Below are 41,808 nucleotides of genomic sequence, written 5' to 3'. Positions count from 1 at the left end.
GCGCTCTCCGCGTCCGGTTCGCCGTCGTAGCGCGCTGGGCGGTACTTCATCTGGAAGGCGATCAGCACGTTGCGGGTGGCCTGGTCGAGGATGCCGGTGCGCGGCACCGCGTAGCCCAGCTTGTGCAACTGCTCCTGGAACCAGATCACCTCCGGCAGCGCGGCGGCGAAGCGGGCCTGCTCGCGGGCCACGGCGGCGGGCTCCGGCCAGCGGATCAGGCCGGCGTCCGCCAGGCGCTTCCAGGGGAACAGCGGGCCTGGGTCGACCTTGCGCTGGGGGGCGATGTCGCTGTGCCCGATGATGCTGTCGACCGGCAGGTCGTGGCGCTTCACCAGGTCCTTGAGCAGGGCGATCAGCGCCTCGATCTGCGCCTCACCATAGGGTTGCCAGTAGCGCCCGGCCGGGCCTTCGTAATAGCCCTGGTTGACCAGCTCGATACCGATGGTGCTCGCGTTGAGCCAGGTGCGGCCCTGCCATTCGCTGTCGCCGGCGTGCCAGGCGCGGCGGTCCTCGTCGACCAGGCGGTAGATCCTCGCCGAGCCGTCGTCGATTAGGTAGTGCGCGCTGACCTCGCCCCGGGTCAGCAGCGCGAGGGAGCGCAGCAGGTCGGTGGAGGTGTAGTGCAGCACGATGTACTGCACCCGGCTGCTCTGGCCCTGGGCGCGTAGGCTGTCGTCGATGCGCAGGCCGCTGGCGCAGCCGGCGAGGAGCAGGGCGGAGAGGACGAGGGCGACGGCTTTCATCGGCAACGGGTCATCTGTTCGGTATCAGGGGGCGATGTGCAGGATGCTCTGCAGGTTGTCCAGCAGCATGTCGACGCTGAGCATGATCAGCAACATGCCGGTCAGCCGCTCCACGGCGGTGAGGCCGCGCGGGCCGAGAAACTTCTGCAGCCAGGAGGCCTGCAGCAGGATGCTGGCGGTAGCCAGCCAGGCCAGGCCAACCGCCAGGTACAGCTCCCACATCGGACCTTCGTAGGTGCTGCGCAGGGTCATCAGGATCGCCAGCGCCGAGGGGCCGGCCACGGCCGGCGTGGCCAGCGGCACCAGCAGCGGCTCGCCGTCCGGCAGGTCGCCCAGAACGCCCTCCGGGCGGGGGAAGATCAGGCGCATGGCAATGACGAACAGGATGATCCCGCCGGCGATGGCAGTGGCCTCGCGCGACAGACCCAGGCCGCTGAGCAGTTTCTCGCCGAAGGTGAGGAAGATCATCAGCAGCACCAGCGCCAGCAGCAGCTCGCGCAGCGCCACGCGCACACGCCGCTCCGGAGCGACGTTCTTCAGGGCGGCCAGGAAGATGGCGATGTTGCCGAACGGGTCGGTGACCAGAAACACCAGTACGGCGATGCCGAATAGATCCATGGGTGACTCTCGGATGATGGACGGAGGCCGGCGAGGTGGAGAGGATGGCCGGCAGTGAACAGGATGCAGTTTACCGGCTGGGGCGCGTCTGGGGGCCGACTTTCGTTCCCTCACAGACCGCCCGGCTTAAGCGCTACCCCGGCTCGGCAAGTTATGGGCAGGTGCCATGATATGAAGAGAATGCCTCCTGTTCGATATCGGAGTAGGAGGCCTGGGACGGATCATGTTATCCCGATCTCATCCCCGCCGACTCCCTGCCCATCGCGCGCGGTCCGCAGCATCATGCGGCTTGAGCCATTCTCGGGGTGTGCCGAATTCGGCATGCCGGGTGTGCAAAGCGATCAAGCCTCGGCGGCGTCGAGAGGCCACTGTAACGGGCAGACTGCCAGGAGCCCGTTATGACCCGATTGACCCTGACCGAGGCCCATGAGCTGGCCGCCGACATCCTGCGCCACGCCGGTTTCAGCGAGGCCTTCGTGCAGGCCATCGCCGCCACCGTGACCGCCGGCGAGCGCGATGGCTGCACGTCCCATGGCCTCTGGCGCCTGCTGGGCATCGTGCGCACGCTCAAGTCCGGCAAGGCGGTGGCCGACGCCGAGCCCGAGGTGATCGACCAGGCGCCGTCGCTGGTGCGGGTCGATGCCCATGGCGGCTTCTCCCAGCTGGCGTTTGCCGCCGGCCTGCCGCTGCTGGCGGAGAAGGCCCGGCGCAACGGCATCGCCGCCATGGCGATAAACCGCTGCGTGCACTTCTCGGCGCTGTGGGTGGAGATGGAGGCGCTGACCGAGCTGGGCCTGGTGGCGCTGGCCTGCAACCCGACCCAGGCCTATGTAGCGCCCGCCGGGGGCAGCCGTCCGCTGTTCGGCACCAATCCCATCGCCTTCGGCTGGCCGCGCGCCGGCAGCCATCCCTTCGTCTTCGATTTCGCCACCGCCGCCATCGCCCGTGGCGAGATCGAGCTGCACCGTCGCTCCGGCGAGCCGCTGCCGGCCGGCTGGGGCGTGGATCGCGACGGCCAGCCGTGCCACGACGCCGCCGAGGTGCTCGACCACGGCGCCATGCTGACCTTCGGCGGGCACAAGGGCTCGGCCCTGTCGGCGATGATCGAGCTGATCGCCGGCCCACTGATCGGCGACCTGACCAGCCCCGAGTCCGGCGCCTTCGACGAGGGCCACAACGCCCTGCCGTACCACGGCGAGCTGATCATCGCCCTCGACCCGCAGCGCTTCCTCGGCGAACAGGCCGACCAGCACCTGGCCCGCGCCGAAGCCATGTTCGAGGCGATCCAGGGCCAGGGCGCGCGGCTGCCGTCCCAGCGCCGCTACGAGGCGCGGGCCAGGAGTCTGGTGGACGGGGTGGAGATCGACGACGGTCTGTACCGCGATCTGCAGGCGCTACTGGCCTAGAGCGTCGTTTGACCTAGCGCGTAGTCCGGATGAAATCCGGGAGGCAGACGACTCCGATCCCGGATGCATCCGGGCTACAGGGCTGCTGGTGTAGGGCGGGTGAAACCCGCGTAAGACCGCTCGCGGGTTTCACCCGCCCTACCCGTGATGCAAAAAAGCCCCGGCGAACCGGGGCTGAGGGAGGGAATCGCCGGTTGCTGAGCCGACACACTTTTCAGGCCAGCGCTTCCCGCGTGGTAATGCCGTCGACCAGTCGGGCCAGGCCCAGCGGGTTGGCGTTCTTCAGGGCGTCCGGCAGCAGCGCGTCCGGGCAGTTCTGGTAGCACACCGGGCGCAGGAAGCGGTCGATCGCCAGGCTGCCGACCGAGGTGCCGCGGGCGTCCGAGGTGGCCGGGTAGGGACCGCCATGGACCATCGCATCGCACACTTCCACGCCGGTCGGGTAGCCGTTGAACAGCACCCGGCCGACCTTCTGCTCCAGCAGCGGCAACAGGTCGCCGTGGGCCTCCAGGTCGGCCGGCTCGGCGGTCAGGGTGGCGGTCAGTTGGCCGCGCAGGCCGTGCAGCGCGCGGATCAGTTCGGCCTTGTCGGCCACTTCCACCACCACGGTCACCGGACCGAACACCTCCTCCTGCAACAGCTCGTCGCCGTTCAGCAGCAGCGCGACATCGGCCTGGAACAGTTGCGGGCGGGCCTGGTGGCCTTCCTGCGGCTGGCCGGCCAGGTGCTTCACACCCGGGTGGGCGTGCAGCGCGGCCAGGCCGTGCTGGTAGCTGGCCAGGGTGCCGGCGTTGAGCATGGTCTGCGCCGGACGCTGGCCGATCTCGGCGATCAGGCTGGCGGTGAACACGCTGAAGGCCGGCGAGGCGATGCCGATGACCAGGCCCGGATTGGTGCAGAACTGGCCGCAGCCGAGGACCACCGAGTCGGCCAGTTCGCGGGCGATCTTCTCGCCACGGGCTTCGAGGGCGGCGGGTAGCACCAGCACCGGGTTGATCGAACTCATCTCGGCGAATACCGGGATCGGCTGCGGTCGCGCGGCGGCCATGTCGCACAGGGCACGGCCGCCCTTCAGCGAGCCGGTGAAGCCGACCGCCTGGATCGCCGGGTGCTTGACCAGCCACTCGCCGACCCCGCCGCCGTAGACCATGTTGAACACGCCGGCCGGCATGCCGGTCTTTTCCGCCGCGCGGACGATCGCCTGGGCCACCAGCTCGGCGGTGGCCATGTGGCCGCTGTGGGCCTTGAACACCACCGGGCAGCCGGCGGCCAGCGCGGCGGCGGTGTCGCCGCCGGCGGTGGAGAAGGCCAGCGGGAAGTTGCTGGCGCCGAACACCGCCACCGGGCCGACGCCGGTGCGGTACTGGCGCAGGTCCGGGCGCGGCAGTGGCTGGCGCTCGGGTAGGGCGCGGTCGATGCGCGCGCCGAGGAAGTCGCCACGGCGCAGCACCTTGGCGAACAGGCGCATCTGCCCGCTGGTACGGCCGCGCTCGCCCTGGATGCGCGCGGCCGGCAGGGCGGTTTCGCGGCATACCAGTTGGACGAAGTCGTCGCCGAGGGCGTCGATCTCGTCGGCGATGGCGTCGAGGAACTGGGCGCGGCGCTCCGGGCTCAGCTGGCGATAGGCTGGGTAGGCGGCCTCGGCGGCGCGGGCGGCGGCATCCACCTCGGCCTCGGTGGCCTGGTGGAAGCTATAGGGCAGCGCCTCGCCGGTGCTGGCGTCGAGGCTCTGCAGGATGACCTCACCGGCGGCACTGCGGCCGCCGGCGATGAAGTTGTGGCCGATGGTGGCGGGCATTGTTAGCTCCTGTCGCGGGCCTATGAAATCAGCGTTGCCATTGCGGATCGACCGGATGCGCTGGAGGCACCCGGCCGAAGCACGGCGATCAGGCGGCCGACCAGTTGGCGTACCACTGGCGGAACAGCGTGTACTGGGTCTCGGCGTAGTTGCGCTGGGCGTCGCTGAGCGCATCGGTTTCGTTGAAGTGCAGGGTGTATTCCTGGTCGCCGTTGAGCACCATCAGGTACTTGTAGTAGAGGACCAGGTCGCAGCCTTCGTCGAAGGACGACAGCACGTTCAGCGCCTCGGACAGCTCCAGGGCGCGGCGGCGGGCGACGGCGTCGCCCTTGGCGGCCTGCTTGCTCAGTTCGACCAACTGCAGCACTTCGCGCGGCAGGGCATTGCCGATACCGGTGATGGCGCCGGTCGCGCCGCAATTGACGAAGCCATGCACCACCTGGGTATCGACCCCGGCCATGAGAATCACATCGTCATCCTGCGAGGTGATGTGCTCGGCGGCGTAGCGCATGTCGGCGGCGCCGCCGAATTCCTTGAAGCCGATCAGGTTGGGGTACTTGCGACGCAGCTTGAAGAACAGCTCGGCGCGGGTGGCGAAGCCGTAGTAAGGGCTGTTGTAGATCACCGCCGGCAGCTTCGGCGCCGCTTCGAGGATGGCAGAGAAGTGCGCCTCCTGGGCGGCCGGCGAAGCGCCACGGGACAGCACGCGCGGGATGACCATCAGGCCATGGGCGCCGACCTTGGCCGCGTGGGCGGCGTGGGACACCGCTTCGCGGCTGTTCACCGCGCCCGTGCCGACGATGGTCGGGATGCCGGCGGCGACCAGGCGCGCCACCCCTTCCTGGCGTTCGGCCTCGGTGAGCAACGGCCAGTCGCCCATGGAGCCGCAGTAGACCACGGCGCTCATGCCGGCCTGGATCAGCTCGTGGCCCTTGCGCACCAGGGCGTCGAAGTCCGGCTTGCGCTCGGCGGTGCAAGGGGTCATCAGGGCGGGGATGGTGCCGGTGAAGATGTTGCTGCTCATGGTGTTGCCTCCTGGGCAGGGTCAAAGTATTTCGTATACGAAAACAAGAGAGCGTTATAGACCCTTGTTTCCATGGGTTGGGCCTGAGCCCGGTTCATAGCGCCGGCGAGGCGGCGGTTTTCAAGTTTTTCCGAGCACCTGCGGGGATGCTTGCGCCTGAAAGATCGCGGACAAGTCCGCTCCCACGATGATTGGCTCAGTTTTCCTGTCGCATTCCTACAGCTTCAACTCCACCGGCCAGGTATCCGAGAGGCGGTAGCCGGTCGGCCACGGGTCGCTCGGGTCGAGCAGGTGCTGGTGGGTGCCGGTGATCCAGGCCCGGCCGGACAGGCAGGGGTAGATGGCCGGGCGCCCGGCGACTTCGGTCAGCGAGTCGATGCGGCAATGGAACTCCGAGCCGATGATCGAGCGGCCGATGAAGCGCTCGCCCACCGCCAGCTGGCCCTTGGCGTGCAGTACCGCCATGCGCGCCGAACAGCCGGTGCCGCAGGGCGAACGGTCGATCTTGCCGGGGCGGATCACCACCGCGTTGGCGGCGGTCAGCACGCCGTCGATGCGCTCCACCGGCGCGGCGATCTGGCAGAACGAGATGTGCGCCCAGTCCTTGTTCAGCGGATGCACGAAGCCGAGCTGCTCGTTGGCCGCATGGGTGATCTTCAGGCCGGTGGCGACCAGGTCGGCGGCCTCGTCGGCGGTCAGGGCGAAGCCCAGGGTGCGCGCGTCGGCGATGACGAAGCTGTCGCCGCCGTAGGCGGTGTCGACCTTGAGGCTGCCGAGGCCCTCGACCTCGATCATGGCGTCCAGCCTGTCGGCGAAGGACGGCACGTTCTTCACCTCCACCCGCTGCACCTTGCCGTCGCGGCACTGGGCCACGGCCTCGATCAGGCCGCCCGGCGCCTCCAGCACCAGACGGGTCTCCGGCTCGGTCATCGGCAGGATGCCGCTGTCGAGCAGCACGGTGGACACGCACAGCGAGTTGGAGCCGGACATGGGCGGCGTGTCGGCCGGCTCCATGATGATCCAGGCCATCTGCGCACGCGGGTCCTTGGCCGGCACCAGCAGGTTGACGTGGCGGAACACACCGCCGCGCGGTTCGTTCAGCACGAAGTTGCGCAGCTCCTCGTCGCGGGCGATCCAGCGCGACTGTTCCCAGACGGTGTCGCCCGGCGGCGGGGCGACGCCGCCGACGATGACGTCGCCGACCTCGCCCTCGGCGTGGCAGCTGACCACGTGGATGATCTTGCTCGAACGCATGTGTTTCTCCTGTATCGCGAGGGCCTGTAACACCCTCACCCCATCCCTCTCCCAAGGGGAGAGGGGGCTTAAAGCACCGACTTCAGGAAGTCCGCGGTCTCCGGCTTCTGCGGATTGCCGATGACCTGGTCGGGCGAGCCGATCTCATGCACCAGACCGTTGCGGAAGAACGCCACGCGGTCGGACACGTCGCGGGCGAAGCGGATTTCGTGGGTCACCAGGATCATGGTCATGCCCTCCTCGGCGAGCAGGCGCATGGTGTCCAGCACCTCGCCCACCAGTTGCGGGTCGAGGGCGCTGGTGGCCTCGTCGAACAGCATGTAGTCCGGGCTCATGGCCAGTGCGCGGGCGATCGCCATGCGCTGCTGCTGGCCGCCGGAGAGCTTGCCGGGGAAGACCTTGAGCTTCTCCGCCAGGCCCACGTGGGTGAGCTGCTTGACGGCCATCGCCTCGGCCTCCTCCTTGCTCAGGCCGAGCACCTTGCGCGGCGCCAGCATCACGTTCTCCAGCACGGTCAGGTGGGGGAAGGCGTTCCACTGCTGGAACACGATGCCGATCTTCTGCCGCAGCTTGTTCAGGTCGGTGCCCGGGGCGTGCACCTCGGTGCCGTCGACGCGGATGCTGCCCTTCTGGATCGGCTCCAGGCCGTTGATGCACATCAGCAGGGTGCTCTTGCCGGAGCCGGAGCCGCCGATGATCGACACCACTTCGCCTTTTTCCACCGTCAGGCTGACGCCCTTGATGACTTCGAGGTCGCCGAAGGATTTATGGACGTTGTCGATCTCAATCATTTTCCTGCCACCTTTTCTCCAGCCGGGCGCCCAGCTGGGCCACCACCAGGCTCATGACGTAGTAGATGAGGCCGGCGATGCACAGCACCAGCAGCGGCTCCTGAATACGGGTAACGATGGTCTGCGAGGCGCGCAGCAGCTCGACGATGCCGATCCACATGACCAGCGCGGTGTCCTTCATCACGCTGAGCGCCAGGTTGAGCCAGCCGGGGAAGGCCACACGGGTGGCGATCGGCAGCACGATGTAGCGCAGGTCCTGGAAGTAGCTCAGGCCCAGCGAGCGTGAGGCGCGGCGCAGGTTCGGCGGCACCGCCAGCACGCCGCTGCGGACCACCTCGGTGCAGAAGGCCGCGGCGTACACGCCGAGCACGACACAGCCGACGGTGAAGGCGCTGATGTTCAGCCCGGCGATGCTCTTGAGGGCGTTGAACAGGACGAACTGGATCAGCAGCGGCACGCTGCGGAACACGTCGAGCACCCAGGCCAGCGGCAGAGTGAGACGCGGCAGGGTGGCGCGCAGCAGGCCGAAGAGGACGCCGGCGACGGTGCCGATCAGCATCGCGCCGACGGTCAGCTTGAGGGTGATCCAGGCGCCCTGCAGCATGAACAGCAGGTCGTTGGAGGTGAGGCTGGTTTCGAACATGCCCGGCCCTCCCTCAGTAGCGGAACAGACGCCAGGCCATCAGGCGCGCGACGAGCACGATGGTCTTGGCGATCAGGTAATAGAGCACCGCCGCCATGGCGAAGTACTCGAAGGTGCGGAAGGTCTTCACGTTGTAGTCCTGGGTGACGCCGGTGAGATCGTTGTTGAGGCCGACGATCACGCCCAGCGAGGTCATCAGCACGGCCCACACCATCTGGTTGGAAAGCGGGTGGAAGACGATGCGCAGCAGCTGCGGGACGATGATCATCCGGTAGGCCTGGAAGGCGCTCATGCCCAGCGAGCGGGCCGCCTTCATCTGCGTCTCCGGCACCGCCTTGAGGCCGCCGCGGAAGTTCTCCGCCAGGTAGCCAGCATTGTTGAAGGTGATGCCGGCGAGCAGGGCGACCCAGGAGCTGACGTGCAGGCCGAAGCTGCCGAGGCCGAAGTAGAGGATGTAGATCTGGAACAGCGAGGGCGTGTTGCGGGCGATGGAGACCCAGGTGTTGGCGAAGTGCCGGGGCACCGGGTTCTTCATCTGCCGCATCACCGTCAGCAGCAGGGCGATCAGGGTGCCGAGGAGCATCGACAGGGCTGCCGTCTCCAGGGTGACCCAGGCGCCCGCCAGCATGTCGGGCAGTGCCTTGAACGCCGAGCGCCAGTGGAAGGTGTAATCGAACATCGATCAGCGATTCCCTTGGGGTTGATGTTGACCCAGCCAGGCCGGGAGTTGTCCCTGGTTGCGCCCGGTGCAGGCGGCCTCGACGCAGGCGGCGAGGCTGCCGAAGTGCACGCGCCGGCCAACCAGGCCGGGGGCGTAGTGGGCGTACTTGCCCGAGTTGGTCATCAGGGTGGTGCTGCCCGGCGGCACCACCGGCTCGCCGAGCATGCACCAGCAGGTGTCGGTCACCAGGCGCGCGCCGAATGCTTCCAGCGTAGCCACATGGCCGGCCGCCGTTGCGCGCTCGTGCACGGTGCGCCCGCAGGTGATCACCAGGCGGGTGTCCGGGTGCCGGTGGCGGCCTTCGCAGAGCTGGGCCAGCACGGCCAGCTCCGAGGCGGAACAGTGCGGGTTGCCCAGGGCTACCAGCTGCACGCCGGGCGACTCGGCGCTGTTCAGTTCCCACCAGCTGTCGAGCAGGTCGGCGATGGTCACCCGCAGGTGCTTGGCCGGTGCCTTGCCGCCGAGGGCGCTGGCCACGTCCGGCGCCTCCGGGGTGATCCCGGCGATATGGAACATGGGCGCCGCCGAGGTGGTGGCGAAGGCGGCGCCGAAGGCCTTGAGCGCGTCGGAATCGGCGGCGCTCAGCTCCAGCCCGCAGAGCAGCGGGATATCGCTGCCGGCGAGCAGGCCGACGTGGTAGCCGAGCAGCGGCCAGAAGCTGTCGTCCACCTGCCGGGGCGCCTCGACCTCGATCAGCAGGCTGGCGTGGCGGCCCTCGTCCAGGTGGCTGCCGCTGCGCGGCGCGCGGCCGGTGAGGGCGATGCAGATGTCCAGGTAGTCCGGGTACTTGAGGGTGCGGGCGCCGAGCACGCTGTTGGCGTAGACCACGGCGTTGGATTCGGCCCAGACGATCTGCTCGCCCAGCGCCGGTGCGCTGTCCAGCAGGTAGGGCGCGCAGGTGTAGCTGAGCGCCGCGCCCATGGCCATGTACACGTCGCCGAGGGCGCTGGCCGGCTCGCCGAACGTCGGGTCGATGCCGAGGGCGCGCCACTGGCGCTGGTCCACCGAGATCGAGTTGAGCGTGGTCGGCACGCAGACCCTGGCGCCCCAGTCCAGCAACTGCTGGGCGAAGCGCAGGCAGGCCGGGCCGGTGTAGATGCAGCCGTCGATGTGCGCCTGGGTCACGTCGATCAGCTCGCGGGCGCCCTGCAGCTCGGCCATGCGCAGCACCAGTTGCATCGCCACCTGGGCGGCCCTGCCATGCTCGCCGGCGAGGATGGCACGGTCGCACTCGCTCAGGGCAATGCTGCTCGGCTGGGTGTGGTCATGGGCGATCGGCTCGGCGCGCCAGCCGTCGTCCGGCGCGGCGTCGCCCGGGAAGAGTCGCAGGTGCTCGCCGTCGATCCGGGCGGTGGCGCCGGCGTGGCGCTCCAGCTGGGCGAAGGCCGCGTGGCCGATGCACAGCACCGGCAGCTGGACGTCGAACACATGCTCGGCGACCAGGGCGCCGAGGGTGAGGATCTCGTCGGGTTCGGCCAGCACCAGCGCCGCCGGTGCCGGGCCGTTGAGGATCAGTTCCAGCAGGACGCTGCTGCCGGTGCAGGAGCCGCGTCCGCTGGGAATGGCCAGGACGCGCCCGGCCAGGGATTGCCCGCTCAGCGGGTGGTGACGGTCGATCACCTCGCCGCTGAACGGATCGACGCCGCCCCAGAAGCTGAGGCCCAGGTCGGCGTACAGCAGGGGCCCCTGGCCCCTGCCCGCCACCAGGCTGCGGCCGTCGATCCGGACTGCGGTCATCGTCATCGGCCTGTCAGTAGTACACGCCGGGGACGGTCAGGTTGGCCGGCTTGATCTCGTCGCCGACCCACTTCTTCCACAGCTCGTCGTAGCGGCCGTTGCGCACCTGCTGGTTGACGAACAGGTTGAGGTAGTTGATCAGGCCGTACTCGTTGCGCTTGGCGGCCAGGGACACGTAGTCGACCACGTAGGGCGCGTCGCCGGCGACCTTCAGGCCCTTGTACTTGCCGGACTTGAGGGTGGCGGCGGCCACGGTGTTGGTCACCACGGTGGCGTCGATGTGGCCCTGGGCCACGGCGAGGATGGTGTCGTTCTGCGACTGGTAGGCGCGGAAGCTGCCCTCGCCCCAGGCCTTCTGGTCCTTCTCCAGGGCGATGGCCTCGTAGGTGCCGCTGGTGTTGCCCAGCTTCTTGCCCTTGAGGTCGGCGTAGCTGTTCACGCCGGCGTCCTCGCGGGTCAGCACGACCATCTGGAAGGCGAAGTAGGGCACGGTCATGCCCACGGTCTTGGCGCGCTCCAGGGTGTCGGAGGTGGAGGCGACGATCACGTCGGCGCGGCCGGAGACCAGCGCGGGGATGCGGTCCGGGAACGGTGTCTCGACCACTTCGGCATCGACGCCGAGGACCTTGGCCAGGTCGTTGCAGTAGTCCACATCGAAGCCGGCCGGCTTGTTGCTCTCGTCGCGGAAGCCCATGGGCGGGAAGTCGAGGGTCACGGCGCAGCGCAGCTTGCCGGATTCGATGATGTCGTCGAGCTTGTCGGCCTGGGCGGTGGCGGCGAGAGATGCGCTGAGGGCAGCGCCCAGGGCGATGGCGAGGGTCTTTCTATTCATGTGCAGCCTCATGGTGTGATGGTTGGCAGATGAAACAGAGGTATCTTGAATTTCGTATACGATATTTACTTTGCAAGCCCTATGCCGGATCGCTCGCCGCAGACGCGCGAATGCTCCAGCCCCCGCCGCGCCGGGCCGGGGCATCCTGCGAAGGGGTGAGAATCAGACTAGTCGGGCGCTTTCGTGACCGCTCGGTGTTACATAACGAAGCATGGGCGCACCTGCGTGCCCCCAAACGGAACACGCAGGCTCAGCGGGTGCGGTGGGAGTCGCGGTACTGGCTGGGAGAGAGGCCGGTGAGGGCCTTGAACTGGCGGCTGAAGGCGCTGTGGTCGGTATAGCCGCAGCGCAGGGCGATCTCGGTGATCGGCAGCTCACCCAGCAGCAGCTGCGAGGCGGCGCCGAGGCGCGCCTTGTGGATCATCTGCCGCGGGGTTAGCTGGAAGATGCGTTTGCAGTGGCGCTCCAGCTGCGCCACCGAGAGCCCGGCGATGGCGGTCAGCTCGGCCAGGCTGATGGGCTGTGCGTAGTTGCGGCGGATGTGCTCGTCCACCGCCGCCAGCTTCTGGTAGGCCGGGTGCGCCGCCTGGGCGGCTTGCAGATCGCAGGAGATGCCGGCCATGCCGATGATGTTGCCGTCGGCATCGCGCAGGGCCAGCTTGTGGGTCAGGCACCAGCCGGGCTGGCGGCCGGGATAGAGGTGCAGCTCCAGCTGGTCCTCGAGGCCGCCGCCCTCGCCCAGCACCTGCAGGTCCTGGGCGGTGTAGAGCGGGCCGAAGCGCGAGGGGAAGACGTCCTCGGCGGTGTGCCCGAGCAGCTCGTGCTTGTCCTTGAAGCCGCAGCGGGTAGCCAGGGTCTGGTTGACCAGCACGTAGCGCGCCTGCGGGTCCTTGACGAAGAACACCACGCCGGGCATGGCATCGAGCAGCGGGGCGATGGCGCCGAGGCTGGCGAGCAGGCTGGACAGGTCGGCGGGAGCGGATGGCGGCAGCAGGTCGAGCATGAGGTGGTCGCGTGCGGGCCCGGGGCGCCCATTGTGCGCAGCGCGGTGGACGGCGGACAAGCGCCCCGCCCGCCGCCTCATTCCCCGCCGAGCCGCAGCAGGGTCTCGATGCGCGTCGGGCTGAACGGTGGGCGCGGCGCCGGCGGCTGCCAGCCGAACAGGGCCTGGGCGGCGGCGCCGCAGACGCGGCCCTGGCAGGCGCCCATGCCGCAGCGACTGGCCATCTTCGCCTGGCTCCAGCCGCCGTGATCGGCGAGGGCGGCCAGCGGCACGTCCTCGCAGCGGCAGATCAGGGTGTCCGGCCGGGCCAGTCGCTTCACCTCGTCGCGCAGGGCAAAGGCGGTGATCAGCGTTTTCGCGAAGCCGTGCCAGCGCCTGCGCTGGGGCCACAGGCGCTGCGCTGCCTCGCGCTCGCCGACCGCCGCGTGGCCGGCGATGGAGCCTTCCATCAGGGCCTTCTCGCTGCCGCCGAAACCGGTGCTCTCGCCGGCGGCGTAGACCCCATCCAGGTCGGTGGCCTGCCAGGGGTCGACGGCGATGGCGCCGTTGGCGATGCGGCAACCCAGGGCCTGGCCGAGCTGCAGGTTGGGGACCAGGCCGAAGCCGCAGGCCAGGCGCTCGCAGGCGATCTCCTTGGTGCGCCCGCCGATGTTCAGGCGCACCGCTTCCAGGCGGCCGTCGCCCAGCGCTTCGACAACATGGCTGCCGGCCCGGTAGCCGGGATGGAACAGGCCGAACGACTGCAGCAGCTTGTGCGGCCAGCGTGGCAGTTGCGCGGCGAAGCCGGCCACGGCCGCCCAGCTCGCCTGTTCGGCGATGTGCAGCACCCGCGCGCCGTTGTCCTTCGCCGTGGCGGCGCTGGCCAGCAGCAGCGGGCCGCTGCCGGCGATGACGATGCGCTCGCCCGCCACCGGCATGCCACCCTTGATCAGTGCCTGCAGGCCGCCGGCGCCGGTGACGCCGGGCAGGGTCCAGCCGGGAAAGGGCAGCAGCAGCTCGCGGGCGCCGGTGCAGAGGATCAGTGTGTCGTAGCGGATGACGCGGCCCTGCTCGGGGTCTTCCACCAGCAGCGCTTTTGGCCCGGCCAGGGCGACCACGCGGGTGGCCGGCAGCAGCTCGATATTGGCCTGCGCCTCCAGGCGCCGGCGATGCTCGCGGGCCAGCGGCGGCAGGTGCGCCTGCGGGCCGTCGCGCCAGATCTGCCCGCCGGCGGCGGGGTTGTCGTCGAGCACGGCGATGCGCGCGCCGCTCGGCGCGGCGGCCAGCGCCGCGGCCATGCCGGCGGGGCCGGCGCCGACGATCAGGATGTCCACCTTCATGGCCGGCTCTCCACGCGCATGCCGTCGCGGCACAGGGTCTGGCAGGCCAGGCGGCGCTGGCCGTCGATGGTCACCCGGCACTCCTGGCAGACGCCCATGCCACACACCGGCGCGCGGCGCTGGCCGCTCACCGAGGTGCGGCTGGTGCCGTCGCCGCCGAGCATCAGCGCGGCGGCCACCGTCGTGCCCTCGGCCACCCGCAGCGGGCGGCCGTCGAGAATCAGTTCAGGCATGCGCGCGCACTCCCGGGAAGCGTTGGGGCAGGTAAGGCTCCGGCGCCAGCGGCGCAGCTTCGCCGAACAGCTGGGCGACCAGCAGGTCGGCGCTGCCCGGCGCGGTGGTGACGCCCAGGCCCTCGTGGCCGACCGCCAACCACAGGCCTGGCCGCTGGGGGTGCTCGCCGAGCAGCGGCAGGCCGTCCGGGCTGGCGGCGCGGAAGCCGGTCCAGGCGCGGATGCCGTTGAGCCTGGCCAGCCCCGGCATGTAGTCGACGGCGCGCTGCAGCAGCTTCGCCAGCATCCACGGCTCGACCTCGGGGTCGCTGGTGCCGAACTGGCGCGAGGCGCCGATGAACAGCTGGCCCGTCGGCCTGGGCTGGATATTGGCGGCGGTCGAGGGGCCGCTGGCGTTATGCGCGCTGGTCACGTAGCCCAGCTCGACCAGGGTGTGGTCGATGCGCCCGGGGTAGCGGTCGGTGATCAGCAGGTGGCCCTTCTTCGGTTCGATGGGCAGTTCGGGGCACAGCTCGTTGGCGTGGATGCCGCCGGCCAGGATCACCGCCTGGGCGCTCAGCCAGGTGCCGTCTTGCAGATGCACGCGGCCACCTTCGACCTCGGTCACGCGGCCCTGGCGGACTTCGATCAGCGGATGGTCGAGCAGCCAGCGCGCGGCGTTGGGTGCATAGAGGATGCCGTCGCCGATCACCCGCAGGCCGCCGTGCAGGCCGTCGCGCAGCTCCGGCTCGGCGCTGCGCAGGGCTTCGGCGCCGAGCAGTTCGCAGTCCAGGCCGTGCTCGCGTAGCACCTGGTACTTGGCCTCGGCCACCGCCATCTCCTCGGCGCTGGCAGCCAGCCACAGGGTGCCGTTCTGCCGGTAGGCGCAGTCCTCCGGCATGTCGCGGGCCCAGTCGCGCCAGCGTTGCACCGAATACTGGCTGAGGGCGAGCTCGGCCGGGTTGTCGTCGAGCACGATCAGGTGGCCCATGCCGGCGGCGGTGGCGGCGCGCAGGCCGGCGTCCAGCACCAGCACGCGCTGGCCGCGCAGGACCAGCTCGTGGGCGCAGGCGGCGCCGACGATGCCGGCACCGATGACGATGACGTCGGCGCCGTCGCTCACAGGCGGATGCCCCAGGCGAAGGGGTCGTCTTCCTCGATCAGCAGGGTGGCCTCGGCGCTGATGTGCGCGCGGCCGCGGATGGTGGGGATGATGCGGCCGCCTTCGGCGTGCTCGTAGCTGCCCTCGAACTGGCTGCCGATCACGCTGGCCTGGCGCCACAGCTGGCCCGGCTGCAGCTTGCCGTCGGCCGCCAGGCAGGCCAGCTTGGCGCTGGTGCCGGTACCGCAGGGCGAGCGGTCGTAGGCCTTGCCGGGGCACAGCACGAAGTTGCGGCTGTCGGCCTCGGTGTCGTCGGCGAACAGCTCGATGTGGTCGATCAGGCCGCCGTCCTCGCCGCGGATGCCCTGGTCTTCCAGCGCCTGCTGCACGGCCACCGAGTAGGCGGTGAGCACGTCCAAGTTGTCGCCGGCCACGCGCAGGCCGTGGTCGCTGATCAGGAAGAACCAGTTGCCGCCCCAGGCGATGTCGCCGGCCACCTGGCCGTGGCCTGGCACTTCCACTTCGACCGCCTTGCGGTAGCGGTAGGCCGGCACGTTGCGCACGCTTACCGAGCGGTCGTCGTGCAGGGTCGCCTCGACGGTGCCGACCGGCGTCTCGATCCGGTGCACGCCCGGGCCGATGCGCCCCAGGTGGGCCAGCGACACCACCAGGCCGATGGTGCCGTGGCCGCACATGCCGAGGTAGCCGGTGTTGTTGAAGAAGATGACTCCGGCACAGGCGCCAGGGTCGACCGGCTCGCACAGCAGGGCGCCGACCAGCACGTCGCTGCCACGCGGTTCCAGCACGCTGGCGGCGCGCCACTGGTCGAAGCGCTCGGCCAGCACCTGGCGGCGTTCGGCCATGTTGCCCTTGCCTAGGTCGGGAAATCCTTCGAGGACCAGGCGGGTGGGTTCGCCGCCGGTGTGCGAGTCGAGTACGCGGATGCGTTGCATGAAGTCCCCTGCCGATGAATGGTTTTGGCAAGGGTGCCGCCGGAACGAGGTCGGCGGCTTGAGCCATTTCCGCCGGCGTTATGACGAAATCGGCACAGCCTCAGGCGCGATTGGGCAAGTGCTCGTAGAGCGTCTGGCACACGCCGTTGATATGTTCCTCGATCAGTCGGGCGGCGGCCTCGGCGTCGCCCGCGCGGCAGGCGGCGATGATGTCGCGGTGCTCGTGGTCGGCGCGGTCCTTGCCTTCGGACAGGCTCATCTGCATGCGCAGGTAGCGCTCCAGCTTGTCGTGGATCGAGCGGATCAGGTTGACCAGAAAGGGGCGCTGCGCCGGTTCGTAGAGGCAGGCGTGCAACTGCCAGTTGAGTTCGGCCCAGCGACCGACGTCCTCCTCGCCGAGGAAGGCCTCGCAGATGCGTTCGGCGGCGGCGAAGGTTTCCTCGGTCATGTTCGGCACCGCCAGGCGGATGGCGCGCATTTCCAGCAGCACCCGCACCTCGAACATCTGCGCCATCTCCGGCTCGGAGATGCGTGTGACCACCGCGCCCTTGTTGCGCTGGAACATCACCAGCCCTTCGGCTTCCAGGCGCTTGAGCGCCTCGCGCACGGGAATCTTGCTGACGTTGAACAGCTGGGCGATGTCGTCCTGGCGGATCGGCTCGTCCTCGGCGAAATGGCCGGAGATGATCGCGTCGCGCAGGTGTTTGGCGATGACCTCGGATGCGGCGGGAACTATCCCCAGATTGGGAGCGTTGAATCGAGGTAGAGGCACGGCGCGTCACCGAGTCGGGCTGGCTGATGCGAATATCATATACGAAATTCCCCTGGCTGCCGGCTCAGCCCGCCCGGCTGAAGCGCTGTTCCAGTTCGGCGATCTGCGCGCGCTCGCCACGGATGAAGTCACGGAAGGCCTGGGCCACCGGCGACAGGCGCTTGCCGCGGCCGTGCACCACGCACCAGCTGCGCTGCAGTGGCAGTTCTTCCACCGGCAGTTCACGCAGCAAGCCCCGGGCCAGTTCCAGGCGCACCGCGTGGCGCGGCAGCAGGGCCAGTCCGAGGCCGGCGATGGTCGCCTCCACCTGGGCTTCGGTGGAACCTATCTCCACCGTCTGGGCGAAGTGCGCGCGCTTCTGGTGACAATATTCCTCGCAGGCCCGGCGGGTGCCCGAGCCGGGCTCGCGGACCAGCAGCGGGAACGGCGTGAGGTCGCTCAGGCGCAGCCTTTCTAGGGCGCACAGAGGGTGCTGCGGCGGCGCCACGGCGACGATCGGGTTGTTGAGGAAGGGGAAGAAATCCAGCGGCTGGTCGCCGGGCGGCTGCGACATGATCAGCAGGTCGTCGCGGCTCGCCGACAGGCGGCGCACCGCCTGGCCGTGGTTGACCACCACCAGCTGCAGGCCGACCTCCGGGTGCTGCTCGCGGAAGGCGGCGAACAGGTGCGGCACCAGGTACTTGGCGCTGGACTCCACGGCCAGGGTGAGCTGGCCCTGCAGCGAGCCCTGCAGGTCGGAGAGCTGCATGTCCAGCGCCTCCAGGCGACCGAACACGTCCTCGCTGGCGCGTAGCAGGGCTTCGGCGGCGGGGGTCAGGTAGAGCTTCTTGGCGACGTAGTCGAACAGCGGCTGGCCGACCAGCTCTTCCAGCTGGCGAATCTGCAGGCTCACCGCCGGCTGGGTCAGCGCCATTTCCTCGGCGGCGCGGCTGTACGAACGGCTCTCGCACACCGCACGGAAAATCTGCAGCTGGCGAAATGTCATTCGCATCAATGACTTGCGCATTTATATCGACTCGGAAGCAACTCATTTCGCCACGACTATAAGTCTTTGCTAATGGTCATCCAAATGATTATTGATTTTGGGTAATTCATCGACGGCGCTACCTTGAAAGCAAGACCGCCTCGGGCTGCGCGGTCATTCGTGGACCGCTCTGTCGCGGTCCTTTGCTCACGTGATCGAGGAACCAGGCTCGTGATCAAGAAGATTCTCATCGCCAACCGGGGCGAGATCGCGGTGCGCATCGTGCGTGCCTGCGCCGAGATGGGCATCCGCTCGGTGGCCGTCTACTCCGAGGCGGACCGCCAGGCACTGCACGTCAAGCGTGCCGACGAGGCGCACAGCGTCGGCGACGACCCGCTGGCCGGCTACCTCAACCCGCGCAAGCTGGTGAACCTGGCCGTGGAAACCGGCTGCGACGCCCTCCACCCGGGCTATGGCTTCCTCTCGGAGAATGCCGAGCTAGCGGAAATCTGCGCCGAGCGCGGCATCAAGTTCATCGGCCCGAGCGCGGAAGTGATCCGCCGCATGGGCGACAAGACCGAGGCGCGGCGCAGCATGATCGCCGCCGGCGTGCCCTGCACCCCGGGCACCGAGGGCAACGTCGCCGACATCGCCGAGGCGCTGTCCGAGGCCGAGCGCATCGGCTACCCGGTGATGCTCAAGGCCACCTCCGGCGGCGGCGGCCGCGGCATCCGCCGCTGCAACAGCCGCGAGGAGCTGGAGTCGGCCTTCCCCCGGGTGATTTCCGAGGCGACCAAGGCGTTCGGTTCGGCCGAGGTGTTCCTGGAGAAGTGCATCGTCAATCCGAAGCACATCGAGGCGCAGATTCTCGCCGACAGCTTCGGCAACACCGTGCACCTGTTCGAGCGCGACTGCTCGATCCAGCGCCGCAACCAGAAGCTGATCGAGATCGCCCCCAGCCCGCAGCTCACCCCCGAGCAGCGCGCCTACATCGGCGACCTGGCGGTGCGCGCGGCCAAGGCAGTGGGCTACGAGAACGCCGGCACCGTGGAGTTCCTGCTCGCCGACGGCGAGGTGTACTTCATGGAAATGAACACCCGGGTGCAGGTGGAGCACACCATCACCGAGGAAATCACCGGCATCGACATCGTTCGCGAGCAGATCCGCATCGCCTCCGGGCTGGAGCTGTCGGTGAAGCAGGAGGACATTTTCCACCGCGGCTTCGCCCTGCAGTTCCGCATCAACGCCGAGGACCCGAAGAACAACTTTCTGCCCTCGTTCGGCAAGATCACCCGCTACTACGCCCCCGGCGGCCCCGGCGTGCGCACCGACACGGCGATCTACACCGGCTACACCATCCCGCCGTACTACGACTCCATGTGCCTGAAGCTGATCGTCTGGGCGCTGACCTGGGAAGAGGCGTTGGACCGCGGCCTGCGCGCGCTGGACGACATGCGCGTGCAGGGCGTGCGCACCACCGCGCCCTACTACCAGGAAATCCTGCGCAACCCCGAGTTCCGCAGCGGCCAGTTCAACACCAGCTTCGTCGAGAGCCACCCGGAGCTGACCCAGTATTCGATCAAGCGCGAACCGTCGCATCTGGCCCTCGCCATCGCCACCGCCATCGCCGCGCACGCCGGCCTGTGAGGAACGAACAATGAGCAAGAAGATCACCGTTACCGACACCATCCTGCGCGACGCCCACCAGTCGCTGATCGCCACCCGCATGCGCACCGAGGACATGCTGCCGATCTGCGACAAGCTGGACCGGGTCGGTTACTGGTCGCTGGAGGTCTGGGGCGGCGCCACCTTCGACGCCTGTGTGCGCTTCCTCAAGGAAGACCCGTGGGAGCGCCTGCGCCAGCTCAAGGCGGCGCTGCCCAACACCCGCCTGCAGATGCTCCTGCGCGGGCAGAACCTGCTCGGCTACCGCCATTACAGCGACGACGTGGTGCGCGCCTTCGTGGCCAAGGCCGCGGTCAACGGCATCGACGTGTTCCGCATCTTCGACGCGATGAACGACGTGCGTAACCTGCGCGTCTCCATCGAGGCGGTGAAGGCTGCCGGCAAGCACGCCCAGGGCACCATCAGCTACACCACCAGCCCGGTGCACACGGTCGAGGCCTTCGTCGCCCAGGCCCGGGCCATGCAGGCCATGGGCATCGACTCCATCGCGATCAAGGACATGGCCGGCCTGCTCACGCCCTACGCCACCGCCGATCTGGTCAAGGCGCTCAAGGCCGAGGTCGACCTGCCGGTGTTCGTGCACAGCCACGACACCGCCGGCATGGGCTCGATGTGCCAGCTCAAGGCCATCGAGGCCGGCGCCGACCACATCGACACGGCCATCTCCAGCTTCGCCTGGGGCACCAGCCACCCGGGCACCGAGTCGATGGTCGCCGCCCTGCGCGGCAGCGAGTACGACACCGGCCTGGACCTGGCGCTGATCCAGGAGATCGGCATGTACTTCCACGCCGTGCGCAAGAAGTACCACCAGTTCGAGAGCGAATTCACCGCCGTGGACACCCGCGTGCAGGTCAACCAGGTGCCGGGCGGGATGATGTCCAACCTGGCCAACCAGCTGAAGGAACAGGGCGCGCTCAACCGCATCAACGAGGTGTTCGCCGAAATCCCGCGTGTGCGCGAAGACCTCGGCTTCCCGCCCCTGGTCACCCCGACCTCGCAGATCGTCGGCACCCAGGCGGTGTTCAACGTGCTCGCCGGCGCCCGCTACAAGACCATCACCAACGAGGTGAAGCTGTACCTGCAGGGCCGCTACGGAAAGGCGCCGGGCAAGGTCAACGAGGCGCTGCGCAAGCAGGCCATCGGCAGCGAGGAAGTGATCGACGTGCGCCCGGCCGACCTGCTCAAGCCGGAGATGGCCAAGCTGCGCACGGAGATCGGCAGCCTCGCCAAGAGCGAGGAGGACGTGCTGACCTTCGCCATGTTCCCGGACATCGGCCGCAAGTTCCTCGAGGAACGCGCCGCCGGCACCCTGACCCCGGAAGTGCTGCTGCCGATCCCCGAGGCCGGCGGCGTGGCCGCGCCCGGCGGCGAGGGCGTGCCGACCGAGTTCGTGGTCGACGTGCATGGTGAGAGCTACCGCGTGGACATCACCGGCGTGGGCGTGAAGGGCGACGGCAAGCGCCACTTCTACCTGTCCATCGACGGCATGCCGGAGGAGGTGGTGTTCGAGCCGCTCAACGACTTCGTCGCCGGCGCCGGCGGCAAGCGCAAGCACGCCAGCGAACCGGGCGACGTCAGCACCACCATGCCGGGCAACATCGTCGATGTGCTGGTGAAGGAGGGCGACCAGGTCAAGGCCGGCCAGGCCGTGCTGATCACCGAGGCGATGAAGATGGAAACCGAGGTCCAGGCGCCGATCGCCGGCACCGTCAAGGCCATCCACGTGGCCAAGGGCGACCGGGTCAACCCCGGCGAGGTGCTGGTGGAGATCGCCTGACGGCGCAGGGTTGGTCCCATTGGGGGGAGCATCGGGCTCCCCCTTTTTTATGGCTGTGTCCGGTTACGTGCTGGTGGCGCAATCATGCTTTTGTGGGAGCGGCCTTGGCCGCGAAATTCGCGGATAAATCCGCTCCCACAAGGTGTGCAACAACTAACGGGGACATAGCCTTTTTATGGCTGTGTTCCCGTTACGTGTTGCGCGATCAGGCCCTCTATCTGAGCGCTACAGCTGCCGGCCCCTGGATTCCCGCCTTCGCGGGAATGACGGTTCTGGAAGAATTTCACCTTTTACCTCGTCATCCCCGCGCAGGCGGGGACCCAAAAGAGGTCAGGGCACGACAACATCGTAGCGGCTGGCAAAAAGCGTCAAGCAACTCGGCGCCGGAGTCCCCGTCAGGAGGCCGAGTGGAGGTGTTGCGCAGGAGGATGAGCCGCATGGATGCGGCGAGAGAACCAGGCGTCCTCCGCTTGAAGAGCTATGGATGGCCCTTCAAGCCGGCCCCGGAGGGCACCGGAGGAAGGACAGTCCGTGCCGCCCGGACCCGGATGCCGGGGTGGCCTTCTCGTTGGTTGCTTTCTTCTGGTCCAGGCGGCAATACGTAGACAGGAGCAACGAAGCGGAGTAACAGCCGCGGCGGGCCCGAGCGACTCGCTCGGGAGTTCGGAACCAACACTTTCATGCGGTTGGGTAAACAGCTGAGCATCGGTTTGCCAGCTTATCGGTGCGCGCGGCGCACCCTACGATCACATGCCTTCATCCAACCGATACATAGCCTTCTCATGGACCATAGAGCGCCTCGGCCAGGCGGCGGGCCGCCGTGGCGCTGTGCGCGCCGGGGAACAGGTGGGCGATAGGCACCGAGACGAAGCGTTCCTCGCGCAGCCTTGAAAGCAGTGGGTCGGCGCGCAGCGCGGCGATCTTCTCCGGCGCGGGCGACCACACCGCGTCGGCCAGCAGGATGACGTCCGGGTCTTCCGCCAGCAGCAGCTCCGGGCTGACCACGAAGCCGCGCCGGGCGATGTGGTCGAACGGGTTGCGCGCGCCGGCCGCGCGCATCAGCTCGCCGATGAAGCCTTGCCCGCCTTGGGTGTTCAGGCCCTGCTCCAGGCTGTCGAGGTAGAACACCCGCAGCGGTTCGTGCCCCCGTGCCAGCTCGGCGGCGCGCGCCAGTTCCCGCCGTTGCTTGGCGATCAGCACCCGGGCCCGCTCCGCTTGGCCGACCAGGCGGCCCAGGCTGGTCAGGTCCCGCTCGATGCCGGCGAAGAAGGTCTCCGCCCGCTGCGGGCAGGCCGCGTCCAGCAGGTAGCTGGGCATGCCGTTGGCGGCCAGTTCGCCGCGCGACAGCAGGCCCTGGCCGAAGGCCGAGGCGAAGCCGCCGATCACCAGGTCCGGCCGCAGGGCGTAGACGATCTCGGCCGAGGGGTATTTCTCGGCGATCACCGGGATGCCGTGGTAGCGCCCCTGGCGCAACGCCTCCGGGTCGTCGTCGATGTAGGCGACGCCCAGCACCTGGCGGCTGGCGCCGAGGGCGATCAGCAGGTCGGCGGCGTGCTGATTGAGCACCAGGATGCGCTGCGCTGGCGCCGCCAGGGTGGCGTCCTGGCCGCAACTGCTGAAGGCGATGGCCGCCTGCAGCGGCGGGCAGGCCAGGGCGAGCAGCAGTGCCAGCAGGGCGGGCCTGGTCATTCGGCCTCTACCAGCAGTTCGGCCACCGGTCGGCCTGCCTCAAGGTGCTCCTGCACCAGGCGCAGCACCTGTTCGGGGTTGCGCAGCGAGTACCAGCAGCGGTCCGGGTACACCGTGAGGATCGGCCCCCGGTTGCAGGGGAACTGGCAGCCGCTGCGGCTCATCAGCACGCCGTGCGGGGTTTCGATCAGGTCGCGGCTGGCCAGCTCGCGACGCAGGGCCTTCCACAGCGGCAGGGCGCCGCGTCGCACGCAACGCGGGCCGGTGCAGAGGAACAGGTGGCGCTGGTGCGGCGGTGGCCGCGACCAGTCGGGCTGCGCCGGAATCTCGCCGACGTCCCGGCAGTCCAGCAGCTGGCTCTCGTCCTCCAGCGCGGCGCAGGCGGCGCGGGCGTCCAGGCCCTGGCGGCCCAGCGCCGAGCCGGTGACGCGCAGGCGCGGCGCATGCTCGAACTCGGCGGCGATCGTTGCCAGTTCGCCGCGCAACCAGTCGAGGTAGGCGCTGTCCGCCGCCGGTTCCAGATCGGCCACCCGCAGCTCGGTCGCGCCCGCCGCGAGGCAGGCGCGGACCCGTTGCCACAGGGCGTCGAAGGCGTCGCCGGTGTCGACCACGTCCTCGGCGGCGGCCGGGCTGCGCAGTTCCAGCAGTTGGCGGCGGAAGGCCTCGCCCTGGGCGCCGCCGAGCGGGCCGGCGAAGATCAGGCTGCGCACGCCGGCCTCAGAAGCGGTAGGTGTAGCGCAGCTCGGCGGTGCGCGGCCGGCCCAGGTTGTCCACCTGGCGGGTGCCGTTGGTGATCCGGCTGGTGGCGTAGTCACGGTCCAGCAGGTTCTCCAGCAGCAGGCTGACGCGGTGTTGCTGGGCGGCGTCCAGGTAGTGGTAGGCGTCGGCGTCCAGCACGGTGTAGTGGCCGTAGTCGTCGCCGGCCGCGCTGACCACCGCGCGCACGTAGCGGGCGGCGGCGCCCACGCCCCAGGCGTCGGCGTCGTAGCCCAGGCGGGTGCGGGCGAAGAAGCTGGGGATGTTGTGGAGGGTCACGCCTTCCCGGGTCTCGATCAGGTTGCGCGTGGCGTCGCCGCTCCAGCTCCAGCCGGGGGCGAAGCGCCACTGGGCGTCGACTTCGACGCCGCGCACCTCGATCTCACCGTCGCCGTTGACCCATTGCTCGCCGTGTAGGCTGATCAGGTCGGTGATGTCGCGGCGGAACAGGGTGGCGCTGGCGGTCAGCGGGCCGCCGTCGAAGTCCAGGCCCAGCTCGGCGTTGCGGCTGCGTTCCGGCTTGAGGTCGGGGTTGCCCATCTCCGAGCCCGGCTCGTTGACGTAGAGCTGCTCGGCGTTGGGCAGCTTGAAGGCGGTGCCGAACTGGCCGCGCAGCTTCCACTGTTCGTTCAGGTCGTACAGCGAGGTGAGCATCCACACGGTGGCGCCTTCGCCGCCGGACATCTTCTCGCGGCGCACGCCCAGGCTGGGGTGCCAGTCCGGCAGCGCGTCGATCCGCGGGCGCAGCTGGGCGTAGAAGGCGTGGGCCTCGGCCTCGTTGTTGTCGATGATCAGCACGTCGTCCTGGCCCTCGAACCACTGGTTGTCGTTGCCGAACACCAGTTCGTGGCCGCCGGCCAGGATCGCCTTGCCCTCGATCTGCGCGCCCCAGTCGGTGAAGCCCCAGTAGTCGTTGCGGTTGAGCGTGCGGGTGCCGCCGCCCTGCAGGTTGTAGATCCGCGTGTAGCGGGTGTCCCAGTCGTTGATGTGGGTCTTGGCGAACCAGCTGAAGTCGTCGCTCAGGCGCTGCTGGAAGGTGGCCGTGGCGATCTGGTGGACGCGGTCGTTGGTGGTGCTGCGGTTGGAGGTGGGGCGGGCGAAGTCCAGGTCGGCCTCGCTGTACTGGTAGAACAGCTCCAGCCGCGCGTCCTCGCCGAAGGCCTGGATCGCCTTGCCGCCCAGGGTGGTCACGTCGTAGGAGCGGCGCTCGTCGCTGACGGTGGCGGTCATGTCGCGGTCGCGGTAGGGCTGGTAGCCCTGCGAGCGGTGGCGGCTGGCGTAGCCGAGCAGGCCCAGGTCGCCGAAGCCGTTGGTGAGCACCCTTTCCACCCGCGCGTCGCCGTTGCGGCCCTTGAAGCTGTCCAGGCCGAGGTTGACCTCGCCGCTGGCGTCGCGGCTCTGCGGACGCCGGGTGACGATGTTGATGACGCCGGACACCGCCTGGGTGCCGAACAGGATGCCCTGGCCGCCCTTGAGCACCTCGATGCGCTCCACCGCAGTGGTCGGCAGGGTGTCCAGGTAGATGCCGCCGTACAGGCGGTTGTTCAGGCGCACGCCGTCCAGCAGGATCAGGGTGTCGTCGTTGCGGCCGCCGAGCAGGGAGAAGGTGCCGGTGTCGAACGGGCCGTTCTTCGGCGCCACGTACAGGCCGGGGACGTACATCTGCAGGACGCGGGACAGGTCGGCGCTGGGGCCGGCGCGTTCGATCTGCTCGCGCTCGATGATGTTCAGGTGGCTGCCGTAGCGGGCCATTTCCGCCACGGCGGTGGATTCCACCGAGGGCGCGCTGATGGTCAGGTTGTCCAGGCCCAGGGGCTGCGCCGCCAGGGGCGCGGCGAGGCCGCACAGGAGGGTGCCGGTCGCCAGCGGCGCACGGCGGAACAGGGAAGAACGGGAAAGAGCCAAGGTGATCGCCTCGAAACGAGTTTCGTAGGCGCGCGCAGACAAGGGCCTCCCGTGCGGGCGGACCATCGGTTACGCCCGCCCACCGCGGGTTTGCCAACAAGGGTCCAGGCCGGTCTCCGGGCTTGCGAGACTTGGGGCGTTCGCCTTCCCATGCCGAAGCACAGTGGCAGAGTGAACACCCGGCTCGCATACCGTTGCGGGGGCAGCGCCGGACTGGCTCGCCGAGGGGCGGAGCATTACCGGCTTCCCGTTTAACCTCGCGCGCGGCGGCGCGAGACACCTGGATCGGCGCGCATGAGACCAGCGTGCTGGCGGCGGGTCAAGTCGCGGTAGGCGTGGCGAGGGTTGTCAGTCCCCGAGAAACAGGGCGGGCGGGGCGATTCGTGGCACTCAAGGGCTGTGTGCCAATTTGTTGCGTGGGGTGCGCCGTGCGCACCGGGCCCTGCGGAGGCTTGCTGGTGCGCGCGGCGCACCCTGCGAAGCGGGTATAAAAAAGGGAAGCGCTCGGCTTCCCTTGGTGACGGCGGGTGTCGCGGTTCAGCGCCAGAACGGCTTGTCGATCTCGATGGCGCGGTCGTAGGTGCTGATGCCGGCATCGGCCAGCAGGCGCTCGTCCAGGCGGGCGAGTTCGCGGCGGCTGCTGATGCGGCGCTGCCAGAGCAGCAGGGTGCCCAGGACGCGCAGGGGCAGGTTGCCGCCGCTGGCCGGGCTCTGTTGTTGGAACATGAGGTCGGAACCGAGTATGCGTTCCATGGTGGTGCTTCCTTCCGCTTCGCGCGGGGTTAGAGGGTGTCCTACTGGAAGCATATTTTCCTGACTGGATAGTCGATTTTATAGACACAGCTGGGCTAAATTGCAGGGCTATTAGTTAGGCGGCTTTGTAACTGTTCTGCTTCTACGGCTGCAACTGTACTGGTCATAAGTGGAAAGTCCTGCCGTTTCAGAACCTGCGCGAATTTCGACCAGCCATAGCCGTTTCAGCGAGAAATAGATGCCGGTACAGTTTTTCGATGGACTCTTTTGAAGTCGTATCTGTTATTGCCCCAAATCGCTCGACTGTCGCTGCCGGACGCCACGGCGCTGGCGTACAGTTGAGCGACTGCCCTGCCAGGAAGCACACACCATGACCGACCATACCCAGCAATTCGCCAGCGACAACTATTCGGGCATCTGCCCCGAGGCCTGGGCCGCCATGGCCGAGGCCAACCGCGGCCACGAGCGCGCCTATGGCGAGGACAGCTGGACGGCCCGTGCCGCGGACCGCTTCCGCCAGCTGTTCGAGAGCGACTGCGAGGTGTTCTTCGCCTTCAACGGCACCGCGGCCAACTCCCTGGCCCTCTCCTCCCTGTGCCAGAGCTACCACAGCGTGATCTGCTCCGAGACCGCCCACGTCGAGACCGACGAATGCGGCGCGCCGGAGTTCTTCTCCAACGGCTCCAAGCTGCTCACCGCGCGCACTCTGGCCGGCAAGCTGACCCCGGACTCGATCCGCGAGGTGGCGCTCAAGCGGCAGGACATCCACTACCCGAAGCCGCGCGTGGTGACCCTGACCCAGGCCACCGAGGTGGGCACCGTGTACCGCCCCGACGAGGTCGCCGCCATCAGCGAGGCTTGCAAGGCGCTGCGACTCAACCTGCACATGGATGGCGCGCGCTTCTCCAACGCCTGCGCCTTTCTCGGCTGCAGCCCGGCCGAGCTGACCTGGAAGGCCGGCGTCGACGTGCTGTGCTTCGGCGGCACCAAGAACGGCATGGCGGTGGGCGAGGCCATCCTGTTCTTCAACAAGGCGCTGGCCGAGGACTTCGACTACCGCTGCAAGCAGGCCGGCCAGCTGGCCTCGAAGATGCGCTACCTGTCCGCGCCCTGGGTCGGCCTGCTGCAGGACGATGCCTGGCTGCGCTACGCCAGCCACGCCAACCGCTGCGCCCGCCTGCTCGCCGAACTGGTGGCCGACGTGCCGGGAGTGAGCCTGATGTTCCCGGTGGAGGCCAACGGCGTGTTCCTCCAGCTCTCGGAGCCGGCCATCGAGCGCCTGCGCGACTGGGGCTGGCGCTTCTACACCTTCATCGGCGCCGGCGGCGCGCGCTTCATGTGCTCGTGGGACACCGAGGAGGAGCGGGTGCGCGAACTGGCCGCGGACATCCGCCGCGCCATGGCCTGAAACGGAAACCGGCCCTGACGGGTCGGTGCTGGATCAGTTGCCGGTCTTGATCTTGCTCCAGGCCCGGGTACGCGCCCGCTCGGCGGCGCGTGGCAGCGGCTCCAGGGTGTAGAGCGTCTTCATCGCCTCGGCGGTCGGGTACAGGTTCGGGTTGCTGCGGATCGCCTCGGCCACCTGCGCGGTGGCGTCCTTGTTCGGGTTGGGGTAGCCGACGAAGTCGGAGATCGGCGCGATCACTTCCGGGCGCAGCAGGAAGTCGATGAAGGCGTGGGCCTCGTCGATGTTCTTCGCGTCCTTGGGAATGGCCATCATGTCGAACCAGATCGGCGCGCCTTCCTTGGGCAGGCGCATGTCCACCACCACGCCGTTCTTCGCCTGGATGGCGTTGTTGGCGGCCTGGGAGAAGCTGCCGGAGTAGCCGACCGCCACGCAGATCTCGCCGTTGGCGATGTCGCTCATGTACTTGGAGCTGTGGAAGTAGCGCACGTGGGGGCGGACCTTGCTCAGCAGCGCCTCGGCCTTGGCGTAGTCGGCCGGCTCCTTGCTGTTCGGCGGCAGGCCCAGGTAGTGCAGGGCCAGCGGCAGGATCTCGGACGGCGAGTCGAGCAGGGCCACGCCGCACTGCTGCAGTTTGGCGATGTTCTCTTCCTTGAAGATCAGGTCCCAGCTGTCCACCGGCGCGTCGTCGCCGAGGGCGGCCTTGACCTTGGCCGGGTTGAAGCCGATCAGCACGGTGCCGTACATGTAGGGCACGGCATACTGGTTGCCCGGGTCGTTGGCCTCGATCAGCTTCATCAACTGCGGGTCGAGGTGCTGCCAGTTGGGCAGCTTGCTGCGGTCGAGCTTCTGGAACACCCCGGCCTCGATCTGCTTGGCCAGGAACACGTTGGACGGCACCACCAGGTCGTAGCCGGAGTTGCCGGTGAGCAGCTTGGCCTCCAGCGCCTCATTGGTGTCGAAGATGTCGTAGGTCAGCTTGATGCCGCTGTCCTGCTTGAACTTGGTCAGGGTCTCCGGGGTGATGTAGTCGAACCAGTTGTAGACCTTGAGTTGGCGGTCGGCGGCCTGGGCGGTGCCGGCCAGGGTCAGGCCGCAGAGTGCGGCGGCGAGCAGTTTCTTCATTTTTGTCGTTCTCCTGTATGGGCTCAGGCGCCCTGGAAACCTTCGAGCACATTGACGGCGTTGATGCCGATTTCGGCGACCGCGTAGCCGCCTTCCATGACGAACAGGGTCGGCCTGCCCAGCGCGGCGATGCGTTCGCCCATACGCAGGTAGTCCGGGCTGTCCAGCTTGAAGCTGGAGATCGGGTCGTTCTGATAGGTGTCGACGCCGAGGGACACCAGCACCACGTCCGGCGCGTACTCGGCGATGCGCCGGCAGGCGGTCTCCAGCGCGGCGCCGTACAGGTCCCAGGCGCTGCCGGCGGCCAGCGGCAGGTTGAGGTTGAAGCCCTCGCCGCGGCCCTCGCCGGTCTCGTCGGCGTAGCCGAGGAAGTGCGGGTACTCGAAGCTGGGGCTGCCGTGGATATTGGCCACCAGCACGTCGTCGCGGTCGTAGAAGATCGACTGGGTGCCGTTGCCGTGGTGGTAGTCCACGTCGAGGATCGCCACTCGCGCGGCGCCCTGGTCGAGGAAGGCCTGGGCGGCGATGGCCACGTTGTTCAGGTAGCAGTAGCCGCCCATCACGTCGGCGCTGGCGTGGTGGCCCGGTGGCCGGCACAGGGCGAAGGCGCAGTGGGCGCCGGCGGCGATCTCGGCCTGGCCGCTCAGGGCCACCTGCGCCGAGGTATGGACGGCCTGCCAGGTGCCGGCGGTGATCGGCGCGAAGCAGTCGAAGCTGTGGAAACCGTACTGGCCGTAGAGGTCATCCGGGCGCTTGGCGCGCAGGTGGCGGGCCGGGAACACGCCGGGCAGGAAATCGGCGGTGTTGCCCTGGGCGGCCCAGCCGGCCCAGGCGTTCTGCAGGAAGTCCAGGTAGTCGCCGGTGTGGATGCGGGCGATGGGCGCCAGGCCGAAGTCGCGCGGCGCCAGCACCTCACCGAGCTGGCGCTCGCGCACCCGGGCCAGCACGTGGTCGGCGCGCGCCGGCATCTCGAAGCAGGGTTTGAACTCGCCGCCGACCATCTCGCCCTGGGCATGGTGCAGGCGGTGGTCGTCGCTGTAGAGGGTCAGCATCTTGTTGTTCTCCTCGATGGGCTGGGCGCATTGTTGGCGCCCCGGGCTGGCGGGGAGAACGATAACGGCGGCCAAGAAGGGATAATTCCGGCCATTGTGGCGCCGCCGCGACCGGTTCCGGCTCGACGGATAGAGGTAGGAGGGATTGGAGTAGGGTGCGCCGCGCGCACCTCCACATAGGCGCCAAGGTGAGCGCCATGAGCCGAGACCCGCACTTGGCGGGCCTCGCTTGCTGTCGCCGGAACGGATCAGCGGTTGCGCAAAGTGCCTCTAGGGGCCATCAGTCTCCGGCTGCGTGCCCTAGAACTCCAGTACGACACGTCCCTCGATCTGCCCGGCGCGCATCTGGTCGAGCACTTGGTTGATGTTTTCCAGCTTGTCGCCGTGGATGGTCGCCTTGACCAGCCCTTCGCCGGCGAAGTCCAGCGCCTCCTGCAGGTCCGCCCGGGTGCCGACGATGGAGCCGGTGATGTGCAGGCCCTTGAGCACCACGTCGAAGATCGGCGTGGGGAAGTCGCCCGGCGGCAAACCGACCAGGGAGATGGTGCCGCCGCGCCTGGCCATGTCGATGGCCTGGCCGAAGGCGCTATTGGACACGGCGGTCACCACCACGCCGTGGGCGCCGCCGATGTCGCGCTGGATCACCGTCGCCGGATCTTCCCGGCGGGCGTTGACGGTCAGGCTGGCGCCCAGCTTGCGCGCCAGCTCCAGCTTGGCGTCGTCGATGTCCACGGCCGCCACGTGCAGGCCCATGGCGCGGGCGTACTGCACCGCCACGTGGCCGAGCCCGCCGATGCCGGAGATGGCCACCCACTGGCCGGGGCGCGCCCTGGTCTCCTTCAGTGCCTTGTAGACGGTGACGCCGGCGCAGAGGATCGGCGCGATCTCGGTGAAGGACACCTTGTCCGGCAGCAGGCCGACGTAGTTGGGGTCGGCCAGCACGTATTCGGCATAGCCGCCGTTGATCGAGTAGCCGGTGTTCTGCTGGCTCTCGCAGAGGGTTTCCCAGCCGGTCAGGCAGTGTTCGCAGCAGCCGCAGGCGGTGTACAGCCAGGGCACGCCGACCCGGTCGCCTTCCTTGACCCGGCTGACCCCGGCGCCCACCGCGGCGACGTAGCCGACGCCCTCGTGGCCGGGGATGAACGGTAGGCTCGGCTTCACCGGCCAGTCGCCCTCGGCGGCGTGCAGGTCGGTGTGGCAGACGCCGGAGGCCTCGATCTTCACCAATACCTGCCCGGGGCCGGGCAGCGGCACCTTCACTTCCTCGATGCGCAGGGGCTCGCCGAAGGCGTGTACCACGGCGGCTTTCATCGTTGTGTCCATGACGGTTCTCCTCTACGTGCGGCAAGGGAAGCGTCAGTCTGGACCCGTGACGCGGCAATGCATTGAGCTGGGACAACGAATCCGGCGATGCCGGCGGGGCAGACGGACGGTCACGGCGAGGGCGCGACACCCCAGGCTTTGCGGTATACTGCGCCGCCTCCGGGCCACCCTGGCCCGAACCCTCACATGACAAGCCACGCCGAATGCGTGGCTTGTTGGTTTTTGCCGCGCCGCCAGGCGCCCGAACTAGAGGCACGACGATGAGCGCACTGGTTGGCGTGATCATGGGCTCCAAGTCCGATTGGAGCACTCTCAGTCACACCGCTGACATGCTGGAAAAGCTGGGCATTCCCTACGAAGTGCAGGTGGTTTCCGCCCACCGCACGCCGGACCTGCTGTTCCAGTACGCCGAACAGGCCGAGAGCCGCGGCATCCAGGTGATCATCGCCGGCGCCGGCGGCGCCGCCCACCTGCCGGGCATGTGCGCGGCCAAGACCCACCTGCCGGTGCTCGGCGTGCCGGTGCAGTCGGCCGTGCTCTCCGGCGTCGACTCGCTGCTGTCCATCGTGCAGATGCCGGCCGGCATCCCCGTCGCCACCCTCGCCATCGGCAAGGCCGGTGCGGTCAACGCCGCGCTGCTGGCCGCCAGCATCCTCGGCCACCAGCACCCGCAGTTCCACGACAAGCTGAAGCAGTTCCGCGACGAGCAGACCCGGACCGTGCTCGACAATCCGGACCCGCGTTCCTGATCGAGGCCCAACAGATGAAGATCGGCGTAATCGGTGGCGGCCAGCTGGGCCGCATGATGGCCCTGGCGGGCACCCCGCTGGGCATGCAGTTCGCCTTCCTCGACCCGGCGCCGGACGCTTGCGCGCAGGCCCTGGGCGAGCATATCCGCGCCGACTACGGCGATCAGGACCACCTGCGCCAGCTGGCCGACGAAGTGGACCTGGTGACCTTCGAATTCGAGAGCGTGCCGGCCGAGACCGTGGCCTTCCTCTCCCAGTTCGTGCCGGTCTACCCGGGCGCCGAGGCGTTGCGCATCGCCCGCGACCGCTGGTTCGAGAAGTCCATGTTCAAGGACCTGGGCATCCCCACGCCCGCGTTCGCCGACATCCAGTCCCAGGCCGACCTGGACGCCGCCGTGGCCGCCATCGGCCTGCCGGCGGTGCTGAAGACCCGCACCCTGGGCTACGACGGCAAGGGCCAGAAGGTCCTGCGCCAGCCGGCGGACGCGGCCGGCGCCTTCGCCGAGCTGGGCAGCGTGCCGTGCATCCTCGAAGGTTTCGTGCCGTTCACCGGCGAGGTGTCGCTGGTGGCTGTGCGCGCCCGTGACGGCGAGACCCGCTTTTACCCGCTGGTGCACAACCGCCACGACGGCGGCGTGCTGGCCCTGTCCATCGCCAGCACCGACCACCCGCTGCAGGCCCTGGCCGAGGACTACGTCGGCCGCGTGCTGCAGAAGCTCGACTACGTCGGCGTGCTGGCCTTCGAGTTCTTCGAGGTGGACGGCGGCCTCAAGGCCAACGAGATCGCCCCGCGCGTACACAACTCCGGGCACTGGACCATCGAGGGCGCCGAGTGCAGCCAGTTCGAGAACCACCTGCGCGCCGTCGCCGGCCTGCCGCTGGGCTCCACCGCCAAGGTGGGCGAGAGCGCCATGCTCAACTTCCTCGGCTCGGTGCCGGACGTGGCCAAGGTCGCCGCCGTCGCCGACTGCCACCTGCACCACTATGGCAAGGCCTTCAAGGCCGGACGCAAGGTCGGCCACGCCACCCTGCGCTGTGCCGACATGGCGACCCTGAAGGCGCGCATCGCCGAGGTCGAGGCCCTGATCGGAAGTTGAACGGCTGGTCTATGCTCAGGTCACAACGAGGCGTGCGTAAGTGCGCCTCGTTCGTTCCGGTTCATACAAGGAGTTCACCATGAGCATCATCGGCACCATCATCATCGGCCTGATCGTCGGTCTGATCGCGCGCTTCCTCAAACCCGGCGACGACAGCATGGGCTGGATCATGACCATCCTGCTCGGCATCGGTGGCTCGCTGGCGGCCACCTACGGCGGCCAGGCCCTGGGCATCTACCAGGCCGGCGAGACGGCGGGCTTCATCGGCGCCGTGGTCGGTGCGGTGATCCTGCTGGTGATCTACGGCCTGATCAAGCGGGACTGACAGGCCGGCCCCGGAGCCGGTAGGCTAGGCGGCCCATGCGATTGCGAGACCGACCATGCGCCGCCTGCTGCTTGCCCTGCTGCTGTTCCCCCTGCTGGCCCACGCCGAGCCCGCCGAACTGGACTGGCTGGAGCTGATGCCGCCCGAGGACCGCAAGGCCCTGGAGGCCATGCCGGAGATCAGCCACGACAGCCCCGAGGCGGTCGGCACCTTCGGCCAGCAGGGCGGCCTGAAGCAGGAGCAGGGCCTGCCGGCGGTGATGTATTCGAAGAAGACCGTGGCCCGCCTGGACGGCAAGCACGTCCGTCTCGGCGGCTACCCGGTGCCGCTGGAGAGCGACGCCGGCGGCAAGACCACCCTGCTGTTCCTGGTGCCCTATCCGGGCGCCTGCATCCACGTTCCCCCGCCACCGCCGAACCAGATCGTGCTGGTGCGCTATCCCAAGGGCATCGTGCTCGACGATATCTACGAACCGCTGTGGGTCGACGGCACCCTGCGCATCGAAGCGGTGGACAACGACCTGGCCGACGCCTCCTACGCCCTGGACGCCCGCTCCGTGCGGCTGGTGGAGGAAGGCGACCTGTAGGGTGCGCCGCGCGCACCGGAAACCTTGGTGCGCACGGCGCACCCTACGGTTCTTGTGGGCTTTTGCGGGGCCCGGCTAGCCAGGAGGGTTCTGCAGAAGCCATTTCCGTCACTCCCGCGCAGGCGGGAGCCCAGGTGCGGCGGCTCTGGATTGCCGCATGCGCGGCAATGACGGTTGGTTGAGGGCGCGGGTGATGCGGCGGAAGGCGACTCGCAGGTCAACGCGGGTTTCACCCGCCCTACGTCGGTTCGCTCCACAGGCTCAGGCCGAGACTGTGGCTTTCGCCGGGCGCCAGTTCCACACAGTCGTCCCAGACATTGGCGGTCTCGATGCACAGCATGCGCTGCCAGGCGTCATCGGCGAAGCTGGACAGGCGCCGGGCCTTGTCGATCCACGGGTTCCACAGCACCGCCGAGCGCGAGCCGCGGGTTTCCAGGTGCAGGTCGCGGTTCCAGCCGGCGTCGTGCAGGTGCAGGCGCGGCGGCACGTCGAGGTAGATGCGGTCGGTCTCGCCGGCGAAGCGCAGCTCGCCCTGCTGGGAGCGTTCCTGCCAGTCTTCCAGGGTCTCGAGGTAGCGGCTGCCGTCCAGCCCGTGGACCGCCACCTGGCGGATGTCGCTGACGGCGAAGTAGCTGTGCAGCGCCTGGCTCAGGATCAGCGGCTTACTGCCGGGGTTGTGGCTGGTCAGGTCGAGGTGCAGGCGTTCGTCCAGGCGGATGTCCAGCCGCAGCTCGGCGGCGTGGGGCCAGTCGGGGAGAGGATGCTGGCGGGTGTCGAAGGCGAACTGCAGGTGGATGGCCTCGCCTTCGCTGTCGATGCCCAGCAGTTGCCAGTCGAGGGCGCGTACGCCGCCGTGGAAGGGCGCGGCGCCTGGGTTGTCGTGCTGTGCCTGCAGCGGGTGCGGGTTGCGCCCGAGGTCGCCGAACCAGGGCCAGCAGATCGGCACGCCGCCGCGCACCGACTGCTGGCGGCGGTAGTCGGCCTGCTCGCTCAGCCAGATCAGCGGCGGCTGCTCGCCCTGCTGGAAGCTCAGCACCTGGGCGCCCTGCTGGGCCACCAGCAGCTCGGCACCACCGCGGCGCACGCGCCAGCAGGTCAGTTCGTCCAGTTCGATGCGTTCGATGTGGGCCTGGGTCATGGTCCGCCTCCCTGAAGATTCAGGCATTTGACCGCAGGCCGGTGGAAAAGGCCAAGCGCCATGAAAAAGGCTATGTCCCCATTGGTTGTTGCACACCATGTGGGAGCGGATTCATCCGCGAATTTCGCGGCCAATCGGAATGCCGCCCAGCCGCTCCCACAAAAGCAGAATTGCGCCACCAACACGTAACGAGGACATCGCCATGAAAAACGCCGCCTCATGGGCGGCGTTTCTGGCGCGGGATCAGCCCCGGCGCGGCGGAACCGGGCGGGTGCGGCCGCTGCCGTCGATGGCGACGAACACGAACACCGCCTCGGTGACCTTGCGCCACTCGCTGGACAGCGGGTCGTCGCTCCACACTTCGACCAGCATCTGGATCGAGCTGCGGCCGACCTCCAGCGCCTGGGTATAGAAGGAAAGCTGGGCGCCCACCGCCACGGGTACCAGGAAGGCCATGCGGTCGATGGCCACGGTGGCGACGCGGCCGCCGGCGACCTTGCTGGCCATCGCGGTGCCGGCCAGGTCCATCTGCGAGACCAGCCAGCCGCCGTAGATGTCGCCGAAGCCGTTGGTCTCGCGCGGCAGGGCGGTGATCTGAAGGGCCAGATCGCCCTGGGGGATGGGGTCTTCCTGTTCGAGTTCGATCATGTGCGGGGCCCCGCTGGTGGATTCTTATCGTTGGCTGTTCGATGGCTGGCCATGCCCCGCCGTAGACGGGTCGTGCGCAGTATATAGAGGCCGGCGTCAAAGGACGACCGTGCGGTCCCGCTTTTGCCGCCGAAAGCTGCGGCGCGGAACGCGATTTGCTATCGTGCCGCAGCCCTTGCCCCTCTAATAAAACAACGAAGCCTCTATGTCCGCCGAGCATGCCAGCCTCGCGCCCGTGGCGCGCCCTCTCAACCGCAGCGACTACAAGACCCTCTCGCTTTCCGCCCTCGGCGGGGCCCTGGAGTTCTACGACTTCATCATCTTCGTGTTCTTCGCGGCGGTGGTCGGCAAGCTGTTCTTCCCGGCCGAGATGCCGGAATGGCTGCGCCAGCTGCAGACCTTCGGCATCTTCGCCGCCGGCTACCTGGCGCGGCCGCTGGGCGGCGTCATCATGGCCCACTTCGGCGACCTGCTCGGGCGCAAGCGCATGTTCACCCTGAGCATCTTCATGATGGCGGTGCCGACGCTGATCATGGGCCTGTTGCCGACCTACGCGCAGATCGGCATCTGGGCGCCGTTGGCGCTGCTCGGCCTGCGCGTGATCCAGGGCGCGGCGATCGGCGGCGAGGTGCCGGGCGCCTGGGTGTTCGTCGCCGAACATGTACCGCCGCGCCATATCGGCTACGCATGCGGCACCCTGACCTCGGGGCTGACCTTCGGCATCCTGCTCGGCTCGCTAATGGCGACCCTGATCAACACCGTCTACAGCCCGGCCGAAGTGCTCGACTGGGCCTGGCGCATCCCTTTCCTGATCGGCGGGGTGTTCGGCCTGTTCTCCGTCTACCTGCGCCAGTGGCTGCACGAGACGCCGGTGTTCGCCGAGCTGCAGCAGCGCAAGGCGCTGGCCGACGAGGTGCCGCTGAAGACCGTGCTGCGCGAGCACCGCTCGGCCATCGTGCTGTCGATGCTGCTGACCTGGGTGCTGTCGGCCGGCATCGTGGTGGTGATCCTGATGACACCGACCGTGCTGCAGACCGTGTACGGCTTCGATGCCGCTACCGCGCTGCGGGCCAACAGCCTGGCCATCGTCTGCCTGACCCTGGGCTGCATCCTCTCCGGCATGGCGGCCGACCGCTTCGGCGCGGGGCGTACCTTCCTGGTCGGCGGCCTGCTGCTGGCGCTCAGCTCCTGGACCTTCTACACCCGCCTCGCGTCGCACCCGGACTGGCTGTTCCCGTTGTACGCGGTGACAGGCCTGCTGGTCGGCACCATCGGCGCGGTGCCCTACGTGATGGTCAAGGCCTTCCCGCCGGTGGTGCGCTTCTCCGGGCTGTCGTTCTCCTACAACCTGGCATACGCCATCTTCGGCGGGCTGACGCCGATGGTGGTGGCCCTGCTGATGAAGTGGGACCCGCTTGGCCCGGCCTACTACGTGGCGGCGCTGTGCGGCCTGGCGATGCTGATCGGCCTGTACCTGCTCCGGCAGCGCCGCTGAGCGGGCGTTGTCTCACCGGGCGGGGGTCACCCGCCAGACCTTGTTGCCGACGTCGTCGGTCACCAGCAGCGCGCCCTGTTTGTCGAGCTTGACGTCGACCGGCCGCCCCTGGGCGTCGCCGTCTTCATCGAGGAAGCCGCCGAGCACGTCGACCGGCGGGCCGCTGGGTTTGCCGTCGGCAAAGGGCACGAAGATAACCTTGTAGCCGCTGTGCGGCTTGCGGTTCCACGAGCCGTGCTGGCCGACGAACAGGCCGTCCTGAAACGCCGGCAGCGCGCCGCCCTGGCCGAAGGCGATTCCCAATGAGGCGGTGTGCGGTCCCAGGGCGTAGTCAGGCACCAGCGCCTTGGCCACCAGTTCCGGGCGCTGCGGCTGGACACGCTGGTCGACGTGCTGGCCGTAGTAGCTGTAGGGCCAGCCGTAGAAGCCGCCGTCGCGCACCGAGGTGATGTAGTCCGGCACCAGGTCGCTGCCGATCTCGTCGCGCTCGTTGACCGCCGTCCATAGTGCGCCAGTCTGCGGTTCCCAGGCCAGGCCATTGGGGTTGCGCAGGCCGCCGGCGAACAGGCGCTTCTCGCCGCTGGCGCGGTCCACTTCCCAGATCGCCGCGCGGCCTTCCTCGGCCTCCATGCCGTTCTCGCCGACGTTGCTGTTGGAGCCGACCGTGACGTAGAGCCGGCTGCCGTCCTGGCTGGCGATGACGTTCTTGGTCCAGTGGTGGTTGATGCCGGCGGGCAGGTCGGTGACCTTCTCCGGCGCGGCGTCGATCCGGGTCTCGCCCTCGGTGTAGGGGAAGCGCATCAGGGCGTCGGCGTTGGCCACGTAGAAGTCGTTGCCGACCAGGGCCATGCCGAAGGGCGAGTGCAGGTTTTCCAGGAATGCCGTGCGCAGGTCGGCGACGCCGTCGCCATCGGTGTCGCGCAGCAGGGTGATGCGGTCGGCGCTGGGCACCCCGGCGCCCGCGCGTTTCATCACCAGGCCGGAGACCCAGCCCTTGAGGCTAAACGGCTTGTCGGTCTTCGGCGCGTTGCTCTCGGCCACCAGCACGTCGCCGTTGGGCAGCACGTACAGCCAGCGTGGGTGGTCCAGGTTCTCGGCGAAGGCATTCACCCGGGTGCCCTGCGCCGCCACCGGCGTGGCGCCCTCGGCCCAGCCCCGGGCGGGGGCGATGTTGACGGTCGGCAGCAGGGTCTCGTTCGGCTCGGGCAGCCGCGGGTCGGTGCCGGTGCCGTCGCTCACGTTGAGGGCAGCTTGCTCGCCGCAGGCGCTGCAGGCGAGCGCCAGGGCGGTGACGGACAGCAGGTGCAGACGATTCATGGAGCGATCTCCGGGATGGACGGGGTGCGGAATTTTTTCGACAGCCATGATGGCCATTCATCCAATTGTCATATTCCGTTCATAGAGTGTTCATCAGGCCTGCAGATACTGGGCCCCGTTCCATCCAACCCCTTCCTGCTAGGAGCAAGGCATGAAACTCAAGCGTTTGATGGCGGCCCTGACCTTCGCCGCCGCCGGCGTAGGCGCTGCAACCGCGTTCGCCGCCGTCGACCCGGCCATCCCCGGCTACGAAAAGACCACCGGTGTCTCGGGCAACCTGTCCAGCGTGGGTTCCGACTCCCTGGCCAACCTGATGACCCTGTGGGCCGAGGAATACAAGAAGCAGTACCCGAACGTGAACATCCAGATCCAGGCCGCCGGTTCCTCCACCGCGCCGCCCGCTCTGACCGAAGGTACCGCCAACCTGGGCCCGATGTCCCGTCCGATGAAGGACAACGAGCTGCAGGCCTTCGAAGAGAAGTACGGCTACAAGCCGACCGCCGTGCCGGTCGCCATCGATGCCCTGGCCGTGTTCGTGCACAAGGACAACCCGATCAAGTCCCTGGACATCGCCCAGGTCGACGCCATCTTCTCCAGCACCCGCCTGTGCGGCGGCGCCCAGGACATCAAGACCTGGGGCGACCTGGGCCTGACCGGCGAGTGGGCGAGCAAGCCGATCCAGCTGTTCGGTCGCAACTCGGTATCCGGCACCTACGGTTACTTCAAGGAAGAAGCCCTGTGCAAAGGCGACTTCAAGTCCAACGTCAACGAGCAGCCGGGTTCGGCCTCGGTGGTGCAGTCCATCTCCAGCACCGTCAACGCCATCGGCTACTCGGGCATCGGCTACAAGACCGCCAGCGTCCGCGCCGTGCCCCTGTCGAAGAAGGGCGGTGAGGCGTTCGAGGCTTCCGAAGAAAACGCCCTGGCAGGCAAGTTCCCGCTGGCCCGCTTCTTCTACGTCTACGTGAACAAGGCGCCGAACAAGCCGCTGAGCCCGCTGGACGCCGAGTTCCTCAAGCTCGTCCTGTCCAAGCAGGGTCAGGAAGTCGTGGTCAAGGACGGCTACATCCCGCTGCCGGCCAAGGTCATCGACAAGGCCAAGCAGGAACTGGGTCTGTAAGAAACTCCCCTCTTCCTCTGGGAGAGGGGCCGGGGGTGAGGGTGCTTCGTGTTGCCCTATAGCCCCTCACCCCAGCCCTCTCCCAGAGGGAGAGGGAGCGCAACGCCCGCTACTCTTCCCGAGTCGCGGGCGTCGTCGCGTCACCGTGCTGTAATTTTTCTGTCACACAAGACGGATAGATTGAAGTACCTCACATTGAGCGGGCTGTGTCCGCCGCGCCCGAGAACTCCTCATGAATGACCTGGCCAACAACAGCATGAGCGCCTCCGCGAACAACCAAAGGGTGGATTTCAACACACCCGCCCTGCTGCGCAAGCGCCGCATCCGCGCCCTCAAGGACCGCATGGCACGCTGGTACGTGTCCATCGGCGGTCTGGCGGTGCTGGCGTGCATCACCCTGATCTTCTTCTACCTCGCCTATGTCGTCGCGCCGATCTTCGGCGGTGCCGACATGGAGGCGCGCGATGCCCAGCAGCCGGCCTGGCTGGCCGGCCAGGGCGAGGCGCTGCTGCTCTCCGTCGAGGAGCAGAACAAGGTGGCCATGCGCCTGAGCCGCAGTGGCCAGGTGCAGTTCTTCGGTCTGCGCGATGGCAAGCCGATGAACGCCTACCAGCTGGCCCTGCCGGAAGGCAGCAGCATCGCTTCGGTCAGCCAGGACCAGCCCGGCAGCCGCCGTGTGGTGCTCGGCCTGTCCAACGGCCAGGTGCTGGTGTTCGAGCACGCCTACAAGGTGACCTACCCGGACAACGTCAAGACCATCACCCCCGAGCTGGATTACCCGTTCGGCGAGGCGCCCATCACCCTCGACGCCCAGGGCCGGCCGCTGGAGCACGTGGCGATCAGCCAGAACGGCAGCAACCTGATGCTCAGCGGCTCCACCGGCGCCGAGCTGCAGCTGCTGGCGCTCGGCCGCGAAGAGAACCTGATGACCGGCGAGGTGACCCTCAGCGAGGAGCGCATCGCCCTGCCGCAGATCGCCGAGCCGATCAAGGCGATGATCATCGACCCGCGCCAGCAGTGGCTGTTCGTGATCAACGGCAAGGCCACCGCCGACGTCTTCGACCTGCGCAGCAAGACCCTCAACGGGCGCTACAAGCTGCTCAACGGCGATGCCGAGGTGACCACGGTCAACCCGCTGCTCGGCGGCATCTCGCTGATGATCGGCGACAGCAAGGGCGGCATCGGCCAGTGGTTCATGGTCCGCGACGGCGACGGCAAGGCCGCGCTGACCCACATCCGTGGCTTCCAGCTGGGCAAGGCGGCCATCACCCAGATCCTCCCCGAGGAGCGCCGCAAGGGCTTCCTGGCGCTGGATGCCGAAGGCCGCCTGGGCATCTTCCACAGCACCGCGCACCGCACCCTGCTGACCGAGAAGGTCGCCGAGGGCGCCGGTGTCGCCGCCCTGTCGCCGCGCGCCAACCGCGTGCTGGTCGAGTCCGGCGGCCAGCTGCAGCGCTTCGTCATCGACAACCCGCACCCGGAGATTTCCTGGAGTTCGCTGTGGGGCAAGGTCTGGTACGAGAGCTATGACGAGCCCCGCCACGTCTGGCAGTCCACCTCCGCCAACACCGACTTCGAACCGAAGATGAGCCTGGCGCCGCTGACCTTCGGCACCCTCAAGGCCGCCTTCTACGCCATGCTCCTGGCCGCCCCGCTGGCCATCTGCGCGGCGATCTACACTGCCTACTTCATGGCGCCGTCCATGCGTCGCAAGGTCAAGCCGGTGATCGAGCTGATGGAAGCGTTGCCGACGGTGATCCTCGGCTTCTTCGCCGGCCTGTTCCTGGCGCCCTACGTGGAAGGCCACCTGCCGGGCATCTTCAGCCTGCTGTTGCTGACGCCGATCGGCGTGCTGCTGACCGCCTACCTGTGGAGCCGCCTGCCGGAGCGCATCCGCCTGGTGATCCCGGACGGTTGGGAAGCGGCGCTGCTGATCCCGGTGATCCTGATGATCGGCGCCTTCGCCCTGA

The 41,808-nt window shown here is 68.4% G+C and carries 38 protein-coding genes and 1 riboswitch (1 of these 39 running past the window's edge); of the genes, 11 read left to right on the top strand and 27 right to left on the bottom strand.

The window, feature by feature from the left end:
* Positions 1-743 (bottom strand): N-acetylmuramoyl-L-alanine amidase (locus N7640_RS05615; protein ID WP_279906185.1); only part of this gene is annotated, 743 nt, incomplete at its 3' end.
* Positions 744-767: 24 nt separating this feature from the next.
* Positions 768-1,361, bottom strand: a complete 594-nt coding sequence (locus N7640_RS05610; RefSeq protein ID WP_279903080.1) for a MarC family protein — start codon at positions 1,359-1,361, stop codon at positions 768-770.
* A gap of 398 nt (positions 1,362-1,759) precedes the next feature.
* Here N7640_RS05610 and N7640_RS05605 point away from each other — a divergent pair, with 398 nt between their 5' ends.
* A complete protein-coding gene (locus N7640_RS05605) occupies positions 1,760-2,767 on the top strand; it encodes an Ldh family oxidoreductase (RefSeq protein WP_279903079.1) in 1,008 nt (335 codons plus the stop codon).
* Positions 2,768-2,981: 214 nt separating this feature from the next.
* Here N7640_RS05605 and N7640_RS05600 read toward each other — a convergent pair whose 3' ends face one another.
* The 15 genes from N7640_RS05600 to N7640_RS05530 all read right to left on the bottom strand — a co-directional run bounded on the left by N7640_RS05600 (position 2,982) and on the right by N7640_RS05530 (position 17,934).
* Entirely contained in the window at positions 2,982-4,565 is a 1,584-nt protein-coding gene (locus N7640_RS05600) for an aldehyde dehydrogenase (NADP(+)) (RefSeq protein WP_279903077.1), read from the bottom strand.
* Positions 4,566-4,653: 88 nt separating this feature from the next.
* Positions 4,654-5,589, bottom strand: a complete 936-nt coding sequence (locus N7640_RS05595) for a dihydrodipicolinate synthase family protein (protein ID WP_279903075.1) — start codon at positions 5,587-5,589, stop codon at positions 4,654-4,656.
* Positions 5,590-5,805: 216 nt separating this feature from the next.
* Positions 5,806-6,843 (bottom strand): proline racemase family protein, encoded by a 1,038-nt coding sequence (locus tag N7640_RS05590; protein WP_220812620.1) that lies wholly within the window; start codon positions 6,841-6,843, stop codon positions 5,806-5,808.
* A 68-nt stretch (positions 6,844-6,911) separates the two neighbouring features.
* The gene (locus N7640_RS05585) at positions 6,912-7,634 is read right to left on the bottom strand and encodes an amino acid ABC transporter ATP-binding protein (protein WP_220812619.1); all 723 of its coding nucleotides are present in this window, start codon (positions 7,632-7,634) and stop codon (positions 6,912-6,914) included.
* Positions 7,627-8,277, bottom strand: coding sequence for an amino acid ABC transporter permease (locus N7640_RS05580; protein ID WP_220812618.1), 651 nt, complete (start codon positions 8,275-8,277; stop codon positions 7,627-7,629). The genes N7640_RS05585 and N7640_RS05580 overlap by 8 nt, the downstream gene beginning before the upstream one ends.
* A 13-nt stretch (positions 8,278-8,290) precedes the next feature.
* Positions 8,291-8,956: an amino acid ABC transporter permease gene (locus N7640_RS05575; RefSeq protein ID WP_220812617.1), complete on the bottom strand. Its 666-nt coding sequence runs from the start codon at positions 8,954-8,956 to the stop codon at positions 8,291-8,293.
* A 3-nt stretch (positions 8,957-8,959) separates the two neighbouring features.
* Complete coding sequence (locus tag N7640_RS05570) at positions 8,960-10,735, bottom strand: aconitase family protein (RefSeq protein WP_279903069.1); 1,776 nt, start codon at positions 10,733-10,735, stop codon at positions 8,960-8,962.
* 13 nt (positions 10,736-10,748) lie between these two features.
* The gene (locus N7640_RS05565; RefSeq protein ID WP_220812615.1) at positions 10,749-11,567 is read right to left on the bottom strand and encodes a transporter substrate-binding domain-containing protein; all 819 of its coding nucleotides are present in this window, start codon (positions 11,565-11,567) and stop codon (positions 10,749-10,751) included.
* 250 nt (positions 11,568-11,817) lie between these two features.
* The gene (locus N7640_RS05560) at positions 11,818-12,570 is read right to left on the bottom strand and encodes an AraC family transcriptional regulator (protein ID WP_279903066.1); all 753 of its coding nucleotides are present in this window, start codon (positions 12,568-12,570) and stop codon (positions 11,818-11,820) included.
* Between the two features lie 77 nt (positions 12,571-12,647).
* Entirely contained in the window at positions 12,648-13,889 is a 1,242-nt protein-coding gene (locus tag N7640_RS05555; protein ID WP_279903064.1) for an FAD/NAD(P)-binding oxidoreductase, read from the bottom strand.
* Positions 13,886-14,122 (bottom strand): (2Fe-2S)-binding protein, encoded by a 237-nt coding sequence (locus N7640_RS05550; protein WP_279903062.1) that lies wholly within the window; start codon positions 14,120-14,122, stop codon positions 13,886-13,888. Before N7640_RS05550 ends, N7640_RS05555 begins: the two co-directional genes overlap by 4 nt.
* Complete coding sequence (locus N7640_RS05545; protein WP_279903060.1) at positions 14,115-15,224, bottom strand: FAD-dependent oxidoreductase; 1,110 nt, start codon at positions 15,222-15,224, stop codon at positions 14,115-14,117. The genes N7640_RS05550 and N7640_RS05545 overlap by 8 nt, the downstream gene beginning before the upstream one ends.
* On the bottom strand, positions 15,221-16,156 hold the full coding sequence (locus N7640_RS05540; RefSeq protein ID WP_279903058.1) for a 4-hydroxyproline epimerase: 936 nt from the start codon (positions 16,154-16,156) through the stop codon (positions 15,221-15,223). The genes N7640_RS05545 and N7640_RS05540 overlap by 4 nt, the downstream gene beginning before the upstream one ends.
* Positions 16,157-16,256: 100 nt before the next feature.
* On the bottom strand, positions 16,257-16,928 hold the full coding sequence (locus tag N7640_RS05535) for a GntR family transcriptional regulator (protein ID WP_279903056.1): 672 nt from the start codon (positions 16,926-16,928) through the stop codon (positions 16,257-16,259).
* A gap of 64 nt (positions 16,929-16,992) precedes the next feature.
* Positions 16,993-17,934, bottom strand: a complete 942-nt coding sequence (locus N7640_RS05530) for a LysR family transcriptional regulator (RefSeq protein WP_279903055.1) — start codon at positions 17,932-17,934, stop codon at positions 16,993-16,995.
* A 189-nt stretch (positions 17,935-18,123) separates the two neighbouring features.
* Here N7640_RS05530 and N7640_RS05525 point away from each other — a divergent pair, with 189 nt between their 5' ends.
* The gene (locus tag N7640_RS05525) at positions 18,124-19,539 is read left to right on the top strand and encodes an acetyl-CoA carboxylase biotin carboxylase subunit (protein WP_220812607.1); all 1,416 of its coding nucleotides are present in this window, start codon (positions 18,124-18,126) and stop codon (positions 19,537-19,539) included.
* Positions 19,540-19,549: 10 nt separating this feature from the next.
* Positions 19,550-21,355 (top strand): sodium-extruding oxaloacetate decarboxylase subunit alpha, encoded by a 1,806-nt coding sequence (oadA, locus tag N7640_RS05520; RefSeq protein ID WP_279903054.1) that lies wholly within the window; start codon positions 19,550-19,552, stop codon positions 21,353-21,355.
* A gap of 780 nt (positions 21,356-22,135) precedes the next feature.
* Here oadA and N7640_RS05515 read toward each other — a convergent pair.
* The 4 genes from N7640_RS05515 to N7640_RS05500 form a co-directional block, all read right to left on the bottom strand.
* Positions 22,136-23,044: an ABC transporter substrate-binding protein gene (locus N7640_RS05515; RefSeq protein WP_279903052.1), complete on the bottom strand. Its 909-nt coding sequence runs from the start codon at positions 23,042-23,044 to the stop codon at positions 22,136-22,138.
* Positions 23,041-23,754 (bottom strand): (2Fe-2S) ferredoxin domain-containing protein, encoded by a 714-nt coding sequence (locus N7640_RS05510; protein ID WP_279903051.1) that lies wholly within the window; start codon positions 23,752-23,754, stop codon positions 23,041-23,043. The genes N7640_RS05515 and N7640_RS05510 overlap by 4 nt, the downstream gene beginning before the upstream one ends.
* A 7-nt stretch (positions 23,755-23,761) precedes the next feature.
* On the bottom strand, positions 23,762-25,648 hold the full coding sequence (locus tag N7640_RS05505; RefSeq protein ID WP_279903096.1) for a TonB-dependent receptor: 1,887 nt from the start codon (positions 25,646-25,648) through the stop codon (positions 23,762-23,764).
* A gap of 146 nt (positions 25,649-25,794) precedes the next feature.
* Positions 25,795-26,004: riboswitch (cobalamin riboswitch) on the bottom strand.
* A gap of 238 nt (positions 26,005-26,242) precedes the next feature.
* Positions 26,243-26,458, bottom strand: coding sequence for a DUF1127 domain-containing protein (locus N7640_RS05500; protein WP_220812602.1), 216 nt, complete (start codon positions 26,456-26,458; stop codon positions 26,243-26,245).
* A gap of 370 nt (positions 26,459-26,828) precedes the next feature.
* Between N7640_RS05500 and N7640_RS05495 the strand changes: the two genes are divergently transcribed.
* The gene (locus N7640_RS05495) at positions 26,829-27,866 is read left to right on the top strand and encodes a low specificity L-threonine aldolase (RefSeq protein ID WP_279903050.1); all 1,038 of its coding nucleotides are present in this window, start codon (positions 26,829-26,831) and stop codon (positions 27,864-27,866) included.
* Positions 27,867-27,899: 33 nt separating this feature from the next.
* Here the strand turns inward: N7640_RS05495 and N7640_RS05490 are convergent, their stop codons facing one another.
* From N7640_RS05490 to adhP, 3 genes are all read right to left on the bottom strand, one after another.
* Positions 27,900-28,988: a polyamine ABC transporter substrate-binding protein gene (locus N7640_RS05490; RefSeq protein WP_279903049.1), complete on the bottom strand. Its 1,089-nt coding sequence runs from the start codon at positions 28,986-28,988 to the stop codon at positions 27,900-27,902.
* A gap of 23 nt (positions 28,989-29,011) precedes the next feature.
* On the bottom strand, positions 29,012-30,040 hold the full coding sequence (locus N7640_RS05485) for a histone deacetylase family protein (RefSeq protein ID WP_279903048.1): 1,029 nt from the start codon (positions 30,038-30,040) through the stop codon (positions 29,012-29,014).
* Positions 30,041-30,340: 300 nt separating this feature from the next.
* The gene (gene adhP, locus N7640_RS05480) at positions 30,341-31,363 is read right to left on the bottom strand and encodes an alcohol dehydrogenase AdhP (RefSeq protein WP_220812598.1); all 1,023 of its coding nucleotides are present in this window, start codon (positions 31,361-31,363) and stop codon (positions 30,341-30,343) included.
* A gap of 260 nt (positions 31,364-31,623) precedes the next feature.
* Between adhP and purE the strand changes: the two genes are divergently transcribed.
* From purE to N7640_RS05460, 4 genes are all read left to right on the top strand, one after another.
* Positions 31,624-32,112, top strand: a complete 489-nt coding sequence (purE, locus tag N7640_RS05475) for a 5-(carboxyamino)imidazole ribonucleotide mutase (RefSeq protein ID WP_220812597.1) — start codon at positions 31,624-31,626, stop codon at positions 32,110-32,112.
* Positions 32,113-32,126: 14 nt separating this feature from the next.
* Positions 32,127-33,209: a 5-(carboxyamino)imidazole ribonucleotide synthase gene (locus N7640_RS05470; RefSeq protein WP_279903047.1), complete on the top strand. Its 1,083-nt coding sequence runs from the start codon at positions 32,127-32,129 to the stop codon at positions 33,207-33,209.
* A gap of 79 nt (positions 33,210-33,288) precedes the next feature.
* Complete coding sequence (locus tag N7640_RS05465) at positions 33,289-33,534, top strand: GlsB/YeaQ/YmgE family stress response membrane protein (protein ID WP_220812595.1); 246 nt, start codon at positions 33,289-33,291, stop codon at positions 33,532-33,534.
* Between the two features lie 55 nt (positions 33,535-33,589).
* Positions 33,590-34,120 carry a DUF3299 domain-containing protein gene (locus N7640_RS05460; RefSeq protein WP_279903046.1) on the top strand — a complete coding sequence of 177 codons (531 nt, stop codon included), beginning with the start codon at positions 33,590-33,592 and terminating at the stop codon, positions 34,118-34,120.
* A 238-nt stretch (positions 34,121-34,358) separates the two neighbouring features.
* Here N7640_RS05460 and N7640_RS05455 read toward each other — a convergent pair whose 3' ends face one another.
* On the bottom strand, positions 34,359-35,258 hold the full coding sequence (locus N7640_RS05455) for a D-hexose-6-phosphate mutarotase (RefSeq protein WP_279903045.1): 900 nt from the start codon (positions 35,256-35,258) through the stop codon (positions 34,359-34,361).
* Between the two features lie 243 nt (positions 35,259-35,501).
* Positions 35,502-35,906, bottom strand: coding sequence for an acyl-CoA thioesterase (locus tag N7640_RS05450; protein ID WP_137974555.1), 405 nt, complete (start codon positions 35,904-35,906; stop codon positions 35,502-35,504).
* A gap of 205 nt (positions 35,907-36,111) precedes the next feature.
* Between N7640_RS05450 and N7640_RS05445 the strand changes: the two genes are divergently transcribed.
* Complete coding sequence (locus N7640_RS05445) at positions 36,112-37,401, top strand: MFS transporter (RefSeq protein WP_279903044.1); 1,290 nt, start codon at positions 36,112-36,114, stop codon at positions 37,399-37,401.
* 12 nt (positions 37,402-37,413) lie between these two features.
* Here N7640_RS05445 and N7640_RS05440 read toward each other — a convergent pair whose 3' ends face one another.
* Entirely contained in the window at positions 37,414-38,718 is a 1,305-nt protein-coding gene (locus N7640_RS05440) for a sorbosone dehydrogenase family protein (RefSeq protein WP_279903043.1), read from the bottom strand.
* 151 nt (positions 38,719-38,869) lie between these two features.
* Between N7640_RS05440 and N7640_RS05435 the strand changes: the two genes are divergently transcribed.
* The gene (locus tag N7640_RS05435; protein WP_220812590.1) at positions 38,870-39,838 is read left to right on the top strand and encodes a phosphate ABC transporter substrate-binding protein PstS family protein; all 969 of its coding nucleotides are present in this window, start codon (positions 38,870-38,872) and stop codon (positions 39,836-39,838) included.
* Positions 39,839-40,070: 232 nt separating this feature from the next.
* Positions 40,071-41,808 carry the 5' portion of an ABC transporter permease subunit gene (locus N7640_RS05430; RefSeq protein ID WP_279903042.1) on the top strand. Its footprint extends 545 nt past the window's final position, so only the first 1,738 of its 2,283 coding nucleotides appear in the window; its start codon is at positions 40,071-40,073; its stop codon lies off the right edge, out of view.

The organism is Pseudomonas sp. GD04015 (assembly GCF_029837675.1).
GTDB lineage: Bacteria > Pseudomonadota > Gammaproteobacteria > Pseudomonadales > Pseudomonadaceae > Aquipseudomonas > Aquipseudomonas paralcaligenes.
This window is presented reverse-complemented; position numbering and strand designations above follow the sequence as displayed.

Excerpts from the sequence above, each read along its gene's own strand:
- N7640_RS05610 (WP_279903080.1), bottom strand. The coding sequence starts at position 1,361 with ATGGATCTATTCGGCATCGCCGTACTGGTGTTTCTGGTCACCGACCCG.
- N7640_RS05605 (WP_279903079.1), top strand. The coding sequence starts at position 1,760 with ATGACCCGATTGACCCTGACCGAGGCCCATGAGCTGGCCGCCGACATC.
- N7640_RS05600 (WP_279903077.1), bottom strand. The coding sequence starts at position 4,565 with ATGCCCGCCACCATCGGCCACAACTTCATCGCCGGCGGCCGCAGTGCC.
- N7640_RS05595 (WP_279903075.1), bottom strand. The coding sequence starts at position 5,589 with ATGAGCAGCAACATCTTCACCGGCACCATCCCCGCCCTGATGACCCCT.
- N7640_RS05590 (WP_220812620.1), bottom strand. The coding sequence starts at position 6,843 with ATGCGTTCGAGCAAGATCATCCACGTGGTCAGCTGCCACGCCGAGGGC.
- N7640_RS05585 (WP_220812619.1), bottom strand. The coding sequence starts at position 7,634 with ATGATTGAGATCGACAACGTCCATAAATCCTTCGGCGACCTCGAAGTC.
- N7640_RS05580 (WP_220812618.1), bottom strand. The coding sequence starts at position 8,277 with ATGTTCGAAACCAGCCTCACCTCCAACGACCTGCTGTTCATGCTGCAG.
- N7640_RS05575 (WP_220812617.1), bottom strand. The coding sequence starts at position 8,956 with ATGTTCGATTACACCTTCCACTGGCGCTCGGCGTTCAAGGCACTGCCC.
- N7640_RS05570 (WP_279903069.1), bottom strand. The coding sequence starts at position 10,735 with ATGACCGCAGTCCGGATCGACGGCCGCAGCCTGGTGGCGGGCAGGGGC.
- N7640_RS05565 (WP_220812615.1), bottom strand. The coding sequence starts at position 11,567 with ATGAATAGAAAGACCCTCGCCATCGCCCTGGGCGCTGCCCTCAGCGCA.
- N7640_RS05560 (WP_279903066.1), bottom strand. The coding sequence starts at position 12,570 with ATGCTCGACCTGCTGCCGCCATCCGCTCCCGCCGACCTGTCCAGCCTG.
- N7640_RS05555 (WP_279903064.1), bottom strand. The coding sequence starts at position 13,889 with ATGAAGGTGGACATCCTGATCGTCGGCGCCGGCCCCGCCGGCATGGCC.
- N7640_RS05550 (WP_279903062.1), bottom strand. The coding sequence starts at position 14,122 with ATGCCTGAACTGATTCTCGACGGCCGCCCGCTGCGGGTGGCCGAGGGC.
- N7640_RS05540 (WP_279903058.1), bottom strand. The coding sequence starts at position 16,156 with ATGCAACGCATCCGCGTACTCGACTCGCACACCGGCGGCGAACCCACC.
- N7640_RS05530 (WP_279903055.1), bottom strand. The coding sequence starts at position 17,934 with ATGCGCAAGTCATTGATGCGAATGACATTTCGCCAGCTGCAGATTTTC.
- oadA (WP_279903054.1), top strand. The coding sequence starts at position 19,550 with ATGAGCAAGAAGATCACCGTTACCGACACCATCCTGCGCGACGCCCAC.
- N7640_RS05515 (WP_279903052.1), bottom strand. The coding sequence starts at position 23,044 with ATGACCAGGCCCGCCCTGCTGGCACTGCTGCTCGCCCTGGCCTGCCCG.
- N7640_RS05500 (WP_220812602.1), bottom strand. The coding sequence starts at position 26,458 with ATGGAACGCATACTCGGTTCCGACCTCATGTTCCAACAACAGAGCCCG.
- N7640_RS05495 (WP_279903050.1), top strand. The coding sequence starts at position 26,829 with ATGACCGACCATACCCAGCAATTCGCCAGCGACAACTATTCGGGCATC.
- N7640_RS05490 (WP_279903049.1), bottom strand. The coding sequence starts at position 28,988 with ATGAAGAAACTGCTCGCCGCCGCACTCTGCGGCCTGACCCTGGCCGGC.
- N7640_RS05485 (WP_279903048.1), bottom strand. The coding sequence starts at position 30,040 with ATGCTGACCCTCTACAGCGACGACCACCGCCTGCACCATGCCCAGGGC.
- adhP (WP_220812598.1), bottom strand. The coding sequence starts at position 31,363 with ATGGACACAACGATGAAAGCCGCCGTGGTACACGCCTTCGGCGAGCCC.
- purE (WP_220812597.1), top strand. The coding sequence starts at position 31,624 with ATGAGCGCACTGGTTGGCGTGATCATGGGCTCCAAGTCCGATTGGAGC.
- N7640_RS05470 (WP_279903047.1), top strand. The coding sequence starts at position 32,127 with ATGAAGATCGGCGTAATCGGTGGCGGCCAGCTGGGCCGCATGATGGCC.
- N7640_RS05465 (WP_220812595.1), top strand. The coding sequence starts at position 33,289 with ATGAGCATCATCGGCACCATCATCATCGGCCTGATCGTCGGTCTGATC.
- N7640_RS05460 (WP_279903046.1), top strand. The coding sequence starts at position 33,590 with ATGCGCCGCCTGCTGCTTGCCCTGCTGCTGTTCCCCCTGCTGGCCCAC.
- N7640_RS05455 (WP_279903045.1), bottom strand. The coding sequence starts at position 35,258 with ATGACCCAGGCCCACATCGAACGCATCGAACTGGACGAACTGACCTGC.
- N7640_RS05450 (WP_137974555.1), bottom strand. The coding sequence starts at position 35,906 with ATGATCGAACTCGAACAGGAAGACCCCATCCCCCAGGGCGATCTGGCC.
- N7640_RS05445 (WP_279903044.1), top strand. The coding sequence starts at position 36,112 with ATGTCCGCCGAGCATGCCAGCCTCGCGCCCGTGGCGCGCCCTCTCAAC.
- N7640_RS05440 (WP_279903043.1), bottom strand. The coding sequence starts at position 38,718 with ATGAATCGTCTGCACCTGCTGTCCGTCACCGCCCTGGCGCTCGCCTGC.
- N7640_RS05435 (WP_220812590.1), top strand. The coding sequence starts at position 38,870 with ATGAAACTCAAGCGTTTGATGGCGGCCCTGACCTTCGCCGCCGCCGGC.